Here is a 57,671-nt window from a genome sequence, read left to right as displayed (position 1 = left end):
TGCCGTATTACCTTCTGAGTCAGCAATGTTCACATCGACGCCATTTTCTAAAAACCAACTGGCAATGTTAAACCGTTTCCAGGTAAACGCTGCGAGAAACGGGGTATCTCCCCCGGCCGCATCGGCAAGACTGGCGCCGTACTTTTTGAATAGATTAGCCGCTTGTACATCATCGTTCCAGGCAATGGCAAACAGACAGTGATTGGGATTGGCCCCTTTCTCCAACAGGTAGGTATAGAGCGTTTCATTCCGCCCACGGGTGTATGCGTACCAAAGGGGTGTTGCCGGAAAAAAGCCACAATTGTCAGGAAGTTGATGAACGGCATTCATATCCATGCCACGGTCTAGAAGTAGCTTGAGCAGTTGAAAACTGGCTTCGATTTTTTGCGGGTCTTTTGCTATGTCGAGGCCACACAAATAATGTAGTGCATTTTTTCCGTTCTCCTCCGACCAGCCAAGCCATTCCGGGTTCTTTTTCAGCAACTCGGAAACCGAGGGAATATCCAATTTTTTAATTGCCTGGATGAATTTATTCATAGCTGATACGACTCTGGGTTATACTTGAGAAATGATCGCTATTCCCATTTTTAGTCCTTATCTCATTCCGTTCTTAAACTCTTCACCGGATTCACCAGCGCAGCTTTGATCGTTTGAAAACTGACCGTAATCAGCGCAACGAGTAAAACCAACCCTATCGACCCCGCAAACATCCACCATGATAAGCTGATACGATACGCAAATTCTTCCAGCCAGGTATTCATAAGAAACCAGGCTACGGGTATGGCAATAAAGCAGGCATACACAATCAGCGTTAAAAAGTCTTTGGATAACATCACGACAATGCCGTTGACGCTAGCGCCCATTGTTTTTCGAATACCGATCTCTTTTCTCTTTTGCGCAGTTGAATAGGCAATCAAGCCATATAGTCCCAGACAGGCAATCAATAACGACAGTATAGAAAAGGTTAAAATGACACTCGAGAAACGTTCTTCGGCCCGGTATTCTTCGGCAAGCAGCAGATCGACAAAATCATAATCGAACAAAGCAACCGGAAAATGCTTTGCCCAAACCTTTTCGATAAACGCCAGACTACGGCTTGCTTCCCTGCCATCTATCTTTACCGTAATTCTGGAAAAATAGTTATCCCGAAGTGAAATAGCCAATGGTTCAATCGTATGTTGCAGGGAACGGTAGTGGTAATCATGAACCACACCAACAACCGTTCCGGGCCGGTTATCCAGTCTAAACGGCTTACCAATGGCAGCCTCGGCATGGTGCAGCCCCATTTTTTTTACAGCTTTTTCATTCAGGATAATTTGTTGAACCGTATCGCCGATGGCTCGGGGCGTCACGTTTTTTCCGGCTACTAATTTCAAGCCATATACCGCCAGATAAGCTTCATCAACCTGAAGCCTTGCCGCACGAATCTGGATAGGTTTACCTTTCCGATCAATCGTTTCTGCATTGCTCATTTCCTGTCCTGATCTGGATGTAGCAACTCCACCCACAAACGGACTGGTCCGTAGTTCATCGTTGAACGCATTATACCCCTTAATGACATCTGCATTTCCATTCAGCCGTATATACACCAAAGCCTCTTTAGTATAGCCCAGGTCTTTGTGTTTTACGTAGGTCATCTGCGTGTAAATAATGACAATACTGGTAATCAACAGCAGGGTGATAACAAATTGTGCGACAACCAGTGACTTGCGTAGGGCTATTCCTTTCGAACCTGATTTAAAGCCCCCCTTCAGAACGCTGACAGGTTTAAAACTGGAAAGAATAAAGGCCGGATAAATGCCTGCCAGAATACCTAAAAACAGGGTTATTCCAGCGAGAAAAAGCAAGAGTGTGGGCGCTGAAATAAGCGAAAGATTTTTACCCGTAAGCTGGTTGAAAAATGGTTGTATAAGGACGGATGCGAGCAATGAAACCACTAGTCCTATACTGGCAATAAACACCGATTCTGACAAATATTGCCCGATCAGTTGCGTTTTAACAGCGCCAACTACTTTTTTTATGCCTACTTCTTTGGCTCTGCCAACAGAACGGGCCGTGGCCAGATTCGTATAATTAATACCCGCCAGCAGGAGTATAAAAATACCGATCGTCGAAAAAATATACACCTGGCTAAGTTTGCCGTTGGGCGCAATTTCATTTTCCAGGTGAGATCGCAGATGAATAGCACCTAAAGGCTGAAGTTTATAAAAATAGACCGAACGCCAGCTGGCAAACAGTTCACCGACATGTTTTTCGTAAAACTGGGTGATTTTATCAGAGAACGCTTTATAATCAACACCTTTCTTTAGTAACAAATACGTAAAACATCGCTCGTCACTCCACCCCGCAGCCGTCAGTACATCCGGATTAGTAACCTCAATTGTTTTGAAAGAACCCAGCATGGTAAAGGTAAAATGAGCATTTCGGGGCGGATCAGGCGTAATGCCGGTTACTTTATAATTGGCCCCTCGCCCCGTGCTGTCATACATGTAAATTGTTAACGACTGCCCCATCGGATCGGCATTCCCGAAGTACTTCTTTGCCGTTGATTCAGTCAGGATAACCGAATAGGGTTCGGTCAGGGCGGTGGCCACATTACCTCGGGTCAAGGTGTAACTGAAAACGTTGAAAAACGAAGGATCGGTCAGGATAATGCCGGGTTGCAACGTTTGCTTATTCTGGTACTGAACTATTTCTTCTCGCCTATCTAACCGAACTGTATTTTCAACTTCTTCATAATCCTGCAGAAGAGCCCTGGCCATCGGAACGCCGGTCTTAGCTGATTCAGAAATACCCGTTTCTGTTTTTTTGGTTGTGGTTAAACGAACAATCCGATCATAATTCTGATTGAACGCATCATAGCTTAGCTCATCCTGTACCCAAAGGGCAATAAACGCAAAACAGATCAAACCAGCGGATAGACCAACTATATTGACAGTCGAAAAAACCTTGTTCTTGACAAGATTCCGAAAGGCGATTTTAATATAATTACGTAGCATAGCAGGCTGAAGGATTGATGGTTGGTAATAGTCACTTTGCCGTTTCCGACGGTATACAAACGGCGGTAGCACCGACACCACATTGAGTACGTAGCGCAACGTGGCCTGGGTCTGACCCGACCGCTCATACCAGTACCGATATAGCTCATCCAGATCGCCCTCCACCTCCTCCCGAGTTTCCTCAGGGTGTAGCCGTGTTAAGAGCCAGTAGGCCCAACGGGGTGGAGATTGATCAGCGTTCATGGCTTATTCGCTCCGTAAGCTTTTCACCGGATTCATCAGGGCCGCTTTGATACTCTGAAAGCTGACTGTCAGCAAGGCAATGCCAACCGCCAGCAATCCGGCCAGGGCGAATATCCACCACTCAATCTCAACCTTATAGGCGAAATCCTTCAGCCATTGGTTCATACCCCACCAGGCTATGGGTGAGGCAATCACCAGAGCAATCAGAATCAGTTTCAGGAAATCTTTCGATAACAGGGCAATGATACTGGGCACCGAAGCGCCCAATACTTTCCGAACACCAATTTCTTTGGTGCGTTGTTCGGCAGTGTGCGTTGCCAGGCCAAATAGGCCTAAACAGGCAATGAAAATGGTCAGGCCAGAAAAGAGCGTCAATACCTGTTCGATTTTTTGTTCGCTGAGGTAGACCTGCTCGAAGCGATCATCCAGAAACGAATAGGTAAACGGAGCTGCGACTGCAAATGAATCCCAATCCTGTTTTAGAGAAGCCAGAAACCGAGGCAGGTTATCGGTTCGGGTTTTAATGAGAATATTGCCTGAATTTCTACCCAAAAACATGACTAAAGGGCCAATTTTCTGCCGTAAGGATTCGAAATGAAAGTCGCTTACGACGCCAATGACTCGGTAAAACGTTTTTCTACCCTTATCGTCAATTTTACCGATCAACTCTTTTCCAATCGGATTTTTTTGCCAACCCAGTGCCCGAACCGCCGTTTCATTCAGGATAACGGCAGATGAATCGGTAGGGAAGCTTTTTGAAAAGTTGCGCCCCTGAGCTATCGGCATTCCTAACGTAGGAATATACTCATAATCAACGTTATACAATCGACTCACAACGCCTTTGTCCGGGTCTTCTTTGGGCATAACGGCGCTATTGTTGCCGCTTGTACTCCCAACCGGTACATCACCAGAGATACTTCCTCTGATTACTTGCGGATGCTGGATTATCTTGTCGCGGAAAACAGCTTCGTTATTCCGAAGCATGTACGTATTCTGAATTACCAGAATCTGTTCACGATCAAAACCCACTTTCTGGGATTGCATATAACGCAATTGTCGGTCGGCCGTAACCGTGGCAATGATCAGGGAAATGGTAACAAAAAACTGAAAGACGACCAGTCCACTCCGCAGATTAAAGCCTTTTCGTGCGGCCATAATCCGGCCTTTCAACACGAATACGGGTTTAAAAGAAGCCAGATAAAAAGCCGGATAACTGCCCGCCAGTAGCCCTACCAGAACAGTTCCTGCCACTAATTTCAGCGCGATAAAAGGGTCGGCAAATAAAGTCAATGCGAGGTTCTTGCCGGTTAGCTGGTTAAATGAAGGAAGAACCAGCCCTACGAGCAGTATACCAACCAGCAGCGAAATCATAGCCAGCAGGACCGATTCGATCAGAAACTGTTGCTGCAATTGCCCTTTTACCGAACCCAGCACCTTACGTATACCTACCTCACGCGACCGCCGTGCTGCCGTGGCCGTGGCCAGGTTCATAAAATTTACACAGGCGATCAGTAACATAAACACAGCTATCGCCGTCAGTACATACACGTACCGAATATCTCCTCCTGGCCTTAAGTCACCGCCTTTAGAATACAAATGAATATCGGTTAGCGGCTGAAGAACAACACCAAAATCATCGCCTTTTTTGCGAAATTGCTGCAGGCTGATTCCCAGAAACTTCTGCACTTCAACGCTAACATATTTTTCCGCCAATTGGGGAATTTTAGCCTCCAATTGTTTGTAGTTGTACTTTTCGGGTAGAACCAGATAGGTATAAAAGTTCATGCTACCCAGCCAGCCTATATTCTCTGCTTCTTTTAAACTGGCTAACGAGGCCAGCATATCGAACCGAAAATGTGAATTCTCGGGTACGTTAGCGACTACGCCCGTAATCCGATAGGGCGTTTTGGCGCTGTTAAAAGACAGGATTTTACCAATCGGGTCCTGATTGCCGAAGTATTTTCGGGCGGTTTCTTCGGTTAATACCACCGTGTTTGGCTCCGTCAGCGCCCGTTGTGGATTTCCTTTGAGTAAAGGAATGGTGAATACCTGAAAAAAGGTCGAGTCGGCGTACAGCAAATTATCTTCTTTAAAAGAGGTTGTTCCGTAGCTCACAAACCCACCTCCCTGATTGCGGATACGTGTTGTTTGCAGGACTTCGGGAAACTCACTACGAAGGTTCTGCGCAACACTTGGCCCCAGCGTCGGGCCGTTAATATCTTCGCCGTTTAACCGCAAATTGATGCTCACCCGCACAATTCGATCTGCTTTCTGATTATAGCGGTCGTAGGATAATTCATCCTGCACATACAGCATGATCAGTATGCAGGTAGCCAAACCGATAGCCAGCCCAACTATGTTAATGCTGGTTGAGACTTTTTGTCGCTTCAGATTGCGAAAGGCGATTTTGAAATAGTTGCGAATCATAGTGGGATGAAGGATTGAGGGTTGAGAATAATCTTCTTGCCGTTTTCGACGGTATACAAACGGTGGCAATACCGACACCACATTGAGCACGTAGCGCAACGTGGCCTGGGTCTTTCCAGACTTACGGTACCAGTATACGTACAGCTCATCCAGATCCCCTTCGACCTCCTCCCGAGTTTCCTCAGGGTGGAGCCGGGTGAGCAGCCAGTAGGCCCAGCGGGGCGGAGAAGGATTGGGTGTATTCATGGCTTATTCGCTCCGTAAGGTCTTGACGGGATTCATCAGGGCCGCTTTGATACTCTGAAAGCTGACTGTCAGCAACGCAACAGCTACCGTTAACAACCCGGATAGTGCGAAGACCCACCACTCGATAGCTGTTTTATAGGCAAAGTTTTTCAGCCACTGATCAACCGCATACCAGGAAATGGGAATGGCGATCAGGATCGCGATCAGTACTAACCTCAGAAAGTCTTTCGACAACAGAGAGGTAATGCTGGCCACCGATGCTCCCAGTACTTTCCGGATACCGATTTCCTTAGTCCGCTGCTCAGCCGTGAACGTTGCCAGTCCAAACAGGCCTAGGCAGGCAATCAGAATTGTCAGGATAGAGAAATACAAAATGATGCGACCCACCCGTTGTTCGGCCCGGTATTGTGCCTCCAGGTCCTGATCGACAAAACCGTAGGAAAGTGGGTTGGCAGGATCGAGTTTTTTATACACGGCTGCTATGTCAGCCTGCGTACGCGACAACGTGCCTGGTTCCGTTTTGACCAATAGATTGAAATAAGGATTCGATGGCTGAAAACGGAAAATGAATGGCTCAATAGCGACTCGAAGTGGCCGGAAATGAAAATCTTTCAATACACCAATCACCTGGCCTTCCTGACCCCAGTGTTTGATCCGTTTGCCCAGCGCTGTGGCAGATGACCAACCCATACGCTTAGCCGCCGTTTCATTGATCAGATAGGCCTGTAGTTTGGATGACGTATCAGACGGAATTTTTGCTGAAAAATTCCGTCCAGCCGCTATCGACATGCCGGTCGTTGATATGAAGTCCTGATCGACATTCATGTTCGTCATCAGAAATTCATCTTTTGGCGTTTGTCCCTCCCACTCAACAACCGTTGAGTTCATGATACCAACTAAGTTACTCGTGGTTACCGATGATCTTGCAACACCCGGCAATTGCGCGACCTGGTCCTTGAATTGCCACGCCTTACTTCGAAGGTCGCCCTTTAACCGAACATACAGCAATTGTGATTTGTCAAATCCAAGTTTGGCAGTCTGCATGTAGGCGAGCTGCTTATAAATGATCACGGTACCAATGATCATGATGATAGACAGCGTAAACTGTCCGACTACCAGCGATTGCCGAAAACCAAGGCCCTTCTGACTATTAAACAGGCCTTTTAGAACGACAGCAGGCCGAAATGATGACAGGAAAAATGCCGGATACAGTCCGGTTAGCAGGCTAACAACGCCCGTCAGTACGGCCAGCGTTAGCCAGAATAGAGGGAGATGATAGGGAATTTGCAATCCCGTCCCGGCAACATCATTAAAAAGCGGCAGTAGCACTTCGGCCATTAACAGGGCCATAAAAACAGCAAGCCCCGTCATCAGCAGCGCTTCGCACAGGAACTGCCCGACTAAGCTGAGCCGTTGCGCGCCCAGTGTTTTACGCATGCCAACTTCTTTAGCTCGTCCGGAGGCACGGGCTGTTGCCAGGTTAATAAAGTTAATGATGGCAATCAGTAAGACAATCAGCCCAACCGCAATGAAGATGCGGACGTAAGCAATGTCGCTTCGCTTGCCCCAATCCGTCTCGAATGAGAATTTTGAGTATAGGTAAATATCCGACATTGGTTGCAGCAGCAATTGAGTTTCGTTACCGCCATCATACCGTTTCAACTGGCTTCTGATTTTATCAGCGAATCGATCCGAGTTGCCCGATTCTGCCAGTTCAGGACGTAACAGGAGGTAGGTGTGGTAACTGTTGCTGTTCCACTTCATGCTCCACTCGTCGTTTTTTTCGAGCCATTTAAAAGGCAGCAATACATCGAACTGGATATGCGAGCGGGTGGGTGGGTTTCGGGCTACCCCAACGATCAGTAGATTCTGCTGCGTATTGAGCTGAACCGATTGCCCGACTATATTCTTGCCCGACCAATCTTTCCCGAAGAATCGCTCAGCCATAGCCTCGGAAAAAATCACCTCGTTCGGCCCCCGAAATACAGTTGCCTGATTACCTGCAATCAACGAAAAATTAAACAGGCTAAAAAAAGAAGGATCAACGATCAACATCTGCTCCGGCTCAACGGCCTGCTTCCGCTGAGTCAGTACGCCGGACCATCGGCCAATGCGCGTTGTTTTCTCCACTTCGGGGAAGTCTTTCAGCAGTGATGACGCCAATGGACCGGGCGTAACAGCCACATCAAAAATGCCTTCCGCCTGCTTCTGTTTTTCTATTACCCGATAAATACGCCTATAGTTAGCATTGAACCGGTCGTAGCTCAACTCGTCGTATATATACAGGGAAATCAGCAGACAACAGGCCATGCCGAGCGCCAATCCACCAATGTTGAGGATGCTGTATAACTGATGCTTTTTCAGCGTCCGAACCGCAATCAAGACATAATTCCGTAGCATAGCAGGATGAAGGAAAAAAGTGGTCCGAAATTCTGGTGACCGGCGCTCCGGGTAATTGTATGCTCTACGCTGTCGTCGACGCACAAAGGGCGGTAGTACCGACACCACATTGAGCACATAGCGTAGGTTGGCCTGAGTACGACCTGCCCGCTCATACCAGTACCTATACAGTTCATCCAGATCCCCCTCGACTTCCTCCAGCGTGTCTTCAGGATGCAGTCTGGTTAAAACCCAGTGGGCCCAGCGGGGCGGTTCGACGGGTCGAGGTTTCATAAAGACCAATGGATCATGTTCAGTGCCGAATGAAATTAGGTGGTCATTTATCGTTACAGGTTTTAATCCGCAAACGCCCGAGCGGTACATCGTCCATTAGCCAGTCTTTATTCTGACCGTAGTGAGCGAACAGGATTCATCAATGCGGCTTTGATGCTCTGGAAACTGATCGTTAGTAATGCGATTCCAATCGCCAACAGACCGGCCAGGGCAAAAATCCACCAATCGATGTCAATCTTGTAGGCATAATTCTGCAACCAATTGCTCATACCGTACCAGGCAACTGGCGAGGAAATGAGAATGGCCACTAATACCAGTTTGAGAAAATCCTGCGAAAGCAAGGCAACGATGCTCGTCACCGAAGCGCCCAGCACTTTGCGTACACCGATTTCTTTCGTCCGTTGCTCGGCCATAAAAGCCGCCAGCCCGAACAGACCCAGACAGGAAATGAAGATGGCCAGAAACGCAAAGTAATTGGTCAGTGTCCCAACTACGGTTTCGCTGTGGTACAGTTTCTGGAAAGCCTCATCGGCAAACCGATACGTGAGCGGAAACTTAGGGTTCATTTGCCGCGCCAGGGTTTCCAGGCTCGCCAGTGCCTGCTTCGTCTGGCCAGGTTTGATGCGAACAATAATAATTTTCCCCTGGCCCAGTTTTGCAATGAACGGTTCAATGGGCGTGTGCATCGAGCTTTGGTGATAGTCGGCAACGACACCAATGATTGTCCCTTTTTTTCCCCACATGGTCAGTGGCTTACCAATCGGGTCTTTATAGCCAATCCGCCGGGCTGCAGTTTCGTTAATGAGGAAATTGGCAGAATCGGCACCAAAATCGCTCGAAAAATCCCGACCGGCAACGTTTACTTTCAGCGTCTTCGTGAAATCATAATCGACCGTCGAGAATTGAAACTGGACATTGGTTGTCGTATCCTTACCCGGCCATTGAACGTTGCCTGTGCTCCCAAATCCATTGGTTGGCGTTCCATCCATTTTGGTTACGGCCTGAATGCCGGGCATTCGCAATAGTTCCTGCTTGAAGGTGCTGTATTTCGTCATCAGTTCACCTTCTGAAGAAACGTAAAGCATCCCATCCCGATCAAATCCAAGATTCTTGGTCTGGATAAAATTAATTTGCCGGTATACAATGATCGTTCCGATAATCAACAACATCGACAGGGCAAACTGAAAAACCACCAGACCCTGTCGGAAAAGCCGCGCACCAGAGCCAAATCGAATGGTGCCTTTCAGTACCCGAATTGGATTGAGCGACGACAGAAAAAGGGCTGGATAACTTCCGGCAATCAATCCGGTAACGAGCGTCATTCCAAACAACATAAACCAGAATGAGGCTGTAGCAAACTGAAACGTTATCTGCTTCTCTGTCAGGCTGTTGAAAATGGGCAACAGCAGCCAAACCAGGCTCAGGGCGATTACTAAGGCCAGGAAGGTCAAGACCATAGCTTCTCCAATAAATTGCCCGATCAGCCAGTTCCGGCCCGCGCCAACCACCTTCCGAACGCCAACCTCACGAGCCCGTTTGACAGAACGTGCTGTGGCCAGATTCATGAAATTAATGCAGGCAATCAGCAGAATAAAAACCGCTACGATACCAAACAACCGGACGTATTCGATGCGGCCACCCTCCTGATATCCGTTCTTAAAATTGGAATACAGATACGCGTCCTCATACGGTTGCAGAAAAAGCTGAATGTCTAAACCACGCTTTTCCATACCTGGATTACGGCTTTTCAGAAACGACTTCATTTTCGCTTCCAGTCGAGCCGGGTCTGCCGAAACACCATGGCGGTCGACCCGGAGTTGAATTCGGGTTTCGGGTACGTTGGTTCCCCATTCCTTCAGCCATTCATTGTGTTTCAACAGATCTGACCAACTCAGCAAATAATCGTAAGTTACCGACCCATTTTTCGGTATATCGTCAAAAACGGCGCTTACCTGATAATCTTCTTTGTTACCAATCCGGATACTCTTGCCCATAGCCGCCTGTGGGCTGCCAAAATAGTTAGTTGCCAATTTCCGTGAGATGGCAATATTGGCCGGAGCATCCAACGCGGTTTCGGCGGTACCGGCCAGTAGCGGAATACTAAACATTCTGAACCAATCCGCCCCGGCGGCTCGCCCTTTTTCCTTGTTCAGTTTATCCCCTACCGAAAAGGTTCGTTCCTCCTCCCATGACAGACCAGCGGCATACGCTATTTCAGGAAACTCTTTTTTCAACTCATCGGCCAGTAATCCGGGCGTTCCGGCGCTGGCTTCAACTTTTCCATCGTAGAACTGACGTTCCATGACGTTGTAGAGTTGCGGACCATTGGCATGATAGGCATCAACCCTGAATTCGTCCTGAATCCACAGAAAAATGAGCAGACTACACGCCATACCCAGCGCCAGGCCCAGGATATTGATTGCCGAAAATGATTTATTATGAGCGATGTTTCGCCAGGCGATTTTGAAATAATTACGGATCATAATGGGTTTCAGGCTTGATAATTGACTGTACACTTCTTTACGCTGTCGTCGACGCACAAAAGGCGGCAATACCGATACTACATTGAGCAGATAACGCAGGCTGGCTTGCCTCGGGCCCGATCGCTTATACCAATAGGCATATAGTTCGTCCAGATCGCCCTCGACTTCCTCCAGAGTGTCCCAGGGATGCAACCAGGCCAGTAGCCGCCGTGCCCAGCGGGGTGGTTGAGAAACGGGGTTCATAGGCCACTCAGCCGAAGCGTATGAGGTGGAACCATCTGCCAGAGTTCGTGCCGAAGCTGTTGTATTTCCTGTAGCGCCCGGCTTCCCAGGGCTGTAACCCGGAACAGGCGCTTGCGTCGTCCACCCCGTTCGGCGGTAGCCCCGCCCAGCTCCGATTTAACGAAGCCTTTTTCTTCCAGGCGGATGAGGGTATTATGGACGGTACCAAAGGTGACGATTCGGCCCGTATGTTCTTCGAGGGCCTGGCTAACGGTAACCCCATAGCCTTCGCCATCCAGAATAGCTACCATTAGCAAAACCACTTCTTCAAATTCGCCTAAATACGTTCGACGCATACCGTCTGATTTATTAGTTTATATTTTATCGTACAAATCTGCTGCCAAATCGTCAACAGTTTCTAAAACCGCTTAAAATGGCTCTTTTATCGTTCTTTGTGAAGAAAGTTTGTCCGTAAATGGACAGTCATTGTCCCTCAACGGACACAACCGAACCCCATAAAATAGCGTCTCGAAAATCAGTCAACTCCGCTTCGAACTTCTGGGATGGTACTCTCTGAGCGTTTGTTTTAGATAATCGCGGTCGAGGTGGGTGTAGATTTCGGTGGTCGTGATCGACTCATGGCCTAACATCTGCTGCACCGCCCGCAGGTCGGCCCCGCCTTCGATCAGGTGTGTTGCGAACGAATGCCGGAATGTGTGCGGACTGATATTCTTTTTAATATTGACCTCATCGGCCAGCTTTTTTATCGTCGTAAAGACCGAAATCCGCGAAAGCTGTTTACCCCGTAGATTCAGGAAGATCGTATCCTCATCCCCTTTCTGCACATCAAGCGTCGAGCGCACATGATCGACGTAGATGCGCGTGTAGTACATCGCATCTTCGCCGATCGGAACCAGTCGCACTTTATCGCCCTTTCCGAGAACACGGACAAATCCGGCATCGAAATAACAGTTGGTTAGCCGTAAATTGAGCAACTCCGTCACGCGTAGACCCGAACTATACAACACTTCGAGCATTGCCCGGTCGCGGGTGCCGCCGGGTGTCGAGAGGTCAATGGCCGCCAGCATGACTTCTATTTCCGGAAAGCTGAGTGTATCGGGGAGCTTTCGGCCCAGCTTGGGTGCCTCCAGCAACTGGGTCGGATCGCGCTGAATCAGATTTTCGAGCAGCAGGTATTTAAAAAATGACTTTAATCCGGAGAGTATTCGGGCCTGGCTATGGGCCGTAAGCCCCAGCTCACCCAGATAGGCCAGAAAGTTCATTAACTGCTTCTCTGTTACCTCCATTGGCGACACTGCCGGATCGGTCAACAGCATGTATTGATAGAGTTTTTCGGCATCATGTAGATAGGCCTCAACTGAGTTTTCGGACAGCGACCGTTCGAGTTTAAGGTAGTTCTTAAAGGCGTTTATATAACTTTGCCACATAGAGGTTGAATAAAATAATGGGCCATGTAAAATGACTGGCGGCTAAAGTAGCACAACATGACGTCTACAGCCATCAGCTAGTCATTTTATAGTATCCAGTATACATTTTTATGAAACAGATTCTTATTATCAACGGGCCCAACCTGAACCTGCTGGGCAAACGCGAACCCGATATTTATGGTAACCGCTCCTTTGTGGATTACCTGGAAACGCTGGAAGCTATGTTTCCTGATGTGCAACTTCGCTATTTTCAGTCGAATCACGAGGGTGAGCTACTGGATAAAATTCATGAACTCGGCTTTACGATCGACGGCATCGTGATCAACGCTGGCGCTTACACCCATACCTCGATTGCCATTGCCGATGCGCTTTCTGCGGTAACGGCCCCGGCCATTGAGGTTCATATATCCAATGTTCATGCCCGCGAATCATTTCGCCATCACAGCTATCTGTCGGCTAAATGCAAAGGAGTTATCGTCGGTCTAGGGCTCAAAGGGTATGAAATGGCCGTTCGTTTTTTATTAACTAATGGCTAATGAGACATGGATACCAGCGCTTAGCTTGTTAGGGAAGGCTCCATCTTTACAGTATTCATTGTCCATCCTCCAGTATCGAACACCATGATCACCTTTTACCCAGGGCCGTCGAAAGTTTATCCGCAGGTAGCCGACTATGCCGCCGAAGCCGTACGCGAAGGCATTGTCAGTCTGAACCACCGTAGCGCGGGGTTTATGGACATTGTGAAAGAAACAGTCCGGCTTTTACACGACAAACTCGCCATTCCGGCCGATTATCATATCGCCCTTGTATCCTCGGCAACGGAGTGCTGGGAGATTGTGACCCAATCGCTGACGGTTCAGGCTAGTTTACATCCATACAGTGGCGCATTCGGCAAAAAATGGGCTGAATATGCCTACAAGATTAAACCGCCGATCGAACTCAATGAGGCCGATGTACTTTGCCTTGTCCAGAATGAAACGTCCAACGGAACCCAGGTCACGATGGAAACACTCGCTCAATTCCGGCGGGATTTTTCGAGTAATGAAGGGTCTGCCCTGATTGCCGTCGATTCGGTTTCATCAATGGCGGGTATCCAGTTCGACTGGACACTGGCCGATGTTTGGTTTGCATCTGTACAAAAATGTTTCGGGTTGCCAGCCGGACTGGCTGTGCTGGTTTATTCACCTGCGGCCCTCACACGGGCGCAGGAAATCGGCGAAAACGATCACTATAACAGTCTGTTGTTCATCCACGAAAACTTTGCCAAATTCCAGACGCCCTATACGCCCAACGGCCTTGGTATCTACCTGCTGATGCGCGTGTTACAGCAAATTCCGCCTATTGCTGAGGTAGACGCTATCACCAAAAAACGGAGTGCGGCCTGGTATTCGTTTTTCGAGCAGGAAATGAACACATCGCCCTTTCGGTTACTGATCGACAATCCGGCCGAGCGATCCGATACGGTCATAGCCGTTGAAGGGTCCGAAGCGGCTATCAAGGCCATCAAACAAGCAGCTCAACAGGCAGGGATCACCCTTGGTAACGGGTATGGCGACTGGAAAACGACGACATTCCGTATTGCCAACTTCCCCGCCATTACGGATGATGAGATTGAAACCTTAAAACAATTCCTTTTGTCATTCCAACAGTAACGTTTTCAGAATGACCAAAGAATACCATGTTTAATATAAAAGAAATTGCCTCGGTCACCCTTATTCTATTTTCGGTTATTGATGTGATTGGCTCATTGCCTGTCATTATCGATCTCCGAAAAAAAGTCGGCAAGATCGAGTCAGAACGGGCAACGTTCGTATCGGGGGCCCTGATGGTGTCATTTTTATTTGTTGGCGAACGTCTCCTGAAACTGTTTGGCGTTGACGTTGCGTCGTTTGCCGTAGCCGGAGCTCTCATCATTTTTCTGATTGGCCTGGAAATGATTCTGGGTCGCACGATTTTCAAACCGGATGAAAGCAGTACGGGCGGAGCAACGCACATTGTGCCCATTGCGTTTCCGCTTATTGCCGGGGCCGGTACACTAACGACCCTTATCTCCCTACGCGCGGAGTATCAAACGGCGAATATCATTGTCGGCATTATTCTGAATCTGTTTCTGATCTATGCCGTTCTAAAGTCGTCAGGATGGCTCGAAACCCGATTGGGATCGGGCGGTCTGGCCGTACTCCGCAAGATATTCGGCATTATCCTGCTGGCAATCGCCATTAAACTTTTTAAAACGAACCTGCTAGCTGAACTGTGATTACGCTGATCAATTGATTTCACTGATTCGTTGAAATAAATAACCATCGTACCTTGACATGATTGATAATTGTTACGAACATTCAGAATTGACCAGCCGAATTATTGGGTGCGCTAAGGAAGTGCACTGTCCGTTAGAGAATGGCTTTCAGGAAGTTATTTACCAGCGAGCTTTAGCCATTGAATTGGACAAAGCCCAAATCTCATTTGCCAGAGAAGTGGAAATGCCCATTTTTTATCGAGGTCTACAAATTGGAGCACGTTGGGTAGACTTTCTGATCAACAATTTTCTCGCAGTCGAATTAAAAGCAGTCACTCAGTTGGAGGATGTCCATCTTGTTCAGGCTATCAATTACCTTGAAGCCTATCACTTCAGAATTGGTTTATTAATCAATTTTGGTGCCCGAAGTCTCCAGTTTAAACGGGTCGCTAACTCAATAGACCCTCCAAAATCAAGCTGATTATTAACGCCCAGGTCAGCGAAATCATCTAATCAACGTAATCATAGTTCAGAATGCATTCACCAGACTCACTTACCCAGGTTGCGGAATTTCACCGCACGTTTCATGCACCCGTTCTCGACTCGCCCCAGATCCCATCCGAAGCCCGTTGTAAACTTCGGGTGTCGCTGCTGGCTGAAGAACTCGACGAATTTCGGGAAGCCATTGCCGAAGGCGACCTCGTTGCCGTAGCCGACGCCCTCTGCGATTTACAGTATGTGTTATCGGGAGCCGTTCTGGAGTTTGGTCTGGGCGATAAATTCAAAGCGTTATTTGACGAAGTTCAACGGTCCAACATGAGCAAAGCCTGCCTGACAGTCGAAGAGGCCGAAGCAACGGTTGCCCAATATCAGGCCAAAGGGGTCGATTGTCATTTTGTCGAATCAGACGGAAAATTCCTGGTCTATCGCGATGCCGACCATAAAACACTCAAGAGCATCAACTACTCTCCCGCCGATTTAGAGGCAATTCTTTCCTAGTACTCATCCAATTTCTATTGTATACGTACTAGTCATGACAAACCTATAAGGTTTTTGACACCGCATCGGCGGCCCGGCGCATCGGCGGCCCGGCTTATAGGTTTAACTTGGCCGAGCACTAGCTTACGGCATTTGATTTACAATTTTCCGGTATTCGGTTGGCTGACCAAGCCGAATACCGGAATCAAGCCTTCTTACTTAACAATGACATTCACGTCATCATTCACTACGCTCGAAACAACGATTCGTCGGCGTATCGACAATAAAACCAAACCACTGGGTGCGCTGGGGCGATTAGAAGAACTGGCTCTTCAGATTGCGCTGATTCAGCAAACGGAGACACCTGTTCTAACCAATCCACACCTGCTTGTTTTCGCGGGCGATCACGGGCTGGCCGCTGAGGGTATTAGTGCTTACCCGGCCGATATTACCTATGGCATGGTTAAAAACTTCATTGCAGGCGGAGCCGCCATCAATGTGTTTTGTCGCCAAAATGGGTTGACGTTACTGGTTTGTGATGTTGGCGTAAATGGATCGTTTGACGAGAACACGCCCAGCTTCGTTAAATATAAAATCCGGCCCGGCACCCGAAACATGCGTTATGAACCCGCCATGACTCCCGACGAATGTGCTGCGGCCATAGACGCCGGAAAAACGTTGGTGAACGGGATTCAGTATCGCGGCTGCAACATCATTGGTTTTGGCGAAATGGGCATTGGGAATACCTCTCCCGCTACCCTACTCATGCACCGCCTGACGGGTCTACCACTCGAACAATGTGTTGGGCGCGGTACCGGACTGAACGATGCCGGGCTGGCGCATAAGCTAGCCATTTTGCAGGAAGTGGCTTCCCATCACATAGGTCTGACCGATCCAATGGCTATTTTAGCGACAGTGGGTGGCCTAGAAATTGCGGCTATCGTGGGGGGTATGTTACAGGCCGCAGAAAACGGTATGATTATCCTGGTCGATGGTTTCATTGCTACCTCAGCCTTGTTGGTCGCTCACGCCCTCAACCCAGCAGTGCTGCAAAACTGTATTTTCTGTCATCAATCCGACGAAGCCGGGCATCAGCAAATGCTTCGCTTCCTGGGCGTTCGGCCGTTGCTCAATCTTGACCTGCGGTTAGGTGAAGGTACGGGCTGCGCACTCGCTTATCCAATCGTACAGGCAGCCGTCAACATGCTGAACGAGATGGCAACGATGGATATTTTAGACTAACAGGACTTTGTCAATGAGGTGTGGCACGGTTCTTTTTGCGAAACAGGAAACCGTAGCATACCTCATTGATAAAGATTTCAAATGACTCATACTGAATACTGTAAACTGCCCACCCAAAACGCCCCTCCCCTTGCGACTCTTCTTTACCGCCCTCATGTTCTATACCCGCCTGCCGGTTCCGAAAAACATCGACCATTCAGCCGATGCGTTAAATCGGTCAACGGTGTTTTTTCCACTTATCGGCTGGATTGTGGGTGGTATCGGGGTTGGCGTGTACTGGCTCTGTACGGTACTGTTTCCACCGGCTTCCTTACCCGTATTGTTCAGCATGATCGCAACGGTCTGGATAACAGGTGCTTTTCACGAAGATGGATTTGCCGACGTTTGCGACGGATTTGGCGGTGGCTGGACGAAAGAGAAAATCCTCGCTATTATGAAAGACAGCCGCCTGGGAACCTATGGAACCATTGGCCTGGGCTTACTGCTGGCAGTTAAATTTTTTACCCTGCAATCGATGCTGAGTGCCGAAACATTCGGTTGGGCAGTGGCGTTGAAATACATTTCGGCCCATAGCCTGAGTCGATTAACGGCCGCAACCGTTATTCGTGCGCTCCCTTACGCCCGTGAAGACCTCGACGCCAAGGCAAAACCCATTGCTCAGGGCATTACAACTGGACAACTGGCAATTGCTGCTTTTTTCGGGCTTGTTCCGTTAGTGGCTTTAGTCATTTACACGACACTCTGGATTTATTTACTTTTCCTGATTCCGCTGGTGCTGGTTCGCTGGCGATTCATCTGGTTTTTCAAAAAATGGCTCGGTGGCTACACAGGTGATTGTTTAGGAGCCGTCCAACAGATTACCGAAGTTGTTGTCTATCTGTCGTTTGTGTCACTCTTATGGGTTTCGATTTAACCAGACGATAAGCGGCATACGCCATAGCTTTTCTCAACTCTCTTACGTGCTACAACATACACCTCATGGATGTTTACCTGATTCGCCATACTGAAGTTGCCGTTGGCCGAAGTGTTGCTTACGGACAGTCGGACGTAGACTTAGCCGACACCTATGAAGAACAACGCGATCGGTTACTGACCAATTTGCCCGACGATCCTATCGCTATTTTCTCATCGCCCCTACGCCGTTGTCAGCGGTTAGCCAACGATTTGGCGGTAGTATTTGCCCATACAAGCCAGATCGAAACCGCGCCCGGCCAAACCAAAGTGGTAAACCCACATCCACTGACCGTACAGTTTGACGACCGGCTCAAGGAATTCTTTTTCGGGGATTGGGAAATGACGCCCTGGGCCGAAATTGGCCGTGATGCTCTGGACCCCTGGATGGCCGACTTCGTGAACGTCAGAACACCAAATGGTGAGAATTTCAATGATGTCTTCGAACGGGTTAGATCATTCTGGCAGGATACAATTCAGCCGCTTGCCCAAACTCAAACCGTTCAGCCGGTGTTCATTGTATCACATGGGGGCGTAATCAGGGCTTTGCTGTGTCTGTTTCTGGATTTATCTTTGCAAAACGCCTATCGTCTTAATCTCGATTATGGCGCGGTTACAAAACTGACTCTAACGGAGTCCTCATACACGATTCAATTCATTAATCGCTGATAGATTCTCATGAAATCGCTACAAATTCGTCTGATTACGCTTAGCGTCATTGTCCTGGCAACAGCCTTATTCCGTTTGCTGCCACACTGGCCTAACTTTACGCCCATTGCCGCACTGGCGCTGTTTGGAGCGGCCACCTTCGAACGGAAATGGCTTGGTTTGGTAGCCCCGGCAGTGGCCATGCTGCTGAGTGATGCCCTGATTGGTTTTCACGGCAACATGGTGGCCGTTTACGTCAGTTTCGGTCTGACCTGGCTACTTGGCCTGTGGGCACTCCGTCAGCCCACCGCTGTCCGTATTGCTGCCGCTTCAGTTACCTCGTCAGTTCTCTTTTTCCTGATCACGAATTTTGCCGTATGGTACGGCAGTTCATTTTATCCGCAAACGCCAGCCGGTCTGATGACCTGTTATGCTGCCGGATTAGCGTTTTACAACGGTACATCTTTCTTCCTGAATGGACTATTGGGCGATCTGTTTTTTAGTGCCGTTCTATTTGGTGGTTATTATCTGCTTCAGCAACGGTTCACCGTATTGAAGCCCGTTCGGGCGTGAGTCAATTTATAAAGCAATCAAAAAGCCTTCTGATTTATCGGAAGGCTTTTTTAGTATATTCGGCGCAACACGGCACATACAGGTTCATAGTCAGAAAACGGCATGCTTGCTATCAACTTTACTCCTTTCCCAGAATTAACGACGAATCGCCTGATCTTAAGGCAGATGAAACGAGAAGACGAAACCGATTTCTTCGCCCTTCGCTCCAACCCGGAAATCATGCGGTTTATCCCCCGCCCGATTGCTCAATCCGTCGCTGATGCGTTTCAACTGATTCAATCCATAAACGATGGTATTCGAAAAAATGAGAGTATAACCTGGGGGATCACGCTGAACAATAAACCTACCGTAATTGGCACCATTGGGTACGTCAGGATGGCTAAAGAACACCATCGGGCTGAAGTTGGCTATTTACTAAGCGCTGATTTCCGGGGACAGGGTATTATGCAGGAAGCGCTCTCGGCCGTGGTTGATTACGGTTTTCAGCAAATGAAACTTCACTCTATTGAGGGTATAGTTGTTCCTCAGAATACGGCGTCAGCCAGCGTTCTGAAAAAGGCTGGTTTTCAAAAAGAAGCCCATTTTAAAGAAAATCAATTCTACAAAGGACGCTTTCATGACTCCATTCATTACTCGCTGTTAACACCACTTGTATAAAAATTAACGACAGCGCAGCAGGGGCTATCGGTAATTTCAGCACATTTACGAAAACACCCATATCCCAACGACTAAACCCGCCAGCCATGACCATACTATCCCAGATTTTAATCGGGTTTGTAGCTGTAGAACACCTGTACATTTTGTGGCTTGAGATGTTCGCCTGGACGACCAGAGGGCGAAAAACGTTCAAATCGTTATCACCCGATTTGTTCGAGCCAACAAAGGCACTGGCTGCTAACCAGGGGCTTTATAATGGCTTTTTAGCAGCAGGACTGGTTTGGTCGCTGTTGATTACCGATCCAGTCTGGAGCAAAAACGTGAGCTATTTTTTCCTGGGTTGTGTTATCGTTGCCGGTGTCTATGGAGCCGCCACTGCTCAACGATCCATCTTCTTCGTTCAGGCATTACCGGCTATTATAGCGCTAATTTTTGTACTGCTGGCTTAAACGAAAAGCAATTTTCAAACAACAAAGTGATCCAGCCTGAAAGGTCTTATATCAAAATCTGTTCGATTTTGTAAGGCCAGCTCGGCCAGAACCTGCCCCACAGCGGCCGAATGTTTAAATCCATGACCCGAGCAGGCGGAGGCTACCAATACATTTTGATAGTTTGGGTGATTGTCGATCACAAAATCACCGTTGGGGGTCATCGTATACAGGCAAACGGCGGATTTGATGCATTTAGGGCCAATTCCGATAAAGTTAGGTGCTATGTACTGATCATACATAGATCTTGTTTCAGCCTCAGAAACGACACGATTAACGGCATCGGGCGTTGTGGATTTCGCATACGTTTCCATTGCAATTTTAATTCCGTCGCTGGAGTTACCAACGGCCGGAAATCCATACACATCCCGATCACTCAGGATGAACACCGGGAAATGATCAGAAGTGAACGCAGCATGGCTTTCCTGAACATCAAACCAGTATTGGACCTGTCGATAAACCGTCAGTAAATTGCGATAAAGCGTATCGTAAAGCGACGCTGTCACCCAGGAACCGGTAGTCAGCACCAGTTTTTTAGCCATATATTCTCCAAGATTCGTTCGAGCGGTAACGCCAGTATCGGTTTCGGTAAATGATAGCATTCGCTCATTCGTTCGGACGGAAGCTCCATTTATCCGGGCTTGATTCAAATGCGCCGAAACACATAATTCCGGTTTAAGCAAACCCGCATCAGGTTCGTAATAACCAATGTCGTCATCGCGAAAGCGAAACTGTGGGTACTGCTCCCGAAGGGTCGTATTATCCAGAATCTGGTGCGCTATTCCAAACTGTTCTGCGGCTTCGATGGTGGTCGTTAACCAACCGGGTTTATGGTGGGTCTGGACAGCTGAATGTTCTTTACCTATAAAAAGTCCCCCGGTTTTCGTCAATAATTGCTGCTCCGTTAGCTCTTCAAGCTCCTGCCAGATCTCGTATGATCGCAAGGCTAGTGGCACAAAATAAGCCCCTTCGCCAATGGCCTGCCGCGTAATGCGTGTATCACCATGCGTAGAGCCCATTGTGTGAGGAGGACTAAATTGATCTAATCCCAGCACGTGTGGGGTCTGTTTGGCCAGTTGATAAAGCGTTGCGCTTCCTACGGCTCCCAGACCAACAACAATAGCATCAAAAATCATTTTCGCCTGATTTTATCCGGTTTCGATTACTGCAAACTATCGTATTTTCGGTCTATCAATTCGGCTACCAGACCCGTCCAGCCCGTTTGGTGGCTGGCTCCTACGCCCCGGCCATTATCACCATCAAAATATTCGTAGAACAGTACGTAATCACGAAAGTGAGGGTCCTGGTATTTGGGATGCTGGCCAAACGTAGTCCGCCGACCGGTTTCGTCCACTATAAATAGACTGATAAGCCGGTTAGTCAGTTCACGGGCTACTTCCTTAAGGGTTATCTGCGTTCCCGATCCGATCGGATATTCGACTGTGAACTCATCCCCAAAATAGTCGTAGAATTGCTGGATCGTTTCTACCATCAGGTAGTTCAACGGCATCCAGACTGGCCCTCGCCAGTTGCTATTACCGCCAAACATGGCGCTATCACTTTCAGCGGGCGTATAAACGAGCCGAAAAATCGTGTTGTCCAACGTGAACTCGTATGGCTGGTCACGATACACTTTCGAAACGCCCCGTATGCCATGCGGACTCAGGAATTCGTTTTCATCGAGAATTTTACTGAGCAACGATTTAAGCCGAAAGCCCCGTAGCAAACTCAGTAAGCGCTTTTCGCTCTTTCCGGTTTCAGTATAACGCGAAACCTGGCTATACAGGTCGGGACGATGGCTCTGGAACCATTCCATGCGATCCAGAAAGGCGGGCCGGGATTTCAGGATCTTATCATCCAGAATTTCAACGGCAAACATTGGAATTAGCCCGACCATTGTTCGAACCCGCATTCGTTTAACGTTCCCATCCGACATCCGGATTTGATCGTAGAAGAACCCATCCTGCTCATCCCAAAGCCCCATATTGCCCTCTCCGATGTTGGTCATAGCACCCGCAATGTAGAGGAAATGGTCAAAAAACTTAGTGGCCAATTCATCGTATACCGAGTCGTGCTGAGCCAGTTCGAGCGCTATACGCATCATGTTGAGCGCATACATGGCCATCCAGCTTGTACCATCGGCCTGTTCGAGGTGGCTACCATCCGGTAAAACAGCATTTCGATCAAAGACCCCGATATTATCCAGGCCCAGAAAACCACCTTCAAAAATATTGTTTCCAGACTCATCTTTACGGTTCACCCACCACGTAAAGTTGAGCATCAGCTTATGAAAAATACCCCGCAAAAAACGAATATCTTCCTCCCCCGGCGGCTTTCGCTCCAGCTCCATATGATAGAGCCGCCACGCAGCCCAGGCATGAACAGGCGGATTTACATCGCTAAATGACCACTCGTAGGCAGGCAACTGACCGTTTGGGTGCATATACCACTCGTTTGTGAGCAGCATCAGTTGCTGTTTGGCAAAACCCGGATCGATAACGGCAAACGTAACGCAGTGAAACGCCCAGTCCCAGGCCGCATACCACGGATATTCCCATTTGTCGGGCATCGAAATTACGCCCGCATTGATGAGCTGAAGCCAGGTATGGTTTCGGCCCCTGGCCCGCTCTGGGGGCGGAGGAGGGCTGTTAGGGTCACCGGCCAGCCAGCGCGACACATCGTAGTAGTAATATTGCTTACTCCAGAGCATACCGGCAAATGCCTGACGCTGAACCAGTTTCTCATCATCCGTTGCTTTGTCCGGATGAATATGGGCGTAAAATTCGTCGGCTTCGATCCTGCGTTTCGCAACTATGTCGTCAAAATCAGTCTGAAGATTGCTCGCATTGTCGGATTTCAGCCGCAATCGGATGGTTTGCGACTCCCCGGCCGCGAGTGTTACTTTATACTGAGCGGCCACTTTCGTACCGATCATCTTTGGATTAACGGTATTAGCTCCGTATAACACATGATCGTTGATGCCGTCCTTCGGATAGCGGGAGCCGATATGTGTATTATAAAGCCGGGCCAGGTTGGTTTCGTTGTCGCAGAATAACCAGTCGGGTTGTCCTTCGGCATGGAGGAAATAGCGTCCCAACTGCGTTTGCTCAGCTAATACGGTTCCATCTGGCAGAAGTGATAATTGAGGGTGCAGGCTTGGCACACCATCGGAGTCATCGCCCCAAATCCACGTATTCCGAAACCAGAGAGTAGGCAACACGTATAAATCAGCCGTTTCGGGACCCCGGTTATAGATAGTCACCGTCATTAATATATCCTGTGGTCCCGCTTTTGCATAGTCAACAAACACATCGAAATAGCGGTCCTGATCGAACAGGCCCGTATCGAGCAGTTCAAACTCAGGGTCCTGCCGTGTCCGGTGGCGATTTTCGACGATCAGTTGTTCATAGGGATAGGCGGCTTGTGGATACTTGTAGAGCATCCGCTGGTAGGAGTGCGTTGGCGTATTATCCAGATAGTAATACAGTTCCTTCACATCTTCGCCATGATTCCCTTCACCGTTAGTGAGCCCGAAATAGCGTTCCTTCAGGATCGGGTCTTTGCCATTCCAGAGTGTGAGTGCCAGACATAACTGTTGTTTATCATCACAAAAGCCAGCAATTCCCTCTTCGCCCCAGCGGTAGGTATAGCTGCGAGCCATGTCGTGAGTCGTAAAATTCCAGGCATCGCCATTGGCACTGTAATCTTCACGAACGGTACCCCACTGGCGATCTGAAACATAAGGACCCCATTGCCGCCAGGCAGGATCTTCTAAACGTTGTTGTTCGGTGGTCAATGTATTGTATATGAGATATTAACTAGGATACAGGCTATACGATTGCGCTCAACCGTATAGCCTATTCCGTAAATTTTCTTTTACCCATTGGTTGAGAACCCTTCAAACACGGTCATACCGCCATCAATGAAAATGCTGGCTCCGGTTATGTAGTCAGACAGATCGGACGAAAGAAATACGGCGAGGTTCCCAATGTCCTGTGGCTGTCCGATGCGATTATAGGGAATTAATGTCATTAAGCTATTCAAGGCCTGTGGCGTTTCCCACGCTGCCCGGTTGATAGGCGTTTGAATAGCGCCGGGACAAATGCTGTTGACCCGAATCTGGCGATCGCCGTACTCCTGCGCCAGCGACTGCATCAGCATTCTAATACCGCCTTTTGAGGTAGCGTAATTTACGTGACCTCCCCACGGAATCAGCTCATGGACGGAACTCATGCAGATAATTTTACCCGTTGCGACAGAAACCTCCGGGCGCGGCCCCCGGCGGAGGAATTCGCGGATGGCTTCGCGGGCACACAGGAACTGGCCCGTCAGATTAACATTAATGACCGTATTCCACTGATCGAGTGTCATTTCGTCAAACTTGGCATCGCGTTGCAGACCCGCATTATTGATTAGAATATCGACGGTGCCGAACTGAGCGACTACATCAGCGAACATCTTGATCACCTGATCTTCTTTGCTGACATCACATTGGGCTACAATACCTGTGCCGCCTGCATCTGTAATTTCTTTCAGTACGTCATCGGCGGCCGGCTTTGTGGCCTCGACCGGATAATTGACTACAACGGTAGCCCCGGCAGCTGCCAGCGACTTCGCAACACCTGCTCCGATGCCGCTACTGGCTCCGGTAATTAGGGCAATCTGGCCTTTGAGTACGCTCTCCATGAAGAAAATAAGATTTTTTGCAGGCAGCAAGATAAGAAATTAAGCTTGCCACACGCCAGTTGACACCGTTTACATTTTATTATCAATTATCCCCTTATTTTAGGGGATTACCGAAATAACCATCCTCATCTTACCTCATTCCAACTGACCATGTTTACAACCAAACGCGTCCCTTTTCACATTGTTTTTCCGTTCACCTGGCGAGCCATTCTCCTTTTTTTATGCTATTCGACGCTCATCTGCCTTCTTTATTCCATTGCCGGATGGAGGTTCCTCGCCATACCGTTTGTGCCGGTTGCCACCATCGGAACGGCCGTTGCCTTTTACGTCGGCTTTAAAAATAACTCCTCCTACGATCGGCTGTGGGAAGCCCGGCGGATCTGGGGTAGTATTACGAATGCAAGCCGTTCGTGGAGTATTATGGTACTTGATTACCTGAATGCTAAACATACGAACAATCCACTGGCCAAAGGTGAATTAAAACAACTCCGGCAAACGCTCATCTATCGTCATCTGGCCTATATAAATGCGATACGAGTTCAGCTCCGGCAGAAGCCCGTCTGGGAACTTCACCATAACCCTGCCTCTGAAGTTATCGAACGCATTGCGGCATTCAGGCAATGTAGTCTGGATAAAGAACTAAGCCGGTTCCTGTCCGAAGAGGAAATTGAATCGATTATTCAGCATCCAAATCCCGCTACGTTTCTGCTTCGGGAGCAGTCGGAACAACTTCGGGAGCTACGGGAAGCAGGTTATCTTACTGACTATTACCACGTCGACCTGGAGCGAATGCTGGTTGAATTTTACAATCAGCAGGGAGCTTGCGAACGAATTAAATCCTTCCCGTTTCCGCGGCAATATGCCTATTTCAGCTATGTTTTTACCTGGGTATTCATTGCAGTGCTCCCCTATGGTTTACTAACTGAAATGGCAAAAGTAAGCGGCTGGCATGTTTGGCTGACAGTTCCTTTCTTCACTGTTATCGCCTGGATATTCAACACCATGGAAATTGTTGGTGATACAAGCGAAAATCCGTTCGAAAATAGTATCAACGATATTCCCATGACGGCTATCTGTCGCAATATCGAGATCGATCTGCGCGATATGCTCGGTGAAACAGACCTGCCTAAGCGCGTACAGGCGGTCGACAATATTCTGATGTGATCCGTTATTATTCCATTGTTTTTGGATTGATCTTTAGCAGGATCAATCCTTTTTTTATCTGATGGAGACCCAGACAAAACCAAATCGAGTCGGGTTCGCCTGGGTCTTTCGATGTCGAAATAGCATCTGAGCAGCCAATCAGAGCTTGTAAAATAGGCCTATGGATTCGCTTATTAATTTGGTTGATTTTGCAAGAATTGCACTTTGCATATGAAAATTAGTTATCGAAAAATAGATAGTCCTAAAAATTAGAATTATTAGAAAAATACAAATCATACGCAATTTAGATGGACTTGTTGTACTTTTCCAATAATCAGCCTAAAATACCTATATTCGATTGTCTTTTTAGATGAACTTTTCTTAAATACCTGATAATCAACACTACCCCTATTGCAATAAATAGTGAATAGCGCACACCTTTGTCACGGTAAAACAAAAAATTCAAACCAAATGAAACAGTTCCGTTTATCAATTGCTGTACTACTTTCAGTATGGGGTCTGGCAGGCATGGGAGATGCTAAAGCCGACAATGGTGCAGGAGCGAATGGGGTGAAAATTGAGAAGTCCGAACAAAAGAAAGTACGCGTTTATACACAAACGGCATCGCCGATTGACGTGGCCATTATCGATGCCGACGGCAACCTGCTCTACCGTGGTCTTATTAGCAAGAATAAAAAAGGGGCTACCTCGTTCAACCTGAACGGCCTGCCCGATGGTCAGTATTTTCTGACAGCGGGTAACAATTCATGGTGGTTGTCGCAGGGATTGACGATCAAAGGAAACACCCTTAGCATCGACGAACGTAACCTGCAACAGGTGATGGAGCCTTCGGTTCTGGCTTACGAAAAGAACAAATTTGAAGTGAACTTGCCCGCTAAGAATGTAGATGAGGCAAATGTCGCCATCTACGATGCCCAGAATGTGCTGGTTCAGGTAGATTCATTTAAAGGTGCAGTTCGCCGGTTCGATTTGTCAGCTTTGCCCGATGGTGCCTACACGTTTGTAGTTGGCCCGAATCAGAAGCAATTTACGACCCGCGTCGACATTAAGCACTAAGTTGCTGACGGGTTAACGCGGTTAGCCACTGGCTAAATTAGTACGTTTTATTCAACTCAAGTGATCGGTCTTTTCGGACAAGTCTGGTTACACACCCAATTCCCCAATCCCGCTGTGTTCTTACGAATACAGCGGGATTTTTGTTTAGTTAAATTTGTATCTGACTTGCATTGTTTTCCATTCCTGGCTCAGCCACCAAAATCAAATCTCCTGATACGTCCCAGTATGTTTGTCGGCAACTTATTGACCCCAGAGCTTCACTTAGTGCAGGCAAATCGGCTCGTATTGTCGAAAAGAATCATCCTGAACTAACGCCAATTATCCCCTCTCAGCCTTTCGCGAATGACCGTTCGTTCAAAAGTCAGCGATTTATAGTAACAATCGGTTTACAACGTTTTATTTTACGGCATCAGTCTGAAGTATTTGTATGATACGATTTTATCAGTATTTGTTTCTGCTTCTATTTTATGGATAAACAGGTTCGTTTCAACTAAACCGTTAATACATCCAGAACATCCCGAAACATACACCAATTCAACCTATAGTTTTCAACATTTACCCCAATTTATACGCAATGGGTGCAGGATGGCGCTCTCAAACGTTCCGCATTTACGCTAATTTCAGTCAAATTGATTTTTTCCGGGATGTCCAGAACGAATTACGTCAATGCTTTCAACTAAAGGCTAACGTAGTTAAATACCAAGCCTTATTAATTCAGGTAAGCATAATTAATAATTGCGGCCTAGGTTCCAACAGTCTATATGAAAATAGTCAATTATGGTTTAGAAAAGCATCATTAGCCAGCGTGCGCGCGTATAGATTTACAAGCCAACAGCTCCAGTCCAGTCTGGAGTCACTAACTCATACTCATGGAAGACTTCACCTTTGAACAAATCGTCAGTATCGCAAACGGCTACCGAACAATGGCCCGCGCCCTGAACGAGTTTCAGGTGATGCATTGGCCCGCGTTTACCCACGAACAACAGCTCGATCTGAACGCTTATCAGAATAGCCTACTCAATCGCGCGCAGGATTTGCAATCCCTGGCGGTTCGTCCAGCTTTCAATCAGGCGGGTGAAATGGCCGCAGCTATTCGTCAGGCGACGGACGACGCCAGAGCCGGGCTCCAGCATATTCATACCATTACAGTAGCCCTTAACATCGGAGCCATCACTGTTGCCCTGGCAGCATCCGTTGCTCGGGCCAATCTTAGGGGAATTCAAACAGCGCTCAGAGAATTAGGCGATTTACTGGCACTGGATAAAGAGGAACAGGAATAGATACTCACCGGCAAATACAGTAAATGGGTAATTAGTTGGCTGACGCAAAAGCCCTCATCAACTAATTACCCATTTACCTAATGATTAACCGGTTACAGAATCAAACCTGACGGTGATTTTACCCCAACCAATTCAACTTCAAATACCAGATCCTGTCCCGCCAGCGGGTGGTTCGCATCAAGCGTAACGTTCGTGTCGGTCAAGTCGCGAACAATCACTGGAATAGGGCGTGGATTGCCATCTTCGTGCATATTAAGCGTCATACCCACTTCGAGCGGGATATCGGCAGGAATATCGGATCGATCTAACGTAAAAATCATTTCTTCATTAGTTGGACCATAGGCATCTTCCACCGGAATGTTGATGGTTTTCTTTTCGCCCTGGTTCATCCCAGCTACTCCTTCGTCAAAGCCTTTGATGACCTGACCACTACCAACCGTAAATTCCAGCGGGGTACGCCCCTCTGATGAATCGAATACGGTTCCGTCGGTTAGAGTGCCGGTATAGTGCACCTGAACGGTATCGCCGGATTTTGCTTGTGCCATAATTACACCACTGTTTAGTGAATATTCCCTCAAAAGTACAGAACCGTTATGGAACGGTTCGCTTTTAAACGCATATTTTGGAGCGATCGTTTATTTGTTTGCCCGTTTTATGGATAACTTATCCATCTGAAAATAGCGTTCAATGCACTCCTTATTTCTGATGAACTATAAATAAGTAGGGTTGTTTGCAACTACCTGTTTCGTGCTGCCGGGCTTTACCGTACAAGCCTACGTTGCCGATCAATTCACCTGCTTCAACATCAGGCAACCCATACCTACCTAAGCCCGAGTGCGATTCCACACGGTCACCAGGTCGACGAATTCGCGCTGTATCGACTGGGTGCGGTCCGTGTTATACCATCGCTGAAGCCGTTCCGTAACTTCAGCATAAGGTAATAAAGGCTTCCATTCCCAGAATAATTTCTGTAGTTCAGCTGGGCGCGGCCCCCACGTACCCAATTCGTTTAGATCGGAGGTACGAACACAAATGAGTTTAGGAATAGATCTCCCCCCATTGGTCAGATAGGCATTCATCAGATCAGGGTTTTTATCACGCAACAAAAACCGGATGGATATATTGGGCGACTGTTCGGCAATCTGGTGCAATACAGGAATGGATTGGGCCGCATCGCCACACCACGATTCGGTCAGAACGAGCCAGATCCAGGGTTCAGATACCTTGTCAAGAACCGACTTTAACTCCGAATTTATAGCGGTTACTTTATCTAACCGGTTCATCCGATGAATATTGAGTTTGGCATAACCCAGTATTTCGGGGGTATTATAATTCGGGGAATCCGACGTTGTTCTCGCCTGGGCCAGCAAGTCAATAGAAAGAGCAATATATTGATCGTAGGTGAACGCCGATGCTACTAGCTCCGGCGTAATGATAGAAGATGGTGTTGTCATAAATACAAGGGTGCATTCTCTCCCGCAACAAGCAGGGTGCACTGTTTCGTTCGCCAAACTCAACACCTGATTATTCTTCACTAAATTGATAAAAGGTTTGCTTGTATATATCGGTTTCTTATATATATTTACGCCTACTTATGTTAAACTAATTCTGCTTAATATTATGGATACAACAGGCAATGAATTTCTTCGAGGTACGCTCAAAACGATCGTCCTGAAGTTGCTGGCCGAACGGTCTCCTTCTGGGCAGGGAAGAATGTATGGCTATGAAATTACGCAGGCCGTAAAAGAGCGAACAAAAGGCGAGATAACATTATCGTTCGGTGCTTTATATCCTGTTCTGCATAAACTGGAACAGGAAGGTTTTCTCATTACAGATACCGAAGAAGTGGAGGGACGGCTGCGAAAATACTATTCGCTTACGCCATCCGGCACACAGGTTGCCGAACAGAAAGTCTCCGATTTTGAGCGCTTTATGGAAGCAATGCGAGCACTCCTCGATCCATTGCCCAGCCTGGCCACAGGTCACTAACGAATTCCTAAACCAACTCAACCGATAACTTTAGTGCCATGGAAAAACTCAGTCCACAGCAACTCGCTACGTTGCACAACCACCTGATCCATACCGGTTCCACCGACGCACTGATTGATGAATTACTTGATCACCTTGCCTGTGAGGTGGAATATTACATGTGGATCGGCTTACCCTTTGACGGAGCGTTGAAAACCGTTCTCGAACAAGCGAATCTGAAAGCTGTCCGGCATCTTCGCGACACCTATAATTCAGAACTGGCGATGACTGATGAACAGCTTCAACAGGCCAGTCTGGACGATATTGTGTTTGAGTTTCGAAATAAATCGTATGGTGCCTACGATCTTCGACGTGCTTACCGGGCTACGCTGCAGAATGCCTTTATTATGACCATTAGTTTATTCATGATGCTGATGGCCATGATGGACGCCGTCAATCGCCGAACCTGGTCATACTTAAGTCCGTGGGGCATTGCCTGGCTAATTGGCCTGTGTGGTGTTACGTTCGTGGTTGTCAATTGGTATCTGCACCATACGCGTCAGCAACAGGTGCCAATGCGGGAAACATTAACCGATCATGCCTGAAACACGACAACATCTTCCAGTTCATCGTGCATAACGAGCAGGTCTAGCTGTTTATCGTATTCAGCGCTAAACGCAAACGGCTTGTTTTTCAGTAAATAGTCGTAGATATACCAATCTACTTTAGGCGTTGGAACGGTTAAAAGATCCGCAAACCCAATCCACCTCAACTCGCCCTCCTTACAGGGAGGAGGAGGAATAAATTCAATTTCTGCGACATAGACATAGCTCGTCCAGTTGTATGCCGTCGGTGAGCTCTCGGTTAACAATCCGCAGAACGTCATTTTTTCGGCCTTGATACCCGTTTCTTCCCAGGTTTCCCGGTAAGCCGCCCGTAGCGGACTCTCGAAAGGATCGAGTTTTCCGCCAACGGGCGTATACTGGCCTTTGTTCGGCTCTTTCAGACGCTTTAGTAGCAAAAAGTTACTGCCGTTACGCAGCACGCAGATAACGGCAGTTCGCTTAAGTCCCGGAGAAACAGTCATAAAATCAATAGGCACGGGCAAAAACTACCCGTCCTTTAGACGGCTTACCCGAAAAAATATCGACTCCTTCTTCGGGTTCCTGATCGAATGGAATACAACGAATTGTGGCCTTGGTCGCTTCTTTGATTGCTTCCTCGGTTTCAGAAGTGCCATCCCAGTGAGCTAACAGAAACCCACCTTTGTCGAGTTGGTCCTGAAATTGCTCGAGCGTATCTACTTTAAATGTGTTCTCCTGACGAAACTTGAGCGCTTTGTTATAGATGGTCTGCTGAATGTCGTCAAGAAGGTTTTTAATCCGTTCCGTCAGTCCATCAAACGGAACCGTTTCCTTGGTTTTCAGATCACGGCGGGCAATTTCGACCGTGCCATTTTCAAGATCACGTCCGCCCATTGCCAGCCGGACCGGAACGCCCCGTAATTCATATTCGGCAAACTTCCATCCTGGTTTGTTGGCGTCCGAATCGTCGTACTTAACCGAAACGCCTGCCTTACGCAACTCCTGCACTAAAGGTTTTATTTTGGCCGAAAGCTGCTCTAGCTGCTCTTCAGTCCGGTAAATCGGCACAATAACAACCTGAATAGGAGCCAGTTTGGGCGGTAATACCAAGCCATCGTCGTCGGAGTGGGCCATGATCAGAGCACCCATCAACCGCGTCGAAACTCCCCAGGATGTTCCCCAAACGTAGTCTAGCTGGTTTTGCTTGTTCAGGAATTGAACATCGAAGGCTTTCGCGAAATTTTGTCCCAAAAAGTGCGAGGTTCCAGCCTGAAGCGCTTTTCCATCCTGCATCATGGCTTCAATGCACAGCGTATCGTCGGCACCGGCAAAACGTTCATTCGCCGTTTTCGATCCACGAACTACGGGAAGCGCCATCCATTCTTCAGCAAACGTAGCGTAAACGTCGAGCATCTGCCGGGTTTCTGCTTCGGCTTCCTCCGCTGTTGCATGGGCTGTATGCCCTTCCTGCCACAGGAATTCAGAGGTACGCAGAAAAATCCGGGTTCTCATTTCCCACCGAACCACATTGGCCCACTGGTTCACTAGCAAGGGTAAATCACGATATGATTGAATCCAGTTTTTGTAGGTACTCCAGATCACCGTCTCGGAGGTTGGCCGAACGATTAGCTCTTCTTCAAGCTTGGCTTCGGGATCGACAATGACACCAGAACCATCTTCCGCATTTTTGAGCCGGTAGTGTGTCACAACGGCGCATTCCTTAGCAAACCCTTCGACGTGTGAAGCTTCCTTGCTCAGGAACGATTTGGGAATAAACAGCGGGAAATACGCATTGGAATGACCGGTTTCCTTGAACATATCGTCAAGAGCGCGCTGCATTTTTTCCCAGATCGAAAAACCGTACGGTTTAATAACCATACAGCCACGAACGGCCGAATTTTCGGCCAGGTCGGCCTTTTTAACTAATTCATTATACCACTCGGAGTAGTTTTCACTACGGGACGGAATTGCTTTTGCCATGATGAGCTGTGGAAAGAAAAAGAGGGTTGCCAAACGATAAGCTATTATTGACGAAAGACCTGTGCTTCAGCCCTTTGTTTGCCTTTCGACTTTCATAGTGTACCGTTTGCCAAAACTTTTACATCTTTTTTTCCAACGTGATTAAACCTTGATGAATAAAATGGAATCTAATATATTGAAAACTTGCAAAGATAGGTTTTTGCTCTATTTTTGTAATCAAACGTGTCAATCCTTTGTTATAGGCTAAAGTGGCACTTAATAATATGAGCCTTTATACTTTTAATTCCCTGGCCAAATGATAACGCAACGCATGTACCGATACCTGGCACTGGCCGCGATGATGGGGTTCTGGAGCTGTTCTTCCAGTCGCCAGACCGCCCAGAATACTGGTGAAGTGGATGATTTGTATGGCAACTCCGGCAATGCTGCCGTATATACCAACAATTCATCTGACGTTTCGTCGGTTGCTCCACAAACCTCGCGTCAGCAACGTCAACAACAACGCTCGCTTCGCAACGCTAACCCTGATTATAACGATGATCAGCAAAGTTACTCCAGCAATACCGACGAATACTATTCTGAATTAAGTACCCGTAAACTAAATCGGGGAATGTCTCCTGATCCGGGCTGGGGCGATAATAGCACAAACAGCTATAACTCTGGTTTCGTAAACGGGTACAATGCCGCTTCGACCTCGGCTTACAGCTGGAACCGCTGGGGCTTCAACAATACTGGCTTCTATAGCGGTTTAGGACTTGGCATGGGCCTTGGATCAATCGGCTATGGTTTCGGCAGCCCGTTCTATTCGCCATTTGGTTACGGCTTCGGAAGCTCATTAGCCTACAGCCCATTCTATTCGCCATACGGTTATGGATACGGTGGCTTTGGCGATCCGTTCTACAGTCCTTATGCCTATGGTTATGGTGGGTACGGTGGATTCTATAATTCATTCTACTCTCCTTACGGGTACGGCGGTTACTATGGTGGCTACCCAGCCGTAGTCGTGACCGGAGCCGATCCATATCGGAATCGGAATTACGTTCGGAGTTCATCCCGTTCGTCTGGCAACTACGCATCTGGTTTCGATAATTCTCCCCGCAACTACAATCCTAATGGCGGCCGTAGTAGCTATAATGCAGGGTCAGCCAGTAACCGCTCAACTAGCGATGGGTACTATGCCCGCCCAGGCAATAACAGCCGGGGCACCTACTACTATGATAATGGCACAAGTGGTAATGGTCGTGCAGGAAGTAACCCTTCAGGTACTTCGGCAAGCCCAGCCCCCTCATACAACAGCGGTAACGACTACTACGCTCGTCCACGGACAAACAGCCGGGGTAGTTATACACCGTCCAACAGTGGTGGCCGGGGTAGCTTCCAGCAATCGCAGCCTAGCTACCAGCAGCCTTCTTACCAGAGCCAAAGCCGTGGCAACTTTAGCCAGCCTAGCTACCAGCAGTCGCAACCTAGCTACAGTGCTCCTAGCCGCAGCTACAGTGCTCCCAGTTCCGGGGGCGGTGGTTTCTCTGGCGGTGGTGCCAGTCACTCAAGTGGTGGTGGCGGTGGTGGCCGTGGTCCAAGATAATTAAGATTTATTTCGAAAATTTTAAATCCCGCTGACAGACAATCGGCGGGATTTTTCGTTGTTACTTTGGCTTATTAACCACCAGTTTTTTGATCAACCTGGTTAAACGTTCCAAGGCAATGTCACTCTAACAACAAAAGTGCCATTCGCTGGTTTAATCGCATATGCATATGAATACAAAGTTCTTTCTTTCGGCCATCTTACTGAGTTGTACGGGGCTGGCGTTTGGGCAGGGGCCTGCTGCCGATTATGCCGATGACGCCTTTCGATTCTCTGATTTTTCACAGAGTGGCAGCGCCCGATTTCGTGGCCTTGGCGGCAATCAGACAGCCCTGGGCGGTGACGCCAGTAATCTGTCTGGCAACCCGGCAGGCCTGGCATTTTATAACCGCTCCGAGTTAAGTATTAGTCCCTCCTTCAATCTGGTCAACAATAAGAGTACATTTCTGGGAAGCGAGACTACGATTAATGGTGGTAAGCTTAATATCGGCCAATTGGGTCTTATTCTGGCCGGGAGTTCGAATAATACCCGGCGCTGGCGTCGGACTGCCTTTGGCGTATCTTATTCGCAGTCAACCAATTTTTTCGATAAAATTGATGCGCGTGGCGTAAACAGAAACCCCAATTCATCCATTGCCCAGACATATGCCAACGCGGCCAATGCAGGCAATTATAGTGAAGCTGATTTGAATGATGATTACGACCCTACATCAAATACAGTCAGTTTCCGGGAGGCCGCAGCCTATCGGCTCTATTTAATTAATCCCACAGATTTAGGGGCAAATGGCTCAGGACCACCATACACTCGACTTGATGCGACAACGGCGAAAGATCAGCGAGCTACCCTGAGCCGTTCGGGTACGCATTCGCAATGGACGATTTCCTACGCCGGTAACCTGGACGATAAGCTCTACATTGGGGGATCGATTGCCTTGACCCGTCTTCGCTATTCGTCGGAATATATTTTCCTGGAGGCCCCAATTAATGGACGTGACTTAGTTAATTACAGTCAGATCAACCGATTCGACGTAACAGGGAATGGGTTTAATGCGACGCTGGGATTGATTTACAAACTCAGTAATGATTTACAGGTCGGTGCTACATTAACATCACCAACATTCAGTAGTGCGCATGAAGCGTTTGCGCAAACCTTAACGGTTAACACCACATCCACAATTCAGTTGAATGGGCCCAACCAAATTGATGTAGTATCGCCTTACGACAACTTCGACTATTCGTTGCAAACACCGCTGCGGGCATCGGGTGGTGCTACTTACTTTCTGGGGAAAGGGAAGATTGGTTTCATTACGGCAACTGCTGAATATGTTGGTTATGGCGGCATGCGGGTTCGAACCTCGTACTTTAATACGCAGCAGGACAATTCTGATTTTAAAAACGATGTGAAACAGGTTGTTCAGACCAGTTACCAGAACGTAGTCAATTTGCGGGCTGGTGCCGAAATTCGGGCTGGCCTGCTTCGGCTCCGCGCGGGGGTGGCTTATTTGCCAAGTGCCTACAAACTCGACCTGGACCGGGTAGCGCGAGGAGACCGGGATAAATTACTGCTGTCAGCTGGCCTTGGCGTCAGAAACGAGCGTTTCTTCGCCGATCTGTCAGGTTCATACCTGACCTACAAAACGGGCTTTACGCCATTTCAACTACCTAGCAGTTTAGATACGCCTACCGTCGCAACGAATAATAGCAATACCAATCTGATGCTATCGTTCGGCGTATTTTTCTAAAAAAATCGATTTAACGTAAAAGCGGCCATGAATGAATCGTTTCGTTCATGGCCGCTTTTACGTTAATACCGTTACATCCACGCGCCTATCCGCCTGAGCACTTCGTCCTCATTCGTCTCCCCCGAAACAATGATAGTTGCCTGACTATAGAAAGGCAAACGGGTTACGTATCGTTGTTGCAGCGTATTGAATAAATCAGGGTCGCTCGGATTATTGAGCGGACGGTCATCGGCAGCATGCGCCTGGATTCGCCGGACTAATATCTCGACCGGCACATCCAGAAATACGGAAATACCCGTCGCATTAATGTACTCGATATTGTTATGAAAACAGGGCATTCCGCCACCCGTCGAAACGACTGCACTATCGCCCGGTCGGATGGTTCGTAAAATCCGACGCTCGGCTTCCCGAAAATAGGCTTCGCCGAATTGCGCAAAAATGTCGGGAATCGATCGTCCTTCGTCGCGAACGATTTGCTTATCCGTATCGATAAAACGGTAGTGAAGTGCGTCGGCTACGCGCTTGCCCAGCGTACTCTTGCCAGAGGAGGGCATTCCGATCAGGAAAATATTTTTCAAGCAAACAAGTTTTTCGTTTTTCGTTTTCTTCTTTCAGTGAACACCATTTCTTATCGGGCGTCAGTCAACTGAAAAAGGTAAACGAAACACTATTTAACCAAAGATTGTACTTCAGCCGCATCCGGGGTTGAATTGTAATGCCATTTCCCGCGCACAACGCCATTATGAAGAAGCCATGTACCCGGATTCGAGCGCATAATTGTTTTCAGTACGGTGGCGTCGGCTTTATAATAAGGCACGTTATTTAGCTGAAACTCCTGTCGAAAGGCCTTGATCTCATCGTCGCTGGCCGAGGTTAGTATGTAAGGCGTCACCTTTGAACCCTGTAGCCCTTCAGCCAGCGCCCGGATCGCCGGAAGGCTCCCCGCGTCTATATCCTTTATATTCTTGACAATAATAAACAGTTTATCCCCTTCAAATGTCTGCTGCGTGAAATCGCCCTCATCATTCCAGACCCGATAATCCGTGATTTTTGGTTTCGCGCTCTCATTGACCAAAACCATCTCTTTGAACTTATAGCTCTGATCGGTCGGATACTGATCAAAATCGCTCGTTTTCCCGTCCTTCTCCATGACATATTTATACCGTAATGGTTCGGATGGCTTCATTTGAGCCGGAATGCTCTTCCCGACAGCATAAGGCAGCATATCGATTGGCGGAAGAAAAGATATAGCGTAAACGCCCAAACCAAGCGTCAGAATGGTCGTTAAAGCCACTACCCAGCCGGTTTTGCGGGGAGTGATCCGGTTACGATGCCCGATAATGAACAAAATCAGAATAGTCAGCACGACGTCTTTGCTGAACGACGTCCAGGGTTTTAGCTTGATCGCATCACCAAAGCAACCACAATCTGTTACCCGGTTGAAATAAGCCGAATAAAACGTCAGAAATGTGAAGAATACAATCAGGAAAAACAGCAACCAGGTTGTGACCTTAGGTTTATAAGAAACCAGCAATGCGACACCCAGGATAATTTCGGCCGCACAGAACAGCACCGACATAGCCAGTGTGAATGGTACCAGCGCCATGAAGAAATCGTGGAGAAACGGCACATCGAGCGCGAAAACTTCAAAATATTCCTCAAACTTGATCTGCGTCCCAACGGGGTCGTTCAGTTTGATGAATCCCGAAAACACGAAAACGATACCGACCAGAAAGCGGGCTATTCGGGCGGCAATAAGCATCGGTGGCGTACCGGTTTTAACTTTGGGTTGAGTGGCTGCTGTGGTCATGCGAGTAATTTGGAAAGTCCGCCAGTATGGGGCGATCCGAAATCCAGTCTCTTCATAGCGGGCTTTCACCGCAACAACGGAGTATCCGCGTTACTTTTTATCAAACAAAAAACGGCGTAGTTTATCATATCCATATAATTGGCTTCAACTCCTTCCGAAACCAATGTATTTCCCTGATTATCCTCAATTTGCTTTGTGCGGAGCAATTTCATCAGAATGATATCCGTCATTGAGCTAATACGCATCTCACGCCAGGCTTCGCCGTAATCATGGTTTTTGGCAAATAACAGGTCAATGACCCGACCAATCTGCCCATCGTATAGTGTTTCGAGTTCATCCGTTGGAAGGTCAGTACGTGAGTCATTGACCAACTGCAATTGAATCAGCGCCATGACGCAATAATTGATAATACCAACAAACTCTGGCTCAATGCCTTCGCCAACACGACTTACGCCCGTTTCCTGCAAAGTGCGAATACGCTGGGCCTTGATGTAAATCTGATCGGTGATACTGGACAAACGTAAAATTCGCCAGGCAGTACCATAGTCTTTATTTTTTTTTAGAAATAAATCTTTGCAGCGTTGAATGACGTGCCGATATTCGATTTCAGTATTTTGCATAGTCCTCAGTCAATAGCCAACAGTTTTCAGTGCGTTTATTCATTGCCAAGAACACTTATGCCTGACGCCTATCGCCTATTTTTATGCCGAAAGTTACGAAAAAAACACTGAACTGCCGGGGACGACTTGTTTCGCTGGAAACGCCTGTTGTCATGGGCATTCTAAACATCACCCCTGATTCATTCTTTGCCGGAAGCCGGATCCCTCTCGAAAAAACGGTCGAAATTGCGCAGAAAATGCTGGCCGATGGTGCTACCTTTCTCGATATTGGTGGTTACTCGACCCGACCCGGCGCTGCCGACATTAGCCCCACTGAGGAAGCGGACCGGGTACTGCCCGTTATTGAAGCGATTTTAAAAAGCTTTCCTGACGCCCTTATTTCAGTGGATACGTTCAGGGCGTCGATCGCCCGACAGACGGTTGAGTCAGGTGCTGCCATTATCAACGATGTTTCGGGTGGCATGCTCGATCAGGCCATGTTCGAAACCGTGGCTTCCCTCGACGTTCCTTACGTGTTGATGCACATGCGAGGAACGCCAGCAACGATGCAATCCAAGACAGCTTATCAAAATCTGGTAACCGATGTGATCGATGAACTGGCTTTTCGACTCACCGAGCTTCGCGCCTTCGGCAAAAAAGACATCATTCTTGACCCTGGTTTTGGCTTCGCAAAGACACCTGCGCAAAATTTTTTGCTGCTAAATCAACTTGAATCCTTTGGGTTGTTTGACGAACCAATCCTGGTCGGTTTATCACGCAAAAGCACAATCTGGAAAACCCTGGGCATCAGTGCCAATGAGGCTCTAAATGGCACCACTGTTCTGAACACGATTGCACTCACAAAAGGCGCTTCTATCCTGCGTGTTCATGACGTTCGTGAAGCTGTTGAAACGGTAAAACTGACCCAGCAATTAACTTTTTTTTAACATTTTTCTTGCGTTTAGGAAATCAAACCTCTACTTTTGCATTCCCAAACGACAACGACCTGTTTGCTGACTGGGGAAATGATTTGGTAGCTCAGCTGGTAGAGCAATACACTTTTAATGTATGGGTCCTGGGTTCGAATCCCAGCCGAATCACAAAAACGCAAAAAGCCGCTTAATTAAGCGGCTTTTTGCGTTTTTGTGATTCGCTACCCTACAGCAATTTATATTTGTTGATCACTTCAGCCAATCGGTCAGCTACCTTGTAATGCCCTTTTTCATTGATATGGTTATCCAGCGTAAAGTAGTCGTTGGGGGTGAGCAAGTCAGAGACGTCCGCTAAATAAATACCTGACAGTGCATGGCGGTTTAGATAGGCCTTAAATCCCTCCATTATTTCGGGAGTGGTTGTATCAGGATTTAGACAAGTAATAACAATTGGCCCTTTATATTCTTTTCGGATTTGCTGAATGGCATAGAAAAATGAGTCTTCATACGGGAATTGACGGCTTACTTTCTGCGTCAGCTTCGTGTTTTTAACAGCTGCCTGAGCAGACCACACAAATAAACGCTGCACGCAGGCCTTTAAGCTGGCATGAAGGTATTTGAACGGGTAATAATCTGCCGTCAGCGCATTGTACCGAACGGCTTCATAATAGCTCTCCTGAGTAGAAGGTTTAAAGGTTCCGGCTATCAACTGATTATTCTCTGGCTGATCATTGATGCAGTACTGAATAACCAGCACCCGGCAAGAGTCGCGTTTAGTTCGCTTGAAGAGGTTATATTCACGAACGGTCCCAAACGAAGAAATACCGGCATTAAGCACTTTCTGGCCCACTTTACGCTCCAGAACAGAGGCAAAACAGCTTGAATCCGGCACGCCCCATCCCATTGTAAACGAATCGCCAAGTATAATTATGGCTGGGTTATCCAGCGAGCTCTCATCATCCCGTACGCCTAGCCTGTTCGTACGAATCGGTGTATCTACTTCAAAGCCGCTTTTAAAGGTAGCATTCTGTACACCCGGTTTTAGGGTATAAAATAATACGGAGTCGAATCGGCTCAGTTCGGGATCATATTGAATCAGGTTTTTGTCCCAGCCGTCCACAATTTCATGAAAAAAAAGGTGTCCGCGTGCATACCGACGCTGTCCATCAGCTAACCGATGAGCATACCCCCAAATAGCCAGTTCGCCCACTCCCAACAGCAGCAGTAAAGACCAGAAGTATACTTTTTGGCGACGCCCAAATAAAAAAACGAGTAGAAAAAACTGTGCGAAGACTATAAGTTTGAACAGCCAAACTCCCGCTGGATGTCTGACAAATAGTTCGGGGCGAAACAAGGTAAAAGTAAACAGTAGAAATACAGATAAGACACTAATAAGGGTACGTTGAAAAATGGTCATAAGGATAGAAAAGGTTATTCACAAAATTATAGGTTCCTCCATATACTGGGAAAAGGAATGAGCAAAAAACATGAAAGCCAGTGTACTCAATAAGTTTTCCATTATTACGTATAGAGAACGACGGCTGACTGTATATTGCAATATAAAGGCATTAATTTGTATATTTACCCGGTAGTCATACACAACTACATGAAAATTCTTGGCATTTCAGCTTTTTACCACGATTCTGCAGCGGCATTGGTTGTAGATGGACAGATTATCGCAGCTGCTCAGGAAGAGCGCTTTACACGACGTAAACATGATCCTGCTTTCCCCGCCCAGGCAGTCCAATATTGCCTGAACTATAGTGGACTTGATTTAAAAGACCTCGATGCTGTTGTTTTTTATGATAAGCCTCTGCTAAAATTTGAGCGGCTACTCGAAACATATTATGCATTTGCGCCACAGGGTGTACGATCATTTATTACCTCTATTCCGGTTTGGATAAAAGAGAAGATGTTTTTAAAACGGCTTCTTCGTGAGGAACTAGAGAAGATATATGGTGAGGAAGCGGCTGGCGTAAAATTGCTTTTTCCTGAACATCACTTATCACATGCAGCCAGCGCCTTTTATCCTTCACCATTTGAGGAAGCCGCAATCCTGACCATCGATGGAGTGGGCGAGTGGGCAACAGCTTCTATTTGCAAAGGCTCCGGCAAGGAACTTTCCATTCTAAAAGAATTACGTTTTCCGCATTCATTAGGTCTTCTATACTCAGCGTTCACGTATTTCCTGGGCTTTAAAGTCAATTCAGGTGAATATAAACTCATGGGTCTGGCTCCCTATGGCAATCCTGCTTCGGCCGACGTTGAGCGGTATGTCGATATCATAAAGAAAGAGCTGGTGTCAATCAAGGAGGATGGTTCAATCTGGCTCAATCAGGACTATTTCAACTACGCTACCGGATTACGAATGGTCCACGAAGCCAAATGGGAAGCTTTATTCGGATTTCCGCAACGCCGTCCTGAAGATGAATTACAGGAGCAGCACTGTAATCTCGGTCTGGCCATTCAGCGCGTTACAGAAGACATCGTCATTCGGATGGCGCAGGAAGCGAAACGCCTTAGCGGATCACGTTATCTGTGTTTAGCGGGCGGAGTAGCACTCAATTGCGTTGCCAATGGTAAACTACAGGAGTCAGGCGTATTCGACGACATCTTCATCCAGCCCGCAGCGGGCGATGCAGGCGGAGCATTGGGAGCAGCCCTGGCCGCTTACTACATTTATTTTAAGCAGGAACGAAAACTTAGTGGTCGTCAGGATGAAATGATCGGGTCTTATCTCGGTCCCGACTTTTCAGATCAGGACGTAGAACTAGTTGTTCGTCGCTATAAAGGCGTTTATACTTACTTCAACGATATTCATGAATTATGCACCGAAACGGCCCGGCTTCTGGCCGAAGGCAATGTTGTTGGCTGGGTGCAGGGCCGGATGGAGTTTGGCCCTCGGGCTTTAGGTGGAAGAAGTATTCTGGGTGACCCGCGCAACGCGGAAATGCAGAAAAAGCTGAACCTGAAAATTAAGTATCGGGAATCATTTCGACCATTTGCGCCGTCGGTACTGGCCGAAGACTGCGATCAGTACTTTAACTATCGCGGCATTTCACCGTATATGTTATTAGTGCATCCCGTTGCCACCAGCCGCCATAAAGATCTTCCAGCCGATTATCATCAACTGCCCCTGCGCGACAAACTATACTACCTTCGCTCCGATCTTCCTTCGATTACACACATCGATTTTTCGGCCCGCATTCAAACGGTTCACAAGGAAACGAATCCTAGGTATTATGAGCTAATTCAATCCTTTAAAAAGCTGACCGGTTATGGTGTCATTGTCAATACCAGTTTCAATGTTCGTGGCGAACCCATTGTTTGCACACCGGAAGACGCTTATCGCTGCTTCATGCGTACTGAAATGGATTACCTGGTTGTAGGCAATTATCTGTTTGCAAAAACAGCACAACCTGACTGGCAGGAAAAAGACAATTGGAAAGAGGAATTTGTTCTGGATTAATTCCGTTCACACAATCGAATTAACTCGCACTAAAAAAATATTGCATTATTTAATTTTTGTTTTCTATTTAAACCACACGTTGTAAACGCTTACTCAAATTATGGACTTTGTTAAAGACATGTTCCTCTTTCTGAAGGAACGCCAAAAGTGGTGGTTAGCACCCATGATTATCATTCTGCTGCTGTTAGGAATTATTCTGGTTGTAGGGGGCGGATCTGCAATTGCACCATTCATTTACACCCTATTTTGATGTTTTTCACCTTGTTGGTCTGGCTAGATCTAGCCAGACCAACAAGTGTTTGATTAAACGCTTCCCTAACTATGCAAAAACGCATTTCGGATCTCGACATGTACAAGGCCAATCTGGCCATTTCAACAGGTTTTTTAGCACTCTATTTCTTTTTCGGCCACAAGGCATGGCTTTTATACATCTCGCTAAGCGTAGGTGCGCTAACCCTGCTCCTACCTGCATTGGCACGCTGGATCAGTTTCGGCTGGTTTAAACTGGCCGAAGGTTTAGGCTATGTTAATTCACGGATTCTATTGAGCATTGTATTTTTTCTCTTCCTGTTACCCATAGCTCTTCTCTATCGGTTAGCCAATCGAAATCCTTTGTCCTTACGCAATGGTCGCCAAACGGGTTCTCTTTTTGTTGAGCGAAACCACACGTATGCACCAAAGGATATGGATAACATCTGGTAGCTAATTTGTAGGCCAGTTATTCTTTTTCTTACTACCAGGCCTTTGGTTTAGAGCCGTGCGGTGGCACAGTTCTAAACCAAAGGCCTGACTGCGTTTAACTGCCTCAGGTTGAACCAAAAAAATAACTCTATATATTCTCTTTTCAAGAAGAACTATAATCAAATTTACAATTAGCCCCGTTTACTATTAAATTCTGATAATCCTGATTTTTACCAAATTTTTTTAGTAGTATATTGCGTGACTTTGTCGCAAACGCCCGTCAACTCGGCCATCAACTTCGAATAAAAATACCGGCCGGTACGTTAAATAATTTAGAATTTCCCAATAAAAGTTGCCTTTTTTTACGATTCTGATAATCAGGACGCAAAAAACGGCAGCATAACCCAACGCTGTTACGACCATGTCTGATCAGGTTGACCAATTCGCGGACTGTCAGGATCAAGCCTTGCAGAACCCCACCAATCAGGGACTATCCAGTCCAGGACTCTATCGTTCTGAGTTCGAACACGACAATTGCGGTATCGGCTTTGTGGCCCATATTAAAGGTCGAAAATCACACCAAATCGTATCAGATGCCCTTCAGATGCTCCGTCGAATGGAGCACCGGGGAGCGGTCGGTGCAGAACCTAATTCTGGCGATGGTGCAGGTTTGTTAATTCAGATCCCACACGAGTTTTTTCTGGATGAAACCCGTAAACTAGGCGTTCACCTGCCTCCAGCGTTCGAGTATGGCGTTGGCATGGTTTATTTTCCGAAAGATGTCTGGCTGCGCGAAGAGTGCCGTGCCATTCTAAACCGGAACATGAAAAAGCTGGGGCTGGAATTACTATGCTATCGTGTAGTACCAGTCAATAACAGCGATTTAGGAAATGGTTCGCGTTCTGCCGAACCACAAATGGAACAGGTGTTTATTAAACGCCCTACCGATATTACAAACGCCGACGATTTTGAGCGTAAACTCTACATTCTGCGTAATTACAGTACCCGCATTATCAACGAGACCGTCGCCGGGGTCGATCATTTCTACTTCTCATCGTTGTCCTGCCGTACGATTACGTATAAGGGTCAGTTAACAACGCTACAACTTGAACCTTACTTCCCTGATCTTCAAAAGGAAGAAGTGGTTTCGGCGCTGGGTGTCGTGCATTCACGGTTCTCTACCAATACGTTTCCTTCCTGGAAACTGGCACAACCGTTCCGGTATATCGCTCACAATGGCGAAATCAATACGGTACGCGGTAACGTTAACTGGATGAAAGCCGCCGAGGGTCTGCTTGTCACATCGAAGTTCACCAAGGACGAGATGGATATGCTGTTGCCCATCTGCGATCCAAAACAATCGGACTCGGCTAACCTCGACAATGCCATCGAATTACTCGTGATGAGCGGTCGTTCTCTACCGCATGTCATGATGATGCTCATTCCCGAAGCCTGGGATGGCAACGAGCATATGGACCCCGTCCGGAAAGCATTCTATGAATACCATGCGGCCCTGATTGAACCCTGGGATGGCCCGGCATCGATTTCATTTACCGACGGCCGCATCGTTGGCGCCACGCTCGATCGTAACGGTCTGCGCCCTTCGCGGTTCTGGGTCACCAACGATGATGTGGTCATTATGGCCTCTGAAGTTGGGGTTCTCGACATCGACCCTGCTAAAGTAGTATCAAAAGGTCGCCTGCAACCCGGAAAAATGTTCCTGGTCGATATGGAACAGGGTCGTATCGTAGCCGATGAAGAAATCAAGGCTGAGATCTCGACCCGCAAGCCTTATCAGCAGTGGCTGGATGAGAATAAAATACGGATTTCGGACCTTGAAGCACCCGTTCGGGCGTACCACAAGTATGATCCGGCGAAACTGTTGCGGATGCAACAGGCATTTGGCTTCACGTCCGAAGACTTGCGAATGATTCTGGCTCCAATGGTCGAAACAGGCAAAGAAGCGCTTGGTTCGATGGGTATCGACATACCCCTGGCAATTCTGTCGGAGCAGAGCCAGCACATGAGCCATTACTTCAAACAGTTGTTTGCGCAGGTAACGAACCCACCGATCGATTCGATTCGGGAACGGTCGATCATGTCGCTTATCTCGTTCGTTGGTGCTACCTATAACTTACTGAGCGAATCGCCTGAACACTGCCGTCAGGTTGAACTCGAACAACCCGTATTAACGACGCAGGAGTTTGACAAACTGCGGTTTATCGATAAACCAAATTTCCAGGCGAAGACCCTCAACTGTCTCTTTACAGCCGATGGCGAAGGCAAATCACTGGAACGGGCTCTTGAACGGATTTGCCGCTATGCCGAAGATGCCATTGAAGATGGCTATTCCATTCTGGTGTTGTCTGATCGGGCGATCGATTCGAGCCATGCGCCAATTCCGTCACTGCTATCAACATCAGCCATTCACCACCACCTGATTCGTCAGGGGCTGCGTGGTAAAGTGGGAATTGTCGTTGAAGCCGGTGATGTCTGGGAAACCCACCACGTGGCTACCCTGATTGGCTACGGAGCATCGGGTGTAAACCCTTACATGGCCTTCGAAACGATTGCCAACATGAAAGAAAAGGGTTTATTACAGGTTGATTATGACCTCGATAAGCTCTATAAAAATTACGTTAAGGCTGTAAACGGCGAATTGCTTAAAATCTTCTCGAAGATGGGTATTTCGACGCTGCAATCGTATCAGGGTGCGATGATTTTTGAGTGCGTTGGTCTGAATCAGGATGTTGTAAGCCGCTATTTCACTGGCACCGTTTCGCGTATTGGCGGAATGGGTCTGGATGAAATTGCCCGCGAAATTCTTATTCGGCACTGTATCGCATTCCCAGATATGCCGGTTTCAGTTCCACGCCTTGAGGTAGGTGGCATTTATCAGTGGAAACAACGGGGTGAAAAACATATTTTTAACCCCGATACCATACACCTGCTGCAACAATCTACGCAGCGGAACGACTACTCTATATTCAAGAAGTATTCGAAACTCATTAACGATCAAACGCAGAAGGCGATCACGTTGCGTGGACTGTTGAAATTCAAGAAAGCAACACCTGTACCACTGGATGAGGTTGAGCCCATTGAAAGCATCTTCAAGCGGTTTGCAACGGGAGCCATGTCGTTCGGGTCGATCTCCTGGGAAGCGCACACAACGCTGGCCATTGCCATGAACCGCATTGGTGGCAAAAGCAACTCGGGCGAAGGTGGCGAGGACGAACTTCGTTACAAACCGCTCGAGAACGGCGACAGCATGAACTCGGCTATTAAACAGGTAGCCTCGGGTCGATTTGGTGTAACGAGCTATTATTTAACGAATGCCCAGGAGTTGCAGATCAAAATGGCGCAGGGTGCAAAACCCGGCGAAGGTGGTCAATTGCCTGGTTTCAAAGTCGATGACTGGATTGGCCGCACCCGCCATTCAACACCCGGCGTTGGACTGATTTCACCACCTCCTCACCACGATATTTATTCGATTGAGGATTTGGCCCAATTGATCTCCGACCTGAAAAATGCCAATCGTGCCGCTCGTATCAGTGTCAAACTGGTATCGGAAGCAGGCGTAGGTACAATTGCAGCCGGAGTTGCCAAAGCCCACGCCGATCATATTCTGATTTCGGGACACGATGGCGGTACCGGAGCGTCTCCCCTATCGTCAATTCGCCATGCAGGTCTGCCCTGGGAGCTAGGATTGGCCGAAGCGCATCAGACGCTGGTTCGTAACAAACTTCGTGGCCGTGTAACGGTGCAAACCGATGGACAAATGCGCACAGGTCGCGATCTGGCCATTGCCGCTTTGCTTGGTGCCGAGGAATTTGGCGTAGCCACAGCTGCATTGGTTACAGCAGGCTGTATTATGATGCGTAAGTGTCATCTAAATACATGTCCGGTTGGGGTGGCAACCCAAAACAAGGAGCTTCGTGCACTCTTTACCGGTAAGCCCGAACATGTGGTGAGCATGTTTACCTTCCTGGCGATGGAGCTTCGCGAGATCATGGCCGATCTGGGTTTCCGTACGGTTAATGAAATGGTGGGGCAAGCTCAGATGCTCGAACTCCGCGATGATTTACCGCACTGGAAATACAAAAACATCAACCTCAATGCCCTGCTCTATAAAGAACCTACCAATCTGGATGTAGCGCTTTACAAGCAGGAAGAGCAGAATCACCATCTGGACGATGTACTCGACCGGAAACTGATCGAAGCCGCCAAACCTGCGCTGGAATCGTCCGAATCGGTCTACGCCGAATTTACGGTACAGAACATCGATCGGAGTATCGGAACGATGTTGTCCAACGAAATTTCCAAAGTGTACGGTGGGCCAGGTTTGCCGGAAAGTACAATCCACGTCAAACTACGTGGCACGGCAGGTCAGAGTTTTGGTGCATTCGGCACGAGCGGGATCAAACTTGAGCTGGAAGGCGATGCCAATGACTATTTCGGTAAAGGTCTCTGTGGTGCCCAACTGATTGTTTATCCGGATCGAACAGCTCAGTTCAAGCCAGAAGAAAACAGCATCGTTGGTAACGTATCATTCTACGGTGCGACCTCTGGCGAAGCGTTCATTCGCGGCATGGCAGGCGAGCGATTCTGCGTTCGTAACTCCGGTGCGAAGGTCGTTGTAGAAGGAGTTGGTGATCATGGTCTGGAGTATATGACTGGTGGACTGGCCATCATTCTTGGACAAACTGGCCGCAACTTCGCAGCGGGTATGTCGGGTGGTGTTGCCTACGTATACGATCAGGATGGTACGTTTGCTTCGAAAGTGAACCCAGAAATGGTAAATCTCGAGAGTCTGACCGACGAAGATCAGGGTATCCTTCGGGAATATGTCGACAAGCACTTCCAGTATACGACCAGTAATGTAGCGCTGGCCCTTATTCAGGACTGGGACGAACAGATTGGTCGGTTTGTGAAAGTGATGCCGGGTGATTTCCGGAATGCCCTGGCTGGACGTGGTATCACACTGGCTGAGCAGATTCGGGACAAAAATGTTGTTTATCAAGATATTGTGGTAGATGTGACGCAGGGGTAACTGCGAAGTACTATGGGAAAACCTACCGGATTTTTAGAATTCGCGCGTGAATTGCCTAAGAAGCGCGACCCGCAACAGCGGATTCACGACTATAAAGAAATTGAGATGCCGTTTTCGGAGCAGGACTCCCAACGGCAGGCAGCTCGTTGCATGGACTGTGGCACTCCATTCTGTCATAGCGGCTGCCCCCTCGGCAATATTATACCGGAGTTTAACGACGCAGTTTACGAACAGAACTGGGCCTATGCCTACGAGATTCTAAGCTCGACCAACAACTTTCCGGAATTTACGGGCCGTATCTGTCCTGCACCCTGTGAGGCCTCGTGCGTTCTGGGTATCAACAAGCCGCCCGTTGCTATCGAGTTTATTGAGAAGTCGATCGCTGAAGTGGCTTTTGAGCGGGGTTACATCACACCAAAACCACCGAAGGTTCGTACGGGGAAGCAAGTGGCCGTCGTTGGTTCTGGTCCGGCCGGTCTGGCCGCAGCCACTCAGATGAATAAGGCTGGCCATACGGTAACCGTCTTTGAGCGGGCCGATCAGATTGGCGGTCTGTTGCGGTATGGTATTCCAGATTTCAAACTCGAAAAATGGACCATCGATCGCCGATTGGCCGTCATGGAAGCAGAAGGTATTACATTCAAACCTGGCGTTAATGTTGGTGTAGACATAAAAGCTCAGGATTTGCTGGATCAGTTCGACCTGATTATGCTTACGGGCGGTTCTACCGTTCCGCGTGATCTATCCATTCCTGGCCGTGATCTGAAAGGAGTTTACCCGGCTATGGAATTTCTGAGCCAGCAGAACAAACGTAACGCAAATAGGCCCTTAGTCGTTGATCATCAAGGTGTTCATTATACCGATAGTGATCTTTGGGCAACGGATAAAAATGTTGTTGTTATTGGTGGTGGCGATACGGGCTCCGACTGTGTGGGCACCTCGAACCGTCATGGAGCAGCCAGCGTAACGCAAATTGAGTTGATGCCAATGCCCCCGAAAGATCGGGCAACCAGCACGCCCTGGCCGAACTGGCCAATGATGCTTCGTACCAGTACGTCGCATGAGGAAGGCTGCGAACGCTACTGGTCTATTAATACCAAAACGTTTGTAGGTGATGAAGCGGGTAATCTGAAAGCGCTCCGAATCGTTGATCTGGAATGGAAAAACGAGAACGGACGAATGCAGATGGTTGAAGTTCCCAATTCAGAACGCGACATTCCGTGCGAGCTGGCTCTGCTGGCTGCTGGCTTCCTGCATCCTCAACACAACGGTCTGCTAGACGACCTGGGCATTGAGTACGATGAACGGGGAAATGTTAGAGCTACAAATTATCAGACAACGACAAATCCGAAAGTTTTCGCTGCCGGCGATATGCGCCGGGGCCAGTCGCTTGTCGTATGGGCTATTTCTGAAGGTCGCGAAGCGGCCCGTGCTGCCGATACTTACCTTATGGGCGAGTCATTGCTCGAAGGTAAAGCTGTATCGATGTTAGCTGAGGTATAGCGTTTTATTTCTGATGGCTAAAAGAGCCGCTGGTCTTTGGACTAGCGGCTCTTTTTATTTAATTCTCTCTATTTTATCAATTCAAATTACCGTTAACTAAGTCGGTAACTTATTTTATTGTAAAGATACATTCAATTGGTTACGTTGCATTCAGTAGCGGGCTTTCCGGCTCATTATCAACCAGTTTTGACAGTTCTATGCGCCAAATTGTTTGCCATCTATTTCCACCCTAAACACTTTCTCAATGAAACCTGCCCTCATTTTATTCGCATCAATGACCCTGTTTTGCTGGTGCGCTCCAATAGGCTACGGCCAGGATGTTATGTCCAGTTCGCTTGATCCGATTCCGGCGGGATGGACAGGCAAAGTCTTCGCGCTTAGCAATAACTACCCAGCCAGCCTACCCGTTGGGGCTAAACCCTGGACTCTCTTCGACTTTCGGACTCAACCTTTACAGTATATAAATGCGGTTAAAAGCTATGTTTTGGCGGGTAATACCAGCAAAGACTGGGTTTTGCAGAACAATACTACCCGCAAATGGTATCATGCTCCATCCATGATCTGGGGAGAAAATGGCCGCGAATTTATCAATGGATTGACACGGGAAAGAAACAGTCAACCTAGAGAATTACACCCGTTACAACTCACGCGCTGGCAAAACTGGGCGGTAGGCTTTTATAATAACAAGGGTGGTTACACGCTTGGAAAAGTGTATGCCGATCCGAATAATCCGTCTGCAACACAAGCCGTTTTCCCCGACGGTACTGTTGCTGCGAAACTCCTCTTTACGAATGCCAGCGTTGCCGAAGTACCTTACCTGGCAAATAGTTTCACCTGGCAGGGGAATATACATACAACCTTATCCGGAACAACACGCAGTCCTGCTACCTTACGCTTGCTTCAAATGGATATAGCCGTTAAGGATAGCCGCGCCGGGACAACTACAGACTGGGTTATGATAACCTTCGCTTATAACGATAGTGCGCCTGGAGCAACTCCCTGGGATCGGTTAGTACCGGTGGGTTTGCAATGGGGCAATGACCCGGCCAGCATCAATTCAGGTGCTCCCCTAACCGAAACCTGGATCAATCCACTGTTTACCACCCTTTTTACGGTCGGAGACTGGAAAATGCACACTGGCTATAAAAATCGGCTAAATGGACCAGTCGATAACCCTAGTTCATCCTGTCTGTCCTGTCATGGCACCGCACAAATGCCCGCAATTGCTGGCGGTATGACGCCCAATACAAGCAACAATGCGTCGCTCAATAAATACTTCAGGAACATTAACCCTCCTGCCGTTTTTGAAGATTTGGCAGGCATCACGGAAACCACCCTTGACTATTCTTTACAACTAAAGGTCGGCATTCCTTTAGCCATTGCGCATGCCCCGCATCTTATGGCGATAACGAGCCACAACACCGACAGCTCCCAATCATCAGACATACAGTCGCTTCGAAAAATAAAAGTTTTTTTAACCACGAAGGATTTTGAGGAAGCCGATTCAACAACTAAAAGCCCGCATGGTATAGTCGCAGATCCGGCTCCTTCAGAAGATAAATCCTATTCCAAATGGCTTTGGGTTCTTGGTGGAATTATTGGCCTTCTGCTGTACTTTTTTATACGCAGAAAATGAAACAGCTTACTTTTCAGCAATCACTTCTACCTCAACCAAAATATCATCACTGGCAATTTTGGGTATGCTTTTGATTTCGGCAATGCCTGGTGCTCCCTGCGTAAAATACGTAGCGCTAACACTATTAACCTGTTGGGAGATAGCTGAATTAACCTGACTTGTCTGGCCTTTAACGTGATAGGTCACCTGCTTTACGTTACGAAGTGTCATACCAACGGTACCTAATGCCGTTTTCAGGTTTTCAAATACTTGCTGAGTCTGAGCCGTTAGGTTACCCACCCCAACCAGTTCACCACTAGTATTGAATGGGCGCTGATTGCAAACGTATACCTGCCTTCCCACAGCCCCTGCCTCAATCTTATAGAGGTAGCCAGAAGGAAATTTCGTTGTTGTCTGTGCCTGGGCGAACGGTGCCAATAGAACGCCCAGCAGCACAGTGAAAAGGATTTTCATGGTCTTATATCGTTGGTTTAAAGCATAACGGGTTCCTCCTTTTCATCGAAAAAGAGATAATTCAGAAAATCACAGTACGGCTTGATGATACGGCAGCCACGCACCACTTCATCAGCAAAGTTAGGTTTCAGAACTTCTTTGTCGGTAAATCGATGGACGAAAAATAATTCTTTACGGCGCAGTAATTCGATTTCCGGATGGTCGGCAGGATACCCTTTGGGCATGACCTTCAGCGTTTCACCCTGCGCTTCAGGGAAGTAGGCTTTAAATTCATCGGCTTCAATAATATGCTTTAGCTCGTCGACATTATAGTCTACTTCCTGCCGAAACTTAGCCAGATTAGTGGGTGCTGGCTGCCACATGCCAGCGCCCAGAAACGACTGGTTATCCGGCTGAATCTGTACGTAATAATCGATCCGCCCCGAGTGCCTTCCACCGGGGCCAATGGCAAAGGCCAGATTAGACTTGTAAGGTGCCTTATCTTTCGAAAAACGAATGTCACGGTTTATCCGGAAAATACAGTCCTTCACGGCCGTATTTGCCAACGGTTCAAACGGGCTCATGCCAGCCAGTACACGCTCAACAACGCCACATAGCTCGCTTTTAGCATCATCATACCGAGCTCGGTTGGCATGAAACCAGTCACGATGGTTATTTTGAACAAGATCGCGCAGAAAATTAAATGTCTCCTTCGTAAAGACAGCGTTTGAAGATGGTTTTGTTGTCATAACTAACCAAAGATAGCTAATTATGAAAAAAAGTTAAGGTTTATGAACTACAGTTTGTGAACACATGTAAAACCGTACCCAACAGAAACGATCATACGGCTTATACGACCCACTAGGCTTTTACTATCGGGTTCCTGAATTTGCTACCAGGCTTTAGGGAATACACGTTTGTAGCGAGGAAAGGTATAAAATAACTCTCTGGCAATCAGCTTGCTTTCTAAAAACCAGCTCTGTATATTCGGTTGATTTTCACTAAACCGCTTACAGTTATGAATCTGTTACATCGCATTGAGCATTGGGGAGACACACATCACCCCGCCTGGACTGACGCTTTGCGGATTATGCTGGGCACAATACTGGTTCTGAAAGGAATCAGTTTTATTAGCGACACCACTTACCTTTCCCAACTGGTGGGTGGGCTGCACTTCGGGCTGTTTCCCGTAATTCTGGTGCACTACGTTGCCTTTGCGCATTTAATGGGCGGTTTCATGATTGCGATGGGGTGCCTTACCCGCCTGATGATCCTGTTGCAGCTTCCAATCCTGATCGGGGCGGTTTTTTTCGTGAATATCACTCAGGGCTTTTCTGCCTTAAATTCTGAACTCTGGCTGTCGCTGATCGTGCTGGCGCTGCTGCTGACATTTTTGGTGATCGGCTCCGGGCGTTTTTCTATGGACGAATACATGAGACAACATGCTCAATAATTTTTTCGGAGTGTTGAGTCCACTATTTTTTTGACATAAGCGGGCTTAACACTCCTAAACTTATTGTAACAGAAGGCTCCTTATTTCAGGTTTTTATCAACCTGCGCGCCAGATGTAGCCTTATGGGGCGCATCAAAATTGTCCTCAAAAACAACCTGACCATTCGGTTGAATAAAGCGCGTAAAATCTACCGATCCCGTCCCTTCGAAATCGTAGCTAATACCGATAATATCTCTGGCTTCTGTTGGAATAAGGGCTTCGTACGCCTTTTTCCCGCCGATAAACACCTGCGCTCGTTTATTTCGAACTAGGCAACGTAGATCAACCCATTGTGATAAATCGGCCCCAAAAGCAGACAAATCGGTGTTCCTGGCGTCAGCATAATGTCCTGCAAGGTAGATATCCAGGTTGCCCACACATCCTTTGGCTGACAGTGGAATCGAAAAAAACTCATTCTTGCAAAGAATCATAATAGTAACGTTCTGGCAGATTGAGGAACCCTGCTTAAAATCACTTTTCAATCTCGTTTCCAGCGTAAAATTATCGTTACGAAGGTTCTTTAATTCCTGCACGTAGCGATAACGAACGGTCGGCGGCTTGGGCTGCATCAGAATATTATGCTGCTGAATGGCTGCTACCGATAAGCTCAACATACCGTTTTTAATAACATCGTTCTCCTGAAAATAAACGGGTACGGGCTCCTGCATAACGGCAATATGCCACCCATCCGACGGAATCATCAGGTTATGCTCCCGAACAATTTGATCACCAATAACCAGCTTCGCCCGGAAATAGCCCGGATGATAATAGATTGACGTGTATTCATGTCCGTTCTTTGGAACCGGCTGACGGCGATTGGGGTCCCAGGATTGCTGAATAAACACCTGATCAGTTGGTGAGGCTGTTGCGTCGTAGTGAAACACAACCGAGTTGGGAATGCCTTTTGTTACCGGTTGACTGCTGAACGAGAAACGTTCAGGTGAAAGTGATTTACGCCTTACATAATTTAGAAAAAAGGCCGATACACCAATCAAACCAATAAGAATCCCCGCACCAATCCACCAGTGCCTTCTCGTGGCCCGACGAACTGGCTTTGGAATCGTGGAGGCAACAATGCCAATAGCTACCGGTGGAGCTATTGACTGAACTTGCGAGGTATTCTTGAATTGCTGCCAGTTTTCGTAACCCGCAAACTGAACCAATGCATTAAGCGTCGTTGTCGTAGGAGCCGATTCGTATTTCACTCGTCCCCATACCCGCTTGAGTGTTGTTACGCTCAACGATACGCCTGTTTGCCCGGCGATCAGTTCACTGAGTCGTTCAAAGTCCTGCGTTGCCCAGCCTTCACCACTGCCCCACCCTACTTTTTCTTCAATCAGTCGACGGCAACGGTCGAGCTCATGGCCTTCCTGTTGAGTCACCATTTATCCTCTATATCAACCAGTTGAGAGTTTGTACAAACTTGAACGCAAGTTGAACAGCGTTGAATCGCCCGTTTGCCATCGAATTTGCAGGTTTGCTTCACTACTACCAAATGTACTGAAACAAACCATGATAAACAGGCTATTCGCTTTTGTCTGCTGGCTGATCGTTACCACCCACGCAGCCAATGCGCAAACCAAAATTCCCTATGGCAATAATCCACAAACGGGTCACTATTATAACGTGGGCGATGCCAAAATCTACTATGAGATCTACGGAAAAGGGAAGCCTGTGGTGTTGCTACATGGCGGTTTGTTCGGTTATATCGACGAATATGAATTCCTGATTCCTAAACTGGCCCAAACCCATCAGGTGATCGCGATTGGAACCCGCGGTCACGCCAAATCGGAGATTGGCACGAAAGCACTTTCGTACACACAACTGGCCGACGATGCCTATCAGGTAATTCGTAGTTTAACCAAGGATAGCGTTATCGTGGTCGGTTTTAGCGATGGCGGCATTACGGGTTATAACCTTACCGCAAAGCACCCTGAACTGGTCCGGAAACTAATTGCTATTGGCTCGCCAAGACGCTCTGCCGATCGGGCATTGAGCATGCAGGAAGAGGGTAAAATGACGGCTGAACGGCTGGATAAAATGGCGCCCGATTTCGTAAAATCCAGAAAGCAGCTCATGCCCGAACCTGCCCGTTGGAATGAGCTGCTGGATAAGTTAGATGGGCTATGGAATCAGCCAACATTCATTACCGATGCGGCTATTCAGCAGCTACCATGCCCGGTTTTGCTCATGGCTGGCGATAAAGACCCGTATTTCAAAACGGAAAAACTACTCGAAACCTACCGGCTGCTTCAAACCGGGCGACTCTCCCTCATTCCGAACTGTGGCCATGTGGTGCTTTACTGCAATTTCCCGGCGGTTTGGGAAGCCATTTCCCCGTTTATCAACGAATCAATCAAACCCACAAAACAATGAAATTCTTTCTGTTGGCCTTTTGGCTGGTCACTGGTCATAACGTTCTTGCTCAAACGACAGCCCCTTTCGATGCGTCTACCTGGACTATTGTGGGTAAGATGGAAAAAGAAACCTTTCAGGGAAAAGAGGGTATCCGGCTCACGGGAGGTGCTATTTACCTCAAGGACAGCACATTCATGAATGGAATTATTGAATTCGATATGACCCTTTCCAGAAATCGTTATTTCCCAGGTTTCGGATTCCGAATTCAGGATAATGAAAATTTTGAACATATCTATTTGCGGCCCCATCAACTAGGGAACCCCGATGCTATTCAATATATGCCCGTTTTCAACCGGCAGGAAGCCTGGCAACTCTACTACGGCGATGGCTATTCGACAGCAGTGACCTATCCGTTAGACGAGTGGGTCCATATCAGATTGGTGGTTCTGGGTACGCAGGCAGAGGTCTATGTCGGCGATCAAAGTAAGCCTGCTCTGGTGATTCACCAGTTAAAACGGGCAGCAAAGCCAGGAAAGATCAGTTTGGATAATGGCGCGCCCATAGTTACCCGCTATGCAAATTTTCAGTATACCAAGACAGATAACCCTACTTTACTGGGCACGTATAAGCAGGCAGCACCCGCAAAGCCAGGAACGATAATGAGCTGGCACATTTCGAATACATTCGATGAAAAGCGGCTTGACAACGACTATACCATTCCGCAGGATCTAGCTAAACAGGCAACGTGGAATACCCTCCCCGCCGAAAATACGGGCGTTGTCAACCTATCCCAGATCAGCAAATTACGCGAGGGGCTTAATACAGTTTTTGCCAAAGTGACTCTGTTGTCTGACAAACCGCAGATCAAGAAACTTCAGTTAGGTTTCAGCGATCGAGCTAAAGTTTACTGTAATGGCCGGCTTCTCTACAGTGGACAAGATGTGTTCATGTCCCGCGATTATCGTTTTTTGGGTACAATTGGTTATTTCGATGACATCTATCTGGATCTGAAGAAGGGCAAAAATGAACTCTGGATTGCCGTTTCGGAAACCTTTGGTGGTTGGGGAATACAGGGAATCATTGCCGATCAGAGCGGATTAACAATCGAGTAATCAAACACATGGACCTCAATTACGTAGCCTGTTCAGAG

At 47.7% G+C, this 57,671-nt stretch carries 49 protein-coding genes and 1 tRNA gene (1 of these 50 only partly in view); 29 read left to right on the top strand and 21 right to left on the bottom strand.

Annotation, left to right across the window (positions count from 1 at the left end; genetic code table 11):
- The 7 genes from GJR95_RS41015 to xerD form a co-directional block, all read right to left on the bottom strand.
- Positions 1–537: the 5' portion of an ankyrin repeat domain-containing protein gene (locus GJR95_RS41015; RefSeq protein WP_162391391.1), read on the bottom strand. Its footprint begins 168 nt before the window's first position; 537 of the gene's 705 nt are visible here — the first part of the coding sequence; the start codon lies at positions 535–537; its stop codon lies off the left edge, out of view.
- A 62-nt stretch (positions 538–599) separates the two neighbouring features.
- Positions 600–3,242 (bottom strand): ABC transporter permease, encoded by a 2,643-nt coding sequence (locus tag GJR95_RS41010; RefSeq protein ID WP_162391390.1) that lies wholly within the window; start codon positions 3,240–3,242, stop codon positions 600–602.
- Between the two features lie 3 nt (positions 3,243–3,245).
- A complete protein-coding gene (locus GJR95_RS41005; RefSeq protein WP_232541025.1) occupies positions 3,246–5,915 on the bottom strand; it encodes an ABC transporter permease in 2,670 nt (889 codons plus the stop codon).
- A gap of 3 nt (positions 5,916–5,918) precedes the next feature.
- A complete protein-coding gene (locus GJR95_RS41000) occupies positions 5,919–8,588 on the bottom strand; it encodes an ABC transporter permease (protein ID WP_232541024.1) in 2,670 nt (889 codons plus the stop codon).
- A 107-nt stretch (positions 8,589–8,695) separates the two neighbouring features.
- Positions 8,696–11,314: an ABC transporter permease gene (locus GJR95_RS40995; RefSeq protein WP_232541023.1), complete on the bottom strand. Its 2,619-nt coding sequence runs from the start codon at positions 11,312–11,314 to the stop codon at positions 8,696–8,698.
- Positions 11,311–11,649, bottom strand: coding sequence for a PadR family transcriptional regulator (locus tag GJR95_RS40990; RefSeq protein ID WP_162391389.1), 339 nt, complete (start codon positions 11,647–11,649; stop codon positions 11,311–11,313). The genes GJR95_RS40995 and GJR95_RS40990 overlap by 4 nt, the downstream gene beginning before the upstream one ends.
- 183 nt (positions 11,650–11,832) lie before the next feature.
- Positions 11,833–12,741, bottom strand: coding sequence for a site-specific tyrosine recombinase XerD (xerD, locus tag GJR95_RS40985; RefSeq protein WP_162391388.1), 909 nt, complete (start codon positions 12,739–12,741; stop codon positions 11,833–11,835).
- A 110-nt stretch (positions 12,742–12,851) separates the two neighbouring features.
- Here xerD and aroQ point away from each other — a divergent pair, with 110 nt between their 5' ends.
- The 11 genes from aroQ to GJR95_RS40930 all read left to right on the top strand — a co-directional run bounded on the left by aroQ (position 12,852) and on the right by GJR95_RS40930 (position 20,475).
- Positions 12,852–13,277, top strand: a complete 426-nt coding sequence (gene aroQ, locus GJR95_RS40980; RefSeq protein ID WP_162391387.1) for a type II 3-dehydroquinate dehydratase — start codon at positions 12,852–12,854, stop codon at positions 13,275–13,277.
- 84 nt (positions 13,278–13,361) lie between these two features.
- Positions 13,362–14,393 carry an aminotransferase class V-fold PLP-dependent enzyme gene (locus GJR95_RS40975; RefSeq protein ID WP_162391386.1) on the top strand — a complete coding sequence of 344 codons (1,032 nt, stop codon included), beginning with the start codon at positions 13,362–13,364 and terminating at the stop codon, positions 14,391–14,393.
- Between the two features lie 26 nt (positions 14,394–14,419).
- Positions 14,420–14,998, top strand: coding sequence for a MarC family protein (locus GJR95_RS40970; protein ID WP_162391385.1), 579 nt, complete (start codon positions 14,420–14,422; stop codon positions 14,996–14,998).
- 58 nt (positions 14,999–15,056) lie between these two features.
- Positions 15,057–15,458 carry a GxxExxY protein gene (locus tag GJR95_RS40965; RefSeq protein ID WP_162391384.1) on the top strand — a complete coding sequence of 134 codons (402 nt, stop codon included), beginning with the start codon at positions 15,057–15,059 and terminating at the stop codon, positions 15,456–15,458.
- Between the two features lie 53 nt (positions 15,459–15,511).
- Entirely contained in the window at positions 15,512–15,976 is a 465-nt protein-coding gene (locus GJR95_RS40960; protein WP_162391383.1) for a pyrophosphohydrolase domain-containing protein, read from the top strand.
- Between the two features lie 204 nt (positions 15,977–16,180).
- Positions 16,181–17,197: a nicotinate-nucleotide--dimethylbenzimidazole phosphoribosyltransferase gene (gene cobT / locus GJR95_RS40955; RefSeq protein WP_162391382.1), complete on the top strand. Its 1,017-nt coding sequence runs from the start codon at positions 16,181–16,183 to the stop codon at positions 17,195–17,197.
- A 130-nt stretch (positions 17,198–17,327) separates the two neighbouring features.
- Positions 17,328–18,110: an adenosylcobinamide-GDP ribazoletransferase gene (locus GJR95_RS40950; protein ID WP_317167035.1), complete on the top strand. Its 783-nt coding sequence runs from the start codon at positions 17,328–17,330 to the stop codon at positions 18,108–18,110.
- A gap of 65 nt (positions 18,111–18,175) precedes the next feature.
- The gene (cobC, locus tag GJR95_RS40945; protein ID WP_162391380.1) at positions 18,176–18,817 is read left to right on the top strand and encodes an alpha-ribazole phosphatase family protein; all 642 of its coding nucleotides are present in this window, start codon (positions 18,176–18,178) and stop codon (positions 18,815–18,817) included.
- A gap of 9 nt (positions 18,818–18,826) precedes the next feature.
- Positions 18,827–19,369, top strand: a complete 543-nt coding sequence (locus GJR95_RS40940; protein ID WP_162391379.1) for a DUF6580 family putative transport protein — start codon at positions 18,827–18,829, stop codon at positions 19,367–19,369.
- A gap of 102 nt (positions 19,370–19,471) precedes the next feature.
- On the top strand, positions 19,472–20,026 hold the full coding sequence (locus GJR95_RS40935) for a GNAT family N-acetyltransferase (RefSeq protein ID WP_162391378.1): 555 nt from the start codon (positions 19,472–19,474) through the stop codon (positions 20,024–20,026).
- Between the two features lie 86 nt (positions 20,027–20,112).
- Positions 20,113–20,475 (top strand): DUF1304 domain-containing protein, encoded by a 363-nt coding sequence (locus tag GJR95_RS40930; RefSeq protein ID WP_162391377.1) that lies wholly within the window; start codon positions 20,113–20,115, stop codon positions 20,473–20,475.
- A gap of 14 nt (positions 20,476–20,489) precedes the next feature.
- Here GJR95_RS40930 and solA read toward each other — a convergent pair whose 3' ends face one another.
- The 3 genes from solA to GJR95_RS40915 all read right to left on the bottom strand — a co-directional run bounded on the left by solA (position 20,490) and on the right by GJR95_RS40915 (position 25,200).
- Entirely contained in the window at positions 20,490–21,650 is a 1,161-nt protein-coding gene (solA, locus tag GJR95_RS40925) for an N-methyl-L-tryptophan oxidase (protein WP_162391376.1), read from the bottom strand.
- A gap of 26 nt (positions 21,651–21,676) precedes the next feature.
- The gene (locus GJR95_RS40920) at positions 21,677–24,310 is read right to left on the bottom strand and encodes an MGH1-like glycoside hydrolase domain-containing protein (RefSeq protein ID WP_162391375.1); all 2,634 of its coding nucleotides are present in this window, start codon (positions 24,308–24,310) and stop codon (positions 21,677–21,679) included.
- Positions 24,311–24,390: 80 nt separating this feature from the next.
- Positions 24,391–25,200 (bottom strand): glucose 1-dehydrogenase, encoded by an 810-nt coding sequence (locus GJR95_RS40915; RefSeq protein ID WP_162391374.1) that lies wholly within the window; start codon positions 25,198–25,200, stop codon positions 24,391–24,393.
- Between the two features lie 150 nt (positions 25,201–25,350).
- On the opposite strand from GJR95_RS40915, the gene GJR95_RS40910 reads away from it, so the two are divergent.
- From GJR95_RS40910 to GJR95_RS40900, 3 genes are all read left to right on the top strand, one after another.
- A complete protein-coding gene (locus GJR95_RS40910; protein ID WP_162391373.1) occupies positions 25,351–26,364 on the top strand; it encodes a bestrophin family protein in 1,014 nt (337 codons plus the stop codon).
- 450 nt (positions 26,365–26,814) lie between these two features.
- Complete coding sequence (locus GJR95_RS40905; protein ID WP_162391372.1) at positions 26,815–27,420, top strand: T9SS C-terminal target domain-containing protein; 606 nt, start codon at positions 26,815–26,817, stop codon at positions 27,418–27,420.
- Positions 27,421–28,289: 869 nt separating this feature from the next.
- Positions 28,290–28,700, top strand: a complete 411-nt coding sequence (locus tag GJR95_RS40900) for a hypothetical protein (protein ID WP_162391371.1) — start codon at positions 28,290–28,292, stop codon at positions 28,698–28,700.
- 92 nt (positions 28,701–28,792) lie between these two features.
- Here GJR95_RS40900 and GJR95_RS40895 read toward each other — a convergent pair whose 3' ends face one another.
- Entirely contained in the window at positions 28,793–29,245 is a 453-nt protein-coding gene (locus GJR95_RS40895) for an FKBP-type peptidyl-prolyl cis-trans isomerase (RefSeq protein ID WP_162391370.1), read from the bottom strand.
- A 279-nt stretch (positions 29,246–29,524) separates the two neighbouring features.
- Positions 29,525–30,154: a thioredoxin family protein gene (locus GJR95_RS40890; protein WP_162391369.1), complete on the bottom strand. Its 630-nt coding sequence runs from the start codon at positions 30,152–30,154 to the stop codon at positions 29,525–29,527.
- Between the two features lie 166 nt (positions 30,155–30,320).
- On the opposite strand from GJR95_RS40890, the gene GJR95_RS40885 reads away from it, so the two are divergent.
- On the top strand, positions 30,321–30,689 hold the full coding sequence (locus tag GJR95_RS40885) for a PadR family transcriptional regulator (protein ID WP_162391368.1): 369 nt from the start codon (positions 30,321–30,323) through the stop codon (positions 30,687–30,689).
- Positions 30,690–30,727: 38 nt separating this feature from the next.
- Positions 30,728–31,273 (top strand): hypothetical protein, encoded by a 546-nt coding sequence (locus GJR95_RS40880; protein WP_162391367.1) that lies wholly within the window; start codon positions 30,728–30,730, stop codon positions 31,271–31,273.
- Here the strand turns inward: GJR95_RS40880 and GJR95_RS40875 are convergent.
- Both GJR95_RS40875 and proS read right to left on the bottom strand, forming a co-directional pair.
- Positions 31,264–31,755, bottom strand: a complete 492-nt coding sequence (locus GJR95_RS40875) for an NUDIX hydrolase (protein ID WP_162391366.1) — start codon at positions 31,753–31,755, stop codon at positions 31,264–31,266. The genes GJR95_RS40880 and GJR95_RS40875 overlap by 10 nt on opposite strands.
- A gap of 4 nt (positions 31,756–31,759) precedes the next feature.
- Positions 31,760–33,232, bottom strand: a complete 1,473-nt coding sequence (gene proS, locus GJR95_RS40870; RefSeq protein ID WP_162391365.1) for a proline--tRNA ligase — start codon at positions 33,230–33,232, stop codon at positions 31,760–31,762.
- A 295-nt stretch (positions 33,233–33,527) separates the two neighbouring features.
- Here proS and GJR95_RS40865 point away from each other — a divergent pair, with 295 nt between their 5' ends.
- Together GJR95_RS40865 and GJR95_RS40860 are read left to right on the top strand one after the other, a co-directional pair.
- On the top strand, positions 33,528–34,817 hold the full coding sequence (locus GJR95_RS40865; protein WP_162391364.1) for a pilus assembly protein: 1,290 nt from the start codon (positions 33,528–33,530) through the stop codon (positions 34,815–34,817).
- A gap of 170 nt (positions 34,818–34,987) precedes the next feature.
- Positions 34,988–36,559: an OmpP1/FadL family transporter gene (locus GJR95_RS40860; protein ID WP_162391363.1), complete on the top strand. Its 1,572-nt coding sequence runs from the start codon at positions 34,988–34,990 to the stop codon at positions 36,557–36,559.
- Positions 36,560–36,630: 71 nt separating this feature from the next.
- Here the strand turns inward: GJR95_RS40860 and GJR95_RS40855 are convergent, their stop codons facing one another.
- The 3 genes from GJR95_RS40855 to GJR95_RS40845 all read right to left on the bottom strand — a co-directional run bounded on the left by GJR95_RS40855 (position 36,631) and on the right by GJR95_RS40845 (position 38,989).
- Positions 36,631–37,137 carry a shikimate kinase gene (locus tag GJR95_RS40855; RefSeq protein ID WP_162391362.1) on the bottom strand — a complete coding sequence of 169 codons (507 nt, stop codon included), beginning with the start codon at positions 37,135–37,137 and terminating at the stop codon, positions 36,631–36,633.
- Between the two features lie 89 nt (positions 37,138–37,226).
- On the bottom strand, positions 37,227–38,369 hold the full coding sequence (locus GJR95_RS40850; protein ID WP_232541022.1) for a BT_3928 family protein: 1,143 nt from the start codon (positions 38,367–38,369) through the stop codon (positions 37,227–37,229).
- A 65-nt stretch (positions 38,370–38,434) separates the two neighbouring features.
- Complete coding sequence (locus GJR95_RS40845; protein ID WP_162391361.1) at positions 38,435–38,989, bottom strand: DUF1599 domain-containing protein; 555 nt, start codon at positions 38,987–38,989, stop codon at positions 38,435–38,437.
- Positions 38,990–39,072: 83 nt separating this feature from the next.
- On the opposite strand from GJR95_RS40845, the gene folP reads away from it, so the two are divergent.
- Entirely contained in the window at positions 39,073–39,915 is an 843-nt protein-coding gene (folP, locus tag GJR95_RS40840) for a dihydropteroate synthase (protein WP_162391360.1), read from the top strand.
- A gap of 80 nt (positions 39,916–39,995) precedes the next feature.
- Positions 39,996–40,068 (top strand) — tRNA-Lys (locus tag GJR95_RS40835).
- A gap of 58 nt (positions 40,069–40,126) precedes the next feature.
- On the opposite strand, the gene GJR95_RS40830 is transcribed toward GJR95_RS40835, so the two are convergent.
- The gene (locus tag GJR95_RS40830; protein ID WP_162391359.1) at positions 40,127–41,317 is read right to left on the bottom strand and encodes an SGNH/GDSL hydrolase family protein; all 1,191 of its coding nucleotides are present in this window, start codon (positions 41,315–41,317) and stop codon (positions 40,127–40,129) included.
- A 189-nt stretch (positions 41,318–41,506) separates the two neighbouring features.
- Here GJR95_RS40830 and GJR95_RS40825 point away from each other — a divergent pair, with 189 nt between their 5' ends.
- From GJR95_RS40825 to GJR95_RS40805, 6 genes are all read left to right on the top strand, one after another.
- Entirely contained in the window at positions 41,507–43,369 is a 1,863-nt protein-coding gene (locus GJR95_RS40825) for a carbamoyltransferase family protein (RefSeq protein WP_162391358.1), read from the top strand.
- A 100-nt stretch (positions 43,370–43,469) separates the two neighbouring features.
- The gene (locus GJR95_RS41750) at positions 43,470–43,619 is read left to right on the top strand and encodes a DUF5989 family protein (protein WP_167214700.1); all 150 of its coding nucleotides are present in this window, start codon (positions 43,470–43,472) and stop codon (positions 43,617–43,619) included.
- Between the two features lie 71 nt (positions 43,620–43,690).
- Positions 43,691–44,071, top strand: a complete 381-nt coding sequence (locus GJR95_RS40820; protein ID WP_232541021.1) for an SxtJ family membrane protein — start codon at positions 43,691–43,693, stop codon at positions 44,069–44,071.
- A 400-nt stretch (positions 44,072–44,471) separates the two neighbouring features.
- The gene (gltB, locus tag GJR95_RS40815) at positions 44,472–49,100 is read left to right on the top strand and encodes a glutamate synthase large subunit (RefSeq protein ID WP_232541020.1); all 4,629 of its coding nucleotides are present in this window, start codon (positions 44,472–44,474) and stop codon (positions 49,098–49,100) included.
- A 12-nt stretch (positions 49,101–49,112) separates the two neighbouring features.
- Positions 49,113–50,603, top strand: a complete 1,491-nt coding sequence (locus tag GJR95_RS40810; RefSeq protein WP_162391357.1) for a glutamate synthase subunit beta — start codon at positions 49,113–49,115, stop codon at positions 50,601–50,603.
- 244 nt (positions 50,604–50,847) lie between these two features.
- Positions 50,848–52,239: a hypothetical protein gene (locus tag GJR95_RS40805; RefSeq protein ID WP_162391356.1), complete on the top strand. Its 1,392-nt coding sequence runs from the start codon at positions 50,848–50,850 to the stop codon at positions 52,237–52,239.
- A 6-nt stretch (positions 52,240–52,245) separates the two neighbouring features.
- Here the strand turns inward: GJR95_RS40805 and GJR95_RS40800 are convergent, their stop codons facing one another.
- Both GJR95_RS40800 and GJR95_RS40795 read right to left on the bottom strand, forming a co-directional pair.
- Entirely contained in the window at positions 52,246–52,692 is a 447-nt protein-coding gene (locus GJR95_RS40800) for a RidA family protein (protein ID WP_162391355.1), read from the bottom strand.
- Between the two features lie 17 nt (positions 52,693–52,709).
- On the bottom strand, positions 52,710–53,420 hold the full coding sequence (locus GJR95_RS40795; RefSeq protein WP_162391354.1) for a DUF2461 domain-containing protein: 711 nt from the start codon (positions 53,418–53,420) through the stop codon (positions 52,710–52,712).
- 269 nt (positions 53,421–53,689) lie between these two features.
- Here GJR95_RS40795 and GJR95_RS40790 point away from each other — a divergent pair, with 269 nt between their 5' ends.
- Entirely contained in the window at positions 53,690–54,124 is a 435-nt protein-coding gene (locus tag GJR95_RS40790; RefSeq protein WP_162391353.1) for a DoxX family protein, read from the top strand.
- Between the two features lie 80 nt (positions 54,125–54,204).
- Here the strand turns inward: GJR95_RS40790 and GJR95_RS40785 are convergent, their stop codons facing one another.
- A complete protein-coding gene (locus GJR95_RS40785; protein ID WP_162391352.1) occupies positions 54,205–55,548 on the bottom strand; it encodes a hypothetical protein in 1,344 nt (447 codons plus the stop codon).
- Between the two features lie 127 nt (positions 55,549–55,675).
- On the opposite strand from GJR95_RS40785, the gene GJR95_RS40780 reads away from it, so the two are divergent.
- Together GJR95_RS40780 and GJR95_RS40775 are read left to right on the top strand one after the other, a co-directional pair.
- Complete coding sequence (locus GJR95_RS40780) at positions 55,676–56,539, top strand: alpha/beta fold hydrolase (RefSeq protein WP_162391351.1); 864 nt, start codon at positions 55,676–55,678, stop codon at positions 56,537–56,539.
- Positions 56,536–57,633, top strand: a complete 1,098-nt coding sequence (locus GJR95_RS40775) for a LamG domain-containing protein (protein ID WP_162391350.1) — start codon at positions 56,536–56,538, stop codon at positions 57,631–57,633. Before GJR95_RS40780 ends, GJR95_RS40775 begins: the two co-directional genes overlap by 4 nt.
- Positions 57,634–57,671 lie beyond the last annotated feature (38 nt).

Origin of the sequence: Spirosoma endbachense (genome assembly GCF_010233585.1) — a bacterium.
Classification (GTDB): domain Bacteria; phylum Bacteroidota; class Bacteroidia; order Cytophagales; family Spirosomataceae; genus Spirosoma; species Spirosoma endbachense.
The sequence above is the reverse complement of the archived record's forward strand: the minus strand, read 5'-3'. Positions and strand labels throughout refer to the sequence as shown.

Excerpts from the sequence above, each read along its gene's own strand:
- GJR95_RS41010 (WP_162391390.1), bottom strand. The coding sequence starts at position 3,242 with ATGAACGCTGATCAATCTCCACCCCGTTGGGCCTACTGGCTCTTAACA.
- GJR95_RS41005 (WP_232541025.1), bottom strand. The coding sequence starts at position 5,915 with ATGAATACACCCAATCCTTCTCCGCCCCGCTGGGCCTACTGGCTGCTC.
- GJR95_RS41000 (WP_232541024.1), bottom strand. The coding sequence starts at position 8,588 with ATGAAACCTCGACCCGTCGAACCGCCCCGCTGGGCCCACTGGGTTTTA.
- GJR95_RS40995 (WP_232541023.1), bottom strand. The coding sequence starts at position 11,314 with ATGAACCCCGTTTCTCAACCACCCCGCTGGGCACGGCGGCTACTGGCC.
- GJR95_RS40990 (WP_162391389.1), bottom strand. The coding sequence starts at position 11,649 with ATGCGTCGAACGTATTTAGGCGAATTTGAAGAAGTGGTTTTGCTAATG.
- xerD (WP_162391388.1), bottom strand. The coding sequence starts at position 12,741 with ATGTGGCAAAGTTATATAAACGCCTTTAAGAACTACCTTAAACTCGAA.
- aroQ (WP_162391387.1), top strand. The coding sequence starts at position 12,852 with ATGAAACAGATTCTTATTATCAACGGGCCCAACCTGAACCTGCTGGGC.
- GJR95_RS40975 (WP_162391386.1), top strand. The coding sequence starts at position 13,362 with ATGATCACCTTTTACCCAGGGCCGTCGAAAGTTTATCCGCAGGTAGCC.
- GJR95_RS40970 (WP_162391385.1), top strand. The coding sequence starts at position 14,420 with ATGTTTAATATAAAAGAAATTGCCTCGGTCACCCTTATTCTATTTTCG.
- GJR95_RS40965 (WP_162391384.1), top strand. The coding sequence starts at position 15,057 with ATGATTGATAATTGTTACGAACATTCAGAATTGACCAGCCGAATTATT.
- GJR95_RS40960 (WP_162391383.1), top strand. The coding sequence starts at position 15,512 with ATGCATTCACCAGACTCACTTACCCAGGTTGCGGAATTTCACCGCACG.
- cobT (WP_162391382.1), top strand. The coding sequence starts at position 16,181 with ATGACATTCACGTCATCATTCACTACGCTCGAAACAACGATTCGTCGG.
- cobC (WP_162391380.1), top strand. The coding sequence starts at position 18,176 with ATGGATGTTTACCTGATTCGCCATACTGAAGTTGCCGTTGGCCGAAGT.
- GJR95_RS40940 (WP_162391379.1), top strand. The coding sequence starts at position 18,827 with ATGAAATCGCTACAAATTCGTCTGATTACGCTTAGCGTCATTGTCCTG.
- GJR95_RS40935 (WP_162391378.1), top strand. The coding sequence starts at position 19,472 with ATGCTTGCTATCAACTTTACTCCTTTCCCAGAATTAACGACGAATCGC.
- GJR95_RS40930 (WP_162391377.1), top strand. The coding sequence starts at position 20,113 with ATGACCATACTATCCCAGATTTTAATCGGGTTTGTAGCTGTAGAACAC.
- solA (WP_162391376.1), bottom strand. The coding sequence starts at position 21,650 with ATGATTTTTGATGCTATTGTTGTTGGTCTGGGAGCCGTAGGAAGCGCA.
- GJR95_RS40915 (WP_162391374.1), bottom strand. The coding sequence starts at position 25,200 with ATGGAGAGCGTACTCAAAGGCCAGATTGCCCTAATTACCGGAGCCAGT.
- GJR95_RS40910 (WP_162391373.1), top strand. The coding sequence starts at position 25,351 with ATGTTTACAACCAAACGCGTCCCTTTTCACATTGTTTTTCCGTTCACC.
- GJR95_RS40905 (WP_162391372.1), top strand. The coding sequence starts at position 26,815 with ATGAAACAGTTCCGTTTATCAATTGCTGTACTACTTTCAGTATGGGGT.
- GJR95_RS40900 (WP_162391371.1), top strand. The coding sequence starts at position 28,290 with ATGGAAGACTTCACCTTTGAACAAATCGTCAGTATCGCAAACGGCTAC.
- GJR95_RS40895 (WP_162391370.1), bottom strand. The coding sequence starts at position 29,245 with ATGGCACAAGCAAAATCCGGCGATACCGTTCAGGTGCACTATACCGGC.
- GJR95_RS40890 (WP_162391369.1), bottom strand. The coding sequence starts at position 30,154 with ATGACAACACCATCTTCTATCATTACGCCGGAGCTAGTAGCATCGGCG.
- GJR95_RS40885 (WP_162391368.1), top strand. The coding sequence starts at position 30,321 with ATGGATACAACAGGCAATGAATTTCTTCGAGGTACGCTCAAAACGATC.
- GJR95_RS40880 (WP_162391367.1), top strand. The coding sequence starts at position 30,728 with ATGGAAAAACTCAGTCCACAGCAACTCGCTACGTTGCACAACCACCTG.
- GJR95_RS40875 (WP_162391366.1), bottom strand. The coding sequence starts at position 31,755 with ATGACTGTTTCTCCGGGACTTAAGCGAACTGCCGTTATCTGCGTGCTG.
- proS (WP_162391365.1), bottom strand. The coding sequence starts at position 33,232 with ATGGCAAAAGCAATTCCGTCCCGTAGTGAAAACTACTCCGAGTGGTAT.
- GJR95_RS40865 (WP_162391364.1), top strand. The coding sequence starts at position 33,528 with ATGATAACGCAACGCATGTACCGATACCTGGCACTGGCCGCGATGATG.
- GJR95_RS40860 (WP_162391363.1), top strand. The coding sequence starts at position 34,988 with ATGAATACAAAGTTCTTTCTTTCGGCCATCTTACTGAGTTGTACGGGG.
- GJR95_RS40850 (WP_232541022.1), bottom strand. The coding sequence starts at position 38,369 with ATGACCACAGCAGCCACTCAACCCAAAGTTAAAACCGGTACGCCACCG.
- GJR95_RS40845 (WP_162391361.1), bottom strand. The coding sequence starts at position 38,989 with ATGCAAAATACTGAAATCGAATATCGGCACGTCATTCAACGCTGCAAA.
- folP (WP_162391360.1), top strand. The coding sequence starts at position 39,073 with ATGCCGAAAGTTACGAAAAAAACACTGAACTGCCGGGGACGACTTGTT.
- GJR95_RS40830 (WP_162391359.1), bottom strand. The coding sequence starts at position 41,317 with ATGACCATTTTTCAACGTACCCTTATTAGTGTCTTATCTGTATTTCTA.
- GJR95_RS40825 (WP_162391358.1), top strand. The coding sequence starts at position 41,507 with ATGAAAATTCTTGGCATTTCAGCTTTTTACCACGATTCTGCAGCGGCA.
- GJR95_RS41750 (WP_167214700.1), top strand. The coding sequence starts at position 43,470 with ATGGACTTTGTTAAAGACATGTTCCTCTTTCTGAAGGAACGCCAAAAG.
- GJR95_RS40820 (WP_232541021.1), top strand. The coding sequence starts at position 43,691 with ATGCAAAAACGCATTTCGGATCTCGACATGTACAAGGCCAATCTGGCC.
- gltB (WP_232541020.1), top strand. The coding sequence starts at position 44,472 with ATGTCTGATCAGGTTGACCAATTCGCGGACTGTCAGGATCAAGCCTTG.
- GJR95_RS40810 (WP_162391357.1), top strand. The coding sequence starts at position 49,113 with ATGGGAAAACCTACCGGATTTTTAGAATTCGCGCGTGAATTGCCTAAG.
- GJR95_RS40805 (WP_162391356.1), top strand. The coding sequence starts at position 50,848 with ATGAAACCTGCCCTCATTTTATTCGCATCAATGACCCTGTTTTGCTGG.
- GJR95_RS40800 (WP_162391355.1), bottom strand. The coding sequence starts at position 52,692 with ATGAAAATCCTTTTCACTGTGCTGCTGGGCGTTCTATTGGCACCGTTC.
- GJR95_RS40795 (WP_162391354.1), bottom strand. The coding sequence starts at position 53,420 with ATGACAACAAAACCATCTTCAAACGCTGTCTTTACGAAGGAGACATTT.
- GJR95_RS40790 (WP_162391353.1), top strand. The coding sequence starts at position 53,690 with ATGAATCTGTTACATCGCATTGAGCATTGGGGAGACACACATCACCCC.
- GJR95_RS40785 (WP_162391352.1), bottom strand. The coding sequence starts at position 55,548 with ATGGTGACTCAACAGGAAGGCCATGAGCTCGACCGTTGCCGTCGACTG.
- GJR95_RS40780 (WP_162391351.1), top strand. The coding sequence starts at position 55,676 with ATGATAAACAGGCTATTCGCTTTTGTCTGCTGGCTGATCGTTACCACC.
- GJR95_RS40775 (WP_162391350.1), top strand. The coding sequence starts at position 56,536 with ATGAAATTCTTTCTGTTGGCCTTTTGGCTGGTCACTGGTCATAACGTT.